This is a genomic window from Salinivibrio sp. MA607 (assembly GCF_001996245.1).
Taxonomy (GTDB): Bacteria; Pseudomonadota; Gammaproteobacteria; order Enterobacterales; family Vibrionaceae; genus Salinivibrio; species Salinivibrio costicola.
This window is the reverse complement of the sequence record NZ_MUFJ01000003.1, coordinates 1-57671: the sequence shown is the minus strand read 5'-3', so window position 1 is coordinate 57671 and position 57671 is coordinate 1. Positions and strand designations below refer to the sequence as shown.

The 57671-nt window shown below is 50.7% G+C and carries 52 protein-coding genes, 4 tRNA genes, 2 rRNA genes and 1 pseudogene (1 of these 59 running past the window's edge); 19 read left to right on the top strand and 40 right to left on the bottom strand.

Annotated elements, in window-relative coordinates:
• From BZG81_RS02340 to azu, 7 genes are all read right to left on the bottom strand, one after another.
• A protein-coding gene (locus tag BZG81_RS02340) for an assimilatory sulfite reductase (NADPH) flavoprotein subunit (RefSeq protein WP_077676643.1) crosses the window boundary here: on the bottom strand, positions 1-1319 show its 5' portion. 490 nt of this gene lie to the left of the window's left edge; 1319 of the gene's 1809 nt are visible here — the first part of the coding sequence; it begins with the start codon at positions 1317-1319; its stop codon lies off the left edge, out of view.
• Between the two features lie 141 nt (positions 1320-1460).
• Positions 1461-1688: a hypothetical protein gene (locus tag BZG81_RS02335; protein ID WP_021023512.1), complete on the bottom strand. Its 228-nt coding sequence runs from the start codon at positions 1686-1688 to the stop codon at positions 1461-1463.
• Between the two features lie 141 nt (positions 1689-1829).
• On the bottom strand, positions 1830-3338 hold the full coding sequence (exaC, locus tag BZG81_RS02330; protein ID WP_077676642.1) for an acetaldehyde dehydrogenase ExaC: 1509 nt from the start codon (positions 3336-3338) through the stop codon (positions 1830-1832).
• Between the two features lie 213 nt (positions 3339-3551).
• On the bottom strand, positions 3552-4205 hold the full coding sequence (locus BZG81_RS02325) for a TIGR04219 family outer membrane beta-barrel protein (protein ID WP_077676641.1): 654 nt from the start codon (positions 4203-4205) through the stop codon (positions 3552-3554).
• A gap of 161 nt (positions 4206-4366) precedes the next feature.
• Positions 4367-4630: an envelope stress response protein PspG gene (gene pspG / locus BZG81_RS02320; RefSeq protein ID WP_077460001.1), complete on the bottom strand. Its 264-nt coding sequence runs from the start codon at positions 4628-4630 to the stop codon at positions 4367-4369.
• A gap of 158 nt (positions 4631-4788) precedes the next feature.
• Positions 4789-5817 (bottom strand): tRNA dihydrouridine(20/20a) synthase DusA, encoded by a 1029-nt coding sequence (dusA, locus tag BZG81_RS02315; RefSeq protein ID WP_077676640.1) that lies wholly within the window; start codon positions 5815-5817, stop codon positions 4789-4791.
• Positions 5818-6059: 242 nt separating this feature from the next.
• On the bottom strand, positions 6060-6506 hold the full coding sequence (gene azu / locus BZG81_RS02310) for an azurin (protein WP_021023502.1): 447 nt from the start codon (positions 6504-6506) through the stop codon (positions 6060-6062).
• 282 nt (positions 6507-6788) lie between these two features.
• Between azu and zur the strand changes: the two genes are divergently transcribed.
• Positions 6789-7232: a zinc uptake transcriptional repressor Zur gene (zur, locus tag BZG81_RS02305; protein ID WP_021023501.1), complete on the top strand. Its 444-nt coding sequence runs from the start codon at positions 6789-6791 to the stop codon at positions 7230-7232.
• Positions 7233-7261: 29 nt separating this feature from the next.
• Entirely contained in the window at positions 7262-7726 is a 465-nt protein-coding gene (locus tag BZG81_RS02300) for a chemotaxis protein CheX (RefSeq protein WP_021023500.1), read from the top strand.
• Between the two features lie 100 nt (positions 7727-7826).
• On the opposite strand, the gene pgi is transcribed toward BZG81_RS02300, so the two are convergent.
• A complete protein-coding gene (pgi, locus tag BZG81_RS02295; RefSeq protein ID WP_021023499.1) occupies positions 7827-9482 on the bottom strand; it encodes a glucose-6-phosphate isomerase in 1656 nt (551 codons plus the stop codon).
• Positions 9483-9711: 229 nt separating this feature from the next.
• Between pgi and BZG81_RS02290 the strand changes: the two genes are divergently transcribed.
• The gene (locus BZG81_RS02290) at positions 9712-10143 is read left to right on the top strand and encodes a secondary thiamine-phosphate synthase enzyme YjbQ (protein WP_021023498.1); all 432 of its coding nucleotides are present in this window, start codon (positions 9712-9714) and stop codon (positions 10141-10143) included.
• A gap of 37 nt (positions 10144-10180) precedes the next feature.
• Here BZG81_RS02290 and alr read toward each other — a convergent pair whose 3' ends face one another.
• Positions 10181-11335: an alanine racemase gene (alr, locus tag BZG81_RS02285; protein WP_077676639.1), complete on the bottom strand. Its 1155-nt coding sequence runs from the start codon at positions 11333-11335 to the stop codon at positions 10181-10183.
• Positions 11307-12698: a replicative DNA helicase gene (locus tag BZG81_RS02280; RefSeq protein WP_021023496.1), complete on the bottom strand. Its 1392-nt coding sequence runs from the start codon at positions 12696-12698 to the stop codon at positions 11307-11309. Before BZG81_RS02280 ends, alr begins: the two co-directional genes overlap by 29 nt.
• Before the next feature lie 169 nt (positions 12699-12867).
• Between BZG81_RS02280 and BZG81_RS02275 the strand changes: the two genes are divergently transcribed.
• Positions 12868-13638 (top strand): DUF481 domain-containing protein, encoded by a 771-nt coding sequence (locus tag BZG81_RS02275; protein ID WP_077676638.1) that lies wholly within the window; start codon positions 12868-12870, stop codon positions 13636-13638.
• A 61-nt stretch (positions 13639-13699) separates the two neighbouring features.
• Here the strand turns inward: BZG81_RS02275 and rplI are convergent, their stop codons facing one another.
• From rplI to BZG81_RS15560, 5 genes are read right to left on the bottom strand one after another with little or no spacing between them, the layout of a single operon-like run.
• Positions 13700-14149 (bottom strand): 50S ribosomal protein L9, encoded by a 450-nt coding sequence (rplI, locus tag BZG81_RS02270; protein WP_021023494.1) that lies wholly within the window; start codon positions 14147-14149, stop codon positions 13700-13702.
• A 32-nt stretch (positions 14150-14181) separates the two neighbouring features.
• Positions 14182-14409, bottom strand: coding sequence for a 30S ribosomal protein S18 (gene rpsR, locus BZG81_RS02265; RefSeq protein WP_021023493.1), 228 nt, complete (start codon positions 14407-14409; stop codon positions 14182-14184).
• Between the two features lie 16 nt (positions 14410-14425).
• Positions 14426-14728, bottom strand: coding sequence for a primosomal replication protein N (gene priB / locus BZG81_RS02260; protein WP_077676637.1), 303 nt, complete (start codon positions 14726-14728; stop codon positions 14426-14428).
• An 8-nt stretch (positions 14729-14736) separates the two neighbouring features.
• Positions 14737-15165, bottom strand: a complete 429-nt coding sequence (rpsF, locus tag BZG81_RS02255) for a 30S ribosomal protein S6 (RefSeq protein WP_077460007.1) — start codon at positions 15163-15165, stop codon at positions 14737-14739.
• 18 nt (positions 15166-15183) lie between these two features.
• Complete coding sequence (locus BZG81_RS15560; RefSeq protein ID WP_158011513.1) at positions 15184-15324, bottom strand: hypothetical protein; 141 nt, start codon at positions 15322-15324, stop codon at positions 15184-15186.
• Positions 15325-15659: 335 nt separating this feature from the next.
• Here BZG81_RS15560 and BZG81_RS02250 point away from each other — a divergent pair.
• From BZG81_RS02250 to BZG81_RS02240, 4 genes and pseudogenes are all read left to right on the top strand, one after another.
• Positions 15660-18180 (top strand): annotated as a pseudogene (locus BZG81_RS02250) (glycosyl hydrolase family 18 protein); the annotation flags it as partial.
• Positions 18154-18462 (top strand): cellulose-binding domain-containing protein, encoded by a 309-nt coding sequence (locus BZG81_RS15890; protein ID WP_443216215.1) that lies wholly within the window; start codon positions 18154-18156, stop codon positions 18460-18462. The pseudogene BZG81_RS02250 and the gene BZG81_RS15890, both read left to right, overlap by 27 nt.
• Before the next feature lie 52 nt (positions 18463-18514).
• On the top strand, positions 18515-19687 hold the full coding sequence (locus BZG81_RS02245; protein ID WP_077676636.1) for a lytic polysaccharide monooxygenase: 1173 nt from the start codon (positions 18515-18517) through the stop codon (positions 19685-19687).
• A 9-nt stretch (positions 19688-19696) separates the two neighbouring features.
• Complete coding sequence (locus tag BZG81_RS02240) at positions 19697-22327, top strand: glycosyl hydrolase family 18 protein (RefSeq protein ID WP_077676635.1); 2631 nt, start codon at positions 19697-19699, stop codon at positions 22325-22327.
• Between the two features lie 77 nt (positions 22328-22404).
• On the opposite strand, the gene rlmB is transcribed toward BZG81_RS02240, so the two are convergent.
• The 14 genes from rlmB to BZG81_RS02165 form a co-directional block, all read right to left on the bottom strand.
• Positions 22405-23139, bottom strand: a complete 735-nt coding sequence (gene rlmB, locus BZG81_RS02235; RefSeq protein ID WP_077676634.1) for a 23S rRNA (guanosine(2251)-2'-O)-methyltransferase RlmB — start codon at positions 23137-23139, stop codon at positions 22405-22407.
• Between the two features lie 3 nt (positions 23140-23142).
• On the bottom strand, positions 23143-25638 hold the full coding sequence (gene rnr, locus BZG81_RS02230; RefSeq protein WP_077676633.1) for a ribonuclease R: 2496 nt from the start codon (positions 25636-25638) through the stop codon (positions 23143-23145).
• A 218-nt stretch (positions 25639-25856) separates the two neighbouring features.
• On the bottom strand, positions 25857-26492 hold the full coding sequence (gene motX / locus BZG81_RS02225) for a flagellar protein MotX (RefSeq protein WP_021023486.1): 636 nt from the start codon (positions 26490-26492) through the stop codon (positions 25857-25859).
• 204 nt (positions 26493-26696) lie between these two features.
• Positions 26697-27995 carry an adenylosuccinate synthase gene (locus tag BZG81_RS02215; RefSeq protein ID WP_025744518.1) on the bottom strand — a complete coding sequence of 433 codons (1299 nt, stop codon included), beginning with the start codon at positions 27993-27995 and terminating at the stop codon, positions 26697-26699.
• Positions 27996-28120: 125 nt separating this feature from the next.
• On the bottom strand, positions 28121-28306 hold the full coding sequence (locus BZG81_RS02210) for a DUF2065 domain-containing protein (RefSeq protein WP_021023483.1): 186 nt from the start codon (positions 28304-28306) through the stop codon (positions 28121-28123).
• 98 nt (positions 28307-28404) lie between these two features.
• Entirely contained in the window at positions 28405-29295 is an 891-nt protein-coding gene (hflC, locus tag BZG81_RS02205; protein WP_077669285.1) for a protease modulator HflC, read from the bottom strand.
• A gap of 2 nt (positions 29296-29297) precedes the next feature.
• Positions 29298-30458 (bottom strand): FtsH protease activity modulator HflK, encoded by a 1161-nt coding sequence (gene hflK, locus BZG81_RS02200; RefSeq protein WP_077669286.1) that lies wholly within the window; start codon positions 30456-30458, stop codon positions 29298-29300.
• A 49-nt stretch (positions 30459-30507) separates the two neighbouring features.
• A complete protein-coding gene (gene hflX / locus BZG81_RS02195) occupies positions 30508-31800 on the bottom strand; it encodes a ribosome rescue GTPase HflX (protein ID WP_021023480.1) in 1293 nt (430 codons plus the stop codon).
• Between the two features lie 27 nt (positions 31801-31827).
• Complete coding sequence (gene hfq, locus BZG81_RS02190) at positions 31828-32106, bottom strand: RNA chaperone Hfq (RefSeq protein WP_021023479.1); 279 nt, start codon at positions 32104-32106, stop codon at positions 31828-31830.
• A gap of 76 nt (positions 32107-32182) precedes the next feature.
• Positions 32183-33124: a tRNA (adenosine(37)-N6)-dimethylallyltransferase MiaA gene (miaA, locus tag BZG81_RS02185; RefSeq protein ID WP_077460016.1), complete on the bottom strand. Its 942-nt coding sequence runs from the start codon at positions 33122-33124 to the stop codon at positions 32183-32185.
• Positions 33117-35048, bottom strand: coding sequence for a DNA mismatch repair endonuclease MutL (mutL, locus tag BZG81_RS02180; RefSeq protein ID WP_077676632.1), 1932 nt, complete (start codon positions 35046-35048; stop codon positions 33117-33119). The genes miaA and mutL overlap by 8 nt, the downstream gene beginning before the upstream one ends.
• A gap of 1 nt (position 35049) precedes the next feature.
• On the bottom strand, positions 35050-36735 hold the full coding sequence (locus tag BZG81_RS02175; protein ID WP_077676631.1) for an N-acetylmuramoyl-L-alanine amidase: 1686 nt from the start codon (positions 36733-36735) through the stop codon (positions 35050-35052).
• Position 36736: 1 nt separating this feature from the next.
• Positions 36737-37207, bottom strand: coding sequence for a tRNA (adenosine(37)-N6)-threonylcarbamoyltransferase complex ATPase subunit type 1 TsaE (tsaE, locus tag BZG81_RS02170; RefSeq protein WP_021023475.1), 471 nt, complete (start codon positions 37205-37207; stop codon positions 36737-36739).
• Between the two features lie 68 nt (positions 37208-37275).
• Entirely contained in the window at positions 37276-38748 is a 1473-nt protein-coding gene (locus tag BZG81_RS02165) for a bifunctional ADP-dependent NAD(P)H-hydrate dehydratase/NAD(P)H-hydrate epimerase (RefSeq protein ID WP_077676630.1), read from the bottom strand.
• Positions 38749-38828: 80 nt separating this feature from the next.
• Between BZG81_RS02165 and queG the strand changes: the two genes are divergently transcribed.
• On the top strand, positions 38829-39956 hold the full coding sequence (gene queG / locus BZG81_RS02160) for a tRNA epoxyqueuosine(34) reductase QueG (RefSeq protein ID WP_158011823.1): 1128 nt from the start codon (positions 38829-38831) through the stop codon (positions 39954-39956).
• Between the two features lie 470 nt (positions 39957-40426).
• Here the strand turns inward: queG and BZG81_RS02155 are convergent.
• From BZG81_RS02155 to orn, 5 genes are all read right to left on the bottom strand, one after another.
• A tRNA-Gly gene (locus BZG81_RS02155) sits at positions 40427-40502 on the bottom strand.
• An 18-nt stretch (positions 40503-40520) separates the two neighbouring features.
• Positions 40521-40596: transfer RNA gene (locus BZG81_RS02150), tRNA-Gly, on the bottom strand.
• A 30-nt stretch (positions 40597-40626) separates the two neighbouring features.
• Positions 40627-40702, bottom strand: a tRNA-Gly gene (locus BZG81_RS02145).
• Positions 40703-40740: 38 nt separating this feature from the next.
• Positions 40741-40816, bottom strand: a tRNA-Gly gene (locus BZG81_RS02140).
• 132 nt (positions 40817-40948) lie between these two features.
• Positions 40949-41494 carry an oligoribonuclease gene (gene orn, locus BZG81_RS02135; RefSeq protein ID WP_021023473.1) on the bottom strand — a complete coding sequence of 182 codons (546 nt, stop codon included), beginning with the start codon at positions 41492-41494 and terminating at the stop codon, positions 40949-40951.
• Positions 41495-41573: 79 nt separating this feature from the next.
• Here orn and rsgA point away from each other — a divergent pair, with 79 nt between their 5' ends.
• The 5 genes from rsgA to BZG81_RS02110 all read left to right on the top strand — a co-directional run bounded on the left by rsgA (position 41574) and on the right by BZG81_RS02110 (position 49370).
• On the top strand, positions 41574-42626 hold the full coding sequence (gene rsgA, locus BZG81_RS02130; RefSeq protein WP_077460021.1) for a small ribosomal subunit biogenesis GTPase RsgA: 1053 nt from the start codon (positions 41574-41576) through the stop codon (positions 42624-42626).
• Between the two features lie 97 nt (positions 42627-42723).
• Positions 42724-43587 (top strand): archaetidylserine decarboxylase, encoded by an 864-nt coding sequence (asd, locus tag BZG81_RS02125; protein ID WP_077676628.1) that lies wholly within the window; start codon positions 42724-42726, stop codon positions 43585-43587.
• 182 nt (positions 43588-43769) lie between these two features.
• Positions 43770-45176, top strand: coding sequence for an SLC13 family permease (locus BZG81_RS02120; protein ID WP_077660561.1), 1407 nt, complete (start codon positions 43770-43772; stop codon positions 45174-45176).
• Between the two features lie 227 nt (positions 45177-45403).
• Entirely contained in the window at positions 45404-47290 is a 1887-nt protein-coding gene (locus BZG81_RS02115; RefSeq protein WP_077676627.1) for a methyl-accepting chemotaxis protein, read from the top strand.
• A gap of 202 nt (positions 47291-47492) precedes the next feature.
• Positions 47493-49370, top strand: a complete 1878-nt coding sequence (locus BZG81_RS02110) for a methyl-accepting chemotaxis protein (RefSeq protein ID WP_077460024.1) — start codon at positions 47493-47495, stop codon at positions 49368-49370.
• Between the two features lie 56 nt (positions 49371-49426).
• Here the strand turns inward: BZG81_RS02110 and epmA are convergent, their stop codons facing one another.
• Positions 49427-50404, bottom strand: a complete 978-nt coding sequence (epmA, locus tag BZG81_RS02105) for an elongation factor P--(R)-beta-lysine ligase (protein ID WP_077676693.1) — start codon at positions 50402-50404, stop codon at positions 49427-49429.
• A 314-nt stretch (positions 50405-50718) separates the two neighbouring features.
• On the opposite strand from epmA, the gene frdA reads away from it, so the two are divergent.
• From frdA to frdD, 4 genes are read left to right on the top strand one after another with little or no spacing between them, the layout of a single operon-like run.
• Positions 50719-52524 carry a fumarate reductase (quinol) flavoprotein subunit gene (gene frdA, locus BZG81_RS02100; protein WP_077660568.1) on the top strand — a complete coding sequence of 602 codons (1806 nt, stop codon included), beginning with the start codon at positions 50719-50721 and terminating at the stop codon, positions 52522-52524.
• A complete protein-coding gene (locus BZG81_RS02095; protein WP_021023465.1) occupies positions 52521-53276 on the top strand; it encodes a succinate dehydrogenase/fumarate reductase iron-sulfur subunit in 756 nt (251 codons plus the stop codon). Before frdA ends, BZG81_RS02095 begins: the two co-directional genes overlap by 4 nt.
• Positions 53273-53656, top strand: a complete 384-nt coding sequence (gene frdC / locus BZG81_RS02090; RefSeq protein WP_077660564.1) for a fumarate reductase subunit FrdC — start codon at positions 53273-53275, stop codon at positions 53654-53656. The genes BZG81_RS02095 and frdC overlap by 4 nt, the downstream gene beginning before the upstream one ends.
• Before the next feature lie 8 nt (positions 53657-53664).
• Positions 53665-54027, top strand: a complete 363-nt coding sequence (gene frdD, locus BZG81_RS02085; protein ID WP_077460027.1) for a fumarate reductase subunit FrdD — start codon at positions 53665-53667, stop codon at positions 54025-54027.
• Between the two features lie 67 nt (positions 54028-54094).
• Here frdD and efp read toward each other — a convergent pair whose 3' ends face one another.
• Positions 54095-54661, bottom strand: a complete 567-nt coding sequence (efp, locus tag BZG81_RS02080; protein WP_021023462.1) for an elongation factor P — start codon at positions 54659-54661, stop codon at positions 54095-54097.
• Positions 54662-54694: 33 nt separating this feature from the next.
• Here efp and epmB point away from each other — a divergent pair, with 33 nt between their 5' ends.
• Positions 54695-55717: an EF-P beta-lysylation protein EpmB gene (gene epmB, locus BZG81_RS02075; protein WP_077676626.1), complete on the top strand. Its 1023-nt coding sequence runs from the start codon at positions 54695-54697 to the stop codon at positions 55715-55717.
• A 75-nt stretch (positions 55718-55792) separates the two neighbouring features.
• On the opposite strand, the gene BZG81_RS02070 is transcribed toward epmB, so the two are convergent.
• From BZG81_RS02070 to BZG81_RS02055, 4 genes are all read right to left on the bottom strand, one after another.
• Positions 55793-56434: a flavin reductase family protein gene (locus BZG81_RS02070; RefSeq protein WP_077676625.1), complete on the bottom strand. Its 642-nt coding sequence runs from the start codon at positions 56432-56434 to the stop codon at positions 55793-55795.
• A gap of 8 nt (positions 56435-56442) precedes the next feature.
• Entirely contained in the window at positions 56443-56823 is a 381-nt protein-coding gene (locus BZG81_RS02065; RefSeq protein WP_077460030.1) for a thiol-disulfide oxidoreductase DCC family protein, read from the bottom strand.
• A gap of 477 nt (positions 56824-57300) precedes the next feature.
• Positions 57301-57416, bottom strand: a 5S ribosomal RNA gene (rrf, locus tag BZG81_RS02060).
• A 115-nt stretch (positions 57417-57531) separates the two neighbouring features.
• Positions 57532-57671, bottom strand: a 23S ribosomal RNA gene (locus BZG81_RS02055); the annotation flags it as partial.

The following is a 57671-nucleotide window of genomic DNA, read 5'->3' as shown; positions in this document are numbered from 1 at the left end:
ACTTTTACTGTCTCCGCTTTCGCCGCGCGGTGGGCGAGAAAGCTCGATGCGCCGCCTTGGCGTGACGCTCCACTCTCATGCTGATACTCCATCAGCCCGACGGTGAGGTGCACTTCGTCTTCTACTTCTGCCTGGCTGGAAGCAATTGAGTACAAACGCGGGGTAAGCCGGCGCAATATCGATTGAAATTGCTCGACATTGAGAGTGACATCGGCCAGCGTCAATGCATCAATGAGCTGAGTGCGATTGGCAAACTCACGCAGTGCAGCTTTGTCTTCCGTCAAGGCGGTGAGTGTGTCGCTTTCCGACAACGCCGCCAGCGCAGTGATCTGCTGCGGGTTAGAAGCGGTGATTTCATAGTCAGTGATCAGCGCCTCGCGCAACGAAACGGCACTGCCATCCACCGCTACCGACTCGTCACCACTCAGTCCTACTTGGGCTAAAATGGCATCGGCTAATACAGAATCGTTTTGATACCACACCCCCAAGGCATCGCCCGGTTGGTATTGAATGCCGGACTCATCCAGATCGAATTCAATGTGGTAAACCGCTTTATCTGACCCACGTCCAGTAATACGCTGACAGGTGAGTAGTTCGGCTGTGTAAGGAGACTGCTTAGTATATTTAGCGTGCGAGGTGGCTTGATGGAGTGGCACCACTTGCGCGTCCCCGCTGGCCTGAAATTGTTGCTTGACCTCGGCTAAGGTTTGCTCGCGCCAGGCACTGGCTGTGGCTTCATAATCCACATCGCAATCAAGACGGGCGACCATGGGCTTAGCGCCGAGTTTTTGTAAAAAGGCGTCAAAATCTTTACCTGTTTGGCAAAAGTACTCGTAACTCGAGTCTCCTAAGCTCAAAACGGCGTAGTGAAGATGGTCAAGCTTAGGCGCTTTTTTAGATTGTAAAAATTCATGCAGCTCAATGGCATTATCAGGCGGCTCGCCTTCACCATTGGTGGAAGCCACTATCACCAAGTGGGTTTCTTTGCCCAGCTGCTTGCCTTTATAGTTATCGGTCGCAACCAACTTGGCTGGGATCCCTGCTGCCTCGGCCTCTTGATGCAACGCCTCCGCCACGCCTTTGGCATTACCCGTTTGCGAGGCATACAGAATAGTCAGGGTGTGGTTGGGCGCGGCACTGGTTTGTGGCATGGTCTTGGGTGCCACCGCTTCACCGGCAGGTGTTTGGCTTAACCCCCAAAAATAACCACTGATCCAGGCCAGCTGCTGCGGTGACAACTCCGCCACCGCTTGTTGCAACTGGCCGATTTGCTGATCATTAAGCGGGCTGGTTAACCCGGAGAGATCCTTGAGTAACATGGTGACGACATTCCTTGCTAACATTGCGTAAATGCTAGCGTAACCTCACCAGTTAATAACAATAAAGAATAGATGTGAATGTTTTATAACTTTTTGTAAGATCCCATGTGTAGAAAGGAGTGCTTAAGCGGGGTCGCGGGATTAGTCGATAATGCGCACTTGCTGAAAACCAATCTCTAATGCATTCAAGGTCGCTTGATCGATATCGAGAAAACACTGCTCAACGCCGTCGGCATTCGTCAATGCCATCAAGCCTCCCGCAGCATGGCGGCATTCAACCACCCATCCTTCATTATCTAACGACGGCTCAACAAGCGCTTCAATCAAAAGCTGTTGGCGGTATAACGCACGGAGTTGTTCGGCTGTCATCGTCATTTGCCTATCGATAAAATCCACATCTTGAATTGAGCTTAGTATCAGATAGACGAGGGTGCCATGCATGGCCTTAACGTAAAACAGAGTTAGCGTGGTGCGGCATAGTCGCCGCACCGGATATCGAGATATGCTAGCTTAGAAAAAGCCTAAAGGATTAATGTCATAGCTCACCAATAAATTTTTTGTTTGTTGGTAATGACCCAACATCATTTTATGATTTTCACGGCCAATTCCCGATTTTTTATAGCCACCAAACGCCGCATGCGCCGGATAGAGGTGATAGCAGTTGGTCCACACACGTCCCGCCTCAATCGCGCGACCGACCCGATAGGCGCGGTTCATATCTCGCGTCCACAACCCCGCCCCTAAGCCATACTCGGTGTGGTTGGCAATCGCCAAGGCTTCGGCTTCATCTTTAAAGGTGGTCACCCCTATCACAGGACCAAAAATCTCTTCTTGGAACACACGCATGTCATTGTGCCCTTGCAGTAATGTCGGCTGCACGTAATAGCCGCCACCCAGGTCTTTATGGCTGCCCCCGATTAATACTTTGGCTCCCTCTTCCTGTCCAACTTTCAAATAATTCATGATCTTATCGAACTGCTCGTCAGACGCTTGGGCGCCCACCTGGGTCTCGGTATCGAGCGGATTTCCTTGTTTGATCATCCCGGCGCGCTCAATCACTTTTTCAATAAACGCATCGTAAATGCTCTCTTGAATCAATGCGCGTGATGGACAGGTGCAGACCTCGCCTTGGTTGAAAAAGCCTAACAACAAGCCTTCGACCGCTTTATTGATATAGGCCTCCTCTTGCTGCATCACATCTTCAAAATAGATATTGGGCGATTTACCACCAAGCTCAACGGTTGAAGGGATCAGGTTTTCTGCCGCACAGCGCAGAATATGGTGTCCCACCGGAGTGGAGCCAGTAAACGCTAACTTGGCAATCCTTGGTGACGTGGCGAGAGCTTGCCCGGCTTCAGCGCCATAACCATTGACTACGTTAACGACCCCGGCCGGTAGCAGATCACCAATCAACTCCATCAGCAGCAAGATGGTCGTCGGCGTTTGCTCCGCCGGCTTGAGCACCACACAGTTTCCCGCCGCCAGTGCTGGTGCGAGTTTCCATGACGCCATCAGCAAAGGGAAGTTCCACGGAATAATTTGCCCCACCACACCCAGTGGTTCATGAATATGATAAGCAACGGTCCCTGCATCCAGCTCCGCCGCAGTGCCTTCTTGGGCGCGAATACAACCGGCAAAGTAACGGAAGTGATCAGCACAAAGCGGAATATCAGCCGCCAAGGTCTCACGTACGGCTTTTCCGTTTTCCCATGTTTCTGCCACCGCGAGCATCTCAAGATTAGCTTCAATCCGGTCGGCAATTTTTAACAAAACATTCGCACGGTCAGTGACGGAGGTTTTTCCCCACGCATCTTTCGCGCCATGGGCAGCATCCAATGCCAGATCCACGTCTTCGGCGCTCGAGCGCGGTATCTCTGCTAGGATTTCACCGGTACAGGGCGAGGTATTAGCAAAATACTGCCCTTTCACGGGTGGAACCCATTCACCTCCAATAAAATTTTGATAGCGTGATTTAAAACTTACCACTGACCCTTCTGTTCCTGGCTTTGCGTAAATCATACTCTTTCCTTATTCCGTGTTTGAGTCGATGGCGGAGCACGTACTGCCCTCTCCTTGCCGTTATGACTCAAAAATCGTGGCAGAGTTTTTTATTGCTGGATATTAGGCGAAAGTCGCAGTGAGACATATGCAACAGAGTTGGGAAAAAACAGGAAGGCATTAAAAAACCGCGCAGACGCGCGGTTTAGGGCATAAGGCTGATAAAAAGCAAGATTAAAAGTCTAATTCTGCACCGACAAAGAAACCGGTCAGATCAAGCTCGCCTTTGTTATTATCAAAATAATCGAAATCGTGGTCAATCATCCGATAGCCGCCACGCACATTCAAATCTGCGGCGACCAAGCCCAGTTGGTAAATAAGGCCCGCCTCGGCATCTAAGGTGCTGGTGCCATCAAATTCGCCTTTGCTTACGGTGGCAAACACATTTAACGGCGTGCCTATCAAGCCAACGCGCGCATCGACATACAGGTTTGGCTGCCATTCGTCGAAGCTCTGCCCTTGGAACTTACCAGATTGAAAACGCTGTAAATTAACACCGGCATCCACAGATACAAGATCGTTATCGAGAAACTCGTAATACGCCACGAAGTCGATTTGGTCAAAATCAACTTTCCCCGTACGCGCCCCATCAACACTCACCGAGGTTTGACGGATCTTGGCATTCGGGATTAACGGAAGCGGGTGCTCGAGTGCCGCATAATAAGAACCCGCTGTGCTGGCATCATCGGCTTCTACATTGTTGACATCAGCATCCATAAACCAGGCATCGGCGCCGACTTTTCCCCCGGCAAGGGTTGCTGCTTGAGAGGGCATGGCCAGTAGCGCGGTAAACGCTGCGGCGGCAAGCGTCATTGAAGTGGTTTTCATGAAAGTCTCCACATTGTCGATAAAAAAGTGTCGTCACGCGGAGGCGGCAAAGCCATGCCTTGTCGCCGGTAACTGATAATGATAGCAAGCTTTGTGCCGAGAAGAAGCCAAAAACAACTTATGCTGTCCGTTTGCTGTGCACACGCGCAAGTTTTCACGCTCTAGCGGCGACGGAATCGTGCCCAGCGCTTTTCATTGATGATCACTTCAGGCTCACGTTTACGGCTGCGACGTTGACGTTTGACTAACCAAACTACCAAAGCAATGACTAAAAGCCATGGCAGTAGCTTGAGCAGCGTACCGATCATCCCGGCCAACATCATCACAGCAAAACCCGCGAGCATCGCCAATACCATGCCCATAATGCTGACTCCGGTCATGAATAACACCACCGCAAAGCCAATCAGAAAAAGTAGTTCGATCATTACGATCTCCTTGTCTTGATAGCGAGACAGACTCTGCAGGTTTTAAGCCAATTTGTCACTCTATATATTCTCATTATTTCAGTACATTAGGATTGGCTTTCCGGTCGATGTCAACGTGGTGGTTAAATGTAAACCTAAATTTAGTCATTTTCACTCAATTACGCATCAAGCCAATCGTCAGGAATGTGGCTCATCGCCGTGGTCAGTACTTCAATACTTGCTCCCGGCTTGTGCGCATTCTCGCTGATATAGCGACGCCACTGCCGCGCGCCAGGCATATTTTGGAACAGACCTAACATATGGCGACTGATATGGTTCAGTTGCGCCCCTTGAGAGAGCTGTTTTTCGATATATGGGAACATGGCTTCAACCGCTTGACGACGTGTAATGCGAGGCGTTGTCATACCAAATAAACGCTGATCGGCCTCGGCCAACATAAAAGGACTCTGATAAGCTTGGCGACCAACCATCACCCCATCAAGATGCTCAAGATGCTGCTCCGCTTCCTCAAGACTTTTCACCCCGCCATTGATAGCAAGCGTCAGGTGCGGAAAGTCTTTTTTGAGCTGATACACGCGTGGGTAATCCAGTGGCGGGATATCGCGGTTCTCTTTTGGGCTCAAACCGTTTAACCACGCTTTGCGCGCATGAATCGTGAACATATCACAGCCACCTTTTTCGCTGACTGTCTCAACAAAGTCGGTTAAAAATTCATAGCTGTCTTGCTCATCAATACCAATGCGGGTTTTCACCGTAATAGGCACATCGGTGACTTCTCGCATGGCAGCCACACACTGCGCCACCAGCTCAGGCTCCGCCATTAAACACGCCCCAAAGCGACCGTTTTGCACCCGATCCGACGGGCAACCGACGTTAAGGTTAATTTCATCATAACCACGCGCGGCCGCCAGCTTTGCACATGTGGCCAAATCGGCCGGATCCGAGCCCCCCAGCTGCAACGCCACCGGATGCTCCTGCTCGTTATAGGCAAGGTAATCCGCTTTACCATGAATGATCGCCCCCGTGGTAACCATCTCGGTAAACAGCAAGGTTTGCCCAGATAATAAACGATGAAAGTAACGGCAGTGTCGGTCCGTCCAATCGAGCATGGGTGCAACAGAGAAACGCTGCATCACCGTTTTTGGCGTCATATCAGGGCTGGCGGCGGTTTTGCTGGGGGTAGTCATGGTCTCGAATCTCTGCAAATTACGTTGAACGACGGTCGTTTTCGACAGGCGGACGCGGATTATACACATTGCATCGGCAAGATTTAAGCAGAACCGGTTCACCAGCAGGCTTAGAGAAAGAAATCGGTAATATAACAGTATGGAGACCGTTATGATCGCAGGGATAATTCGACTTACTCTGTTATTAAGCCGAGAATGAAACAAGCGAGAGAGCCGAACGATGCGCTCTCTCGCAACAAGACTTATTCGATAGTGAATTTGCCTTTCATTACCGTCCAATGGCCGGGGAAAGAGCAGAAATAAGTTAAGTCTTTGCCTTGCAACCCATCGGTTGAGAAGGTGATGGTGGTGCTTTCGCCGCCGCCAACCAACTTGGTATGTGCCAAGATACGATCATCACCTTGTGGTAGGTAATCGTTATCGGCACCCGCACCCGCGCCTTTCATGGCGATATCTTGCAAGTTAGACGTTTCCGACAGCACCCAGTTGTGGCCCATCGAGGTCACAGGCATTGAGCCTTGATGCTCCAGCGTGAGCGTCACTTCACTACAGCTTGCTGGTACGGACAACGATGACTGGTCGTAGGCCATTTTATCGCCGGTGGTGACAGTTAACTCACACTCATTGGCAGCCGCTTGCGTAGAGACAGACGCGAACGCCAAAGCGGCGAGGGCTAACAGTTTTTTCATCGGTACATACTCCTGTTATGGATGTAAAGGTATGTTTTTTATGCCTGTGGCACACTGCCATCATACTGACATGACAGCGCAAAACAGTTAGCCGATTCAAAAATCGACTGATTATTTATTGTTTTTACTTCTATCATTACCCAAAGGTAGCTGATCGCGATCAAGTGGTCATAGACTATCTATTTACACTTGTGGCAAAGCGCATAGGATAAAGATACGCAGGGTGCGTTGGTATACAGCTATGATAAGATAACTGTCTGACTGTTAGTACTTTGAGGCGCTATGACCCAGATCACTGGTTTACTGCACCGCGCACAGCAGCTGTGTGAGCAACGTGGTGTGAGATTAACGCCGCAACGAACCCGCGTTTATGAAATTATCGCCAATAACTCACGGGCGATTACCGCGTACGAGCTGCTCGATATATTGCGTGAAACCGAGCCACAAGCGAAACCCCCAACGGTGTATCGTGCGCTAGACTTTCTATTAGCACAGGGGTTTGTGCACAAGGTAGAGTCGACCAATAGCTATATTGCCTGCTGCCACTTAGGGCATCAGGGGCACTGCTCTCAACTGCTGATTTGTGATCAATGCGGCACCGTAGAAGAGTGTCACACTGAAGAGCTATCAGAGGCATTGCGTGAGAAAGCGCGTAAAATGGGGTTTGATGTGCAACATCATGTGATTGAAACCCATGGCACTTGTGCACAATGCTTGGCTCACTAACACTGATTTGATTAGGACGGACACTCTTTATGGAAGCACAATTCGTCAACCCATTTCTTACTTCACTGATTAATGTGCTACAAACCATGGCACAGCTGGACATCCAGCCAGAGAAGCCTCATTTAAAAAAGTCAGAGATCGCAAAAGGTGACGTCTCTGGGTTGATAGGCATGGTTGGTCCACAAACCAAAGGATCATTTTCAGTCACATTTGATGAAGATATGGCACTGGAAATCATGCAACGCATGCTGGGCGAGCGTTCAGAATCCATTGATGAAGAAGTGACCGACATGGTCGGTGAGATTACTAATATGGTGACAGGCGGCGCTAAGCGGATCCTATCCGAAAAAGGCTTTGAGTTTGAAATGGCGACCCCAGTGGTTGTCTCAGGCAAAGGCCATACCATCAACCACAAAAGTGATGGCCCAGTGATTATCATGCCGTTTAAGTCCCCACATGGCACAGCGTTTATCGAGATCTGCTTCGATCATTAAACAACGATGCGCAGCTTAGTCAACCCACCTATATTAAGATAAAAACGCCGCGATAAGCATCGCGGCGTTTAGCTTTCTCAATTAATCGTAGTCGGTCAGCTTACGCTTGGCGCCACTGCTTGAATGCATTGATCAGTCCATTGGTCGAGCTATCATGGCTCTCAACCTGCTGATCATCACTCAGCTCAGGCAAAATGTTGCTTGCCAGTTGTTTACCCAGCTCAACACCCCACTGATCAAAGCTGAAAATGTTCCAAATTACACCCTGAGTGAAGATTTTATGCTCATACATCGCAATCAAAGCCCCGAGTGTATAAGGCGTGATTTTCTCAACCAAAATAGAGTTGGTTGGACGGTTACCTTCAAACACTTTAAAGGGTGCGATCGCGGCCACGTCTTCGGCCGATTTGCCCGCTTTCACTAGCTCGGCTTCGACTTGCTCACGGCTCTTACCAAAGGCTAATGCTTCGGTCTGAGCAAAAAAGTTCGCCATCAGTTTAGCGTGGTGATCGCCAATCGCGTTGTGACTATGCACGGGGGCAATAAAGTCACACGGGATTAACTTAGTGCCTTGGTGGATAAGCTGATAGAAAGCATGTTGGCCGTTTGTACCAGGTTCACCCCAGATGATTGGGCCCGTTTGATAATCGACCGGATTACCGTGACGGTCGACGTATTTACCGTTTGATTCCATGTTGCCTTGTTGAAAATACGCGGCAAAGCGATGCATGTATTGATCATACGGTAAAATCGCTTCTGATTCAGCACCGTGGAAGTTGTTGTACCAGATACCGATTAACGCCAACAACACCGGCATGTTTTGCGCCATGGGTGCGGTTTTAAAGTGGTTATCCATTTGATGTGCGCCATCGAGTAAGGCGACAAAATTGTCAAAGCCGACGCCTAAGCAAATCGATAGACCAATGGCTGACCACAGTGAATAACGGCCACCAACCCAGTCCCAGAACTCGAACATGTTGGCCGTATCAATCCCAAAGTTCGCAACAGCATCGGCATTGGTTGAAAGCGCCGCAAAATGCTTCGCCACCTGGCTTTCATCTCCAGCGGCCTTCATAAACCAGTCACGCGCAGTGTGCGCATTGGTCATGGTTTCTTGGGTGGTAAAGGTTTTTGAAGCCACCAAGAACAACGTCGTTTCAGGATTCAGGGCTTTTAACGTTTCGGCCATGTGGGTGCCATCAACGTTAGAAACAAAGTGTAAATTGAGGTGGTTTTTGTAGGCTGCCAGCGCTTCAGTGACCATGTAAGGGCCAAGATCTGAGCCACCGATACCAATGTTCACCACATCGGTAATTGCTTTACCGGTATAGCCTTTCCACTCACCGCTGATCACACGCTCAGAGAATGATTGCATTTGCGCGAGTACTGCGTTGACGTGCGGCATGACATCTTCGCCATCCACCATAACAGGCTGGTTGCTACGGTTACGCAACGCAGTATGAAGCACGGCTCGGTCTTCTGTACGGTTGATTTTCTCACCATTAAACATCGACGTAATCGCGTCTGAGACGCCCGTTTCGTCTGCCAATGCCAATAACTTGGTCAGGGTTTCTTCGCTGATCAGGTTTTTGGAATAATCCAACAGAATGCTGTCTTCAAATTGCGTTGAGAAATGGGCAAATCGGTCTGGATTATCCGCAAACAGATCCGCCAGTGTATAGTCCTGTGCTTCTTCAAAGTGGGCGGTCAGTGATTGCCACGCCACGGTTTGTGTGGGGTTCGTTGTCTTTAGCATCATGTCATCCAAATCGCGTTGTGAGTGCTGCTGTGGGTATCACAGCAGGCTGGAGTCCTGTATAACGTCAGCACCACCATGCTGTACGCAGCGGTTATTGGTGTAATATTACATAATCATGGCTCGATTCTCACATGCAATCGCTGTGAGTAGGTTGCGATTAATCATAGAATAGTTGGATCGCCTTTGGGCTAACTGATTACGATAGAGATCACAACAAGGATTGCTTATGTGGTACCAAACTGAAATTCGCTTACGCCCGCGCTCTCGAGGCTTTCACCTTGTGACCGACGAGATCATCGACGCACTGCCTGTGTTGCATGATATTGAGATGGGGGTGATGCAGGTATTTATCAAACATACCTCAGCCAGTTTAACCCTCAATGAAAATGCGGACCCCACCGTGCGTCAAGATATGGAGTCCCATTTTAATCACTCAGTGCCCGAGTGTGCGCCCTATTACCGTCATACCTATGAGGGGGATGATGATATGCCGGCACATATTAAGGCGTCTTTACTGGGGGCCAGTGTCACTGTCCCTATCACTCAAGGACATCTCAACCTCGGTACGTGGCAAGGGATTTATCTAGGCGAACACCGTGATCAGGGCGGTTCACGTACGCTAGTCGTCACACTTCAAGGCGCGCCTACCGCGGGCTAATCAACCGAGACAAAGCAGTCCCGAGGCGTTTAGCGTATCACTGCGTTTCGCTCACCCCCCTCGGGGAGGGATTGGTTAGATATTGACGTGGGACGCGGCCTGTCACCTGGCAGACAAGTTCATAACCAATCGTATCAACCAAGCGCGCGATGCGCTCAACCGGGAGCTCGGGTCCCCACAACACCGCTTCATCACCCACCTTATCGGTCGCATCTGGACCCAGATCAACGGTGATCATATCCATTGAGACGCGCCCAGCCAGCGGAACTTCTCGACCATTGAGCCATACGGGCGTGCCGTCAGGTGCAGAACGCGGATAGCCGTCGCCATAGCCGATCGCAATCACACCAATCAAGGTATCGCGCGAACTGCGCCAACGCGCGCCATAACCTACCGGCTCGCCAGCTTTGAGACGACGCACAGCCATGACCCGCGATGTCAGGCGCATTGCCGGCTTCAAACCAAGTGCGTCGCCTGTTAATTCAATACGAGAGGAAATGCCATACAGGCAAATACCTGGGCGCACCCAATCAAAATGACTTTGCGGCCAAAATAACGTGCCGGAAGATGCAGCCAATGAGCGTTCACCGGGCAGCCCTTCCGTAACGCGCGAGAAGGTGTCAATTTGCGCTTGGGTGATCGGATTATCCATTTCGTCCGCGCAGCCAAAATGACTCAAGTAACCAATCTCAGGCGCTACATTGTCGCAAGCATGCAGGGCAAAAAGCGCACCAGGCACCTGATCCGGTTCAAAGCCGAGCCGATGCATGCCTGAGTCCACTTTTAGCCATACCGACAAAGGCGAAGATAGGGTCGCTTGTGTCAGCATTGCCACTTGCTCATCACAGTGCACCGTGGCGGTCAATTGGTGCTCAACCAATAACGGCAGCTCATCCGCTTCGTAGAAACCTTCGAGTAGCACAATGGGTAAGGTAATGCCCGCTTGACGCAGCGTCAGTGCTTCTTCTATCCGCGCCACCCCAAAGGCATCGCTATAAGGCGCCAACGTCGTCGCAACGGAGGTTAGCCCATGACCGTAACCGTCCGATTTGACCACTGTCATCACTTTGCTACCGGGGGCTTTGCGACGCATCACTTGGATGTTGTGCACCATGGCCTCGGGATCAATGAAGGCGCGAGCCGCATTGGTCATGGTAGACAGATCACTCATCATCAAACGCGGGTCCTGCATAATTATCAAAGCGTGAGTACTGGCCTTGGAAGGTCAAGCGCACACTACCAATTGGACCGTTACGCTGTTTACCAATCAGGATTTCTGCAATCCCTTTCATGGCACTTTCTGGGTTGTAGACTTCGTCACGATAAATAAACATGATCAAGTCAGCATCTTGCTCAATCGCACCCGACTCACGCAGGTCCGAGTTAACGGGGCGCTTATCAGCACGTTGCTCCAACGAACGGTTAAGCTGCGATAGCGCCACTACAGGCACATTCAGCTCTTTCGCGAGCGCTTTCAGTGAACGCGAAATTTCAGCAATTTCCAAGGTCCGGTTTTCTTGTAACCCTGGCACGCGCATCAGTTGCAAATAGTCGACCATGATCATGCTCACGCCACCATGTTCGCGCGCCACACGGCGGGCTCGCGAGCGCACATCAGTCGGTGTTAGGCCGGAACTATCATCGATGTACATGTTCTTTTTCTGCATCAAGATCCCCATCGAGGACGAGATACGCGCCCAATCTTCATCATCTAATTGGCCGGTTCGGATCTTGGTTTGGTCAACCCGTGATAACGAGGCCAACATACGCATCATCAGCTGCTCAGCCGGCATCTCGAGCGAGAAAATCAATACAGGCTTTTCTTGATCCATGGCTGCGTTTTCACACAAGTTCATCGCAAAGGTCGTTTTACCCATCGATGGTCGTGCCGCGACGATAACGAGATCAGAAGGCTGTAAGCCTGCCGTTTTCTTATTAAGATCGGTAAAACCCGTCGATACGCCGGTAACCCCGTCTTGCGGTGACTTGAACAGCTCTTCAATGCGCTCTAGGGTGCGACTCAGTACCGAGTCAATGTGCTGTGGACCTTCGGTTTCACTAGTCCGAGACTCAGCAATCGCGAAGACTTTACTCTCCGCCATATCGAGCAAATCTTCTGAGCTTCGCCCTTGGGTATCATAGCCCGCATCGGCAATTTCATTGGCTACCCCAATCAGGTTGCGCACCATGGCGCGCTCACGCACAATGTCGGCATACGCCACAATGTTAGCGGCGCTCGGGGTGTTTTTCGCCAGCTCCGCCAAGTAAGCAAAGCCGCCCACATCGTCGAGCGTTCCCGCCTTTTCGAGATGCTCAGACAAGGTGATGAGATCAAGCGGCTTCCCCTCATCCAGTAGCGATTTGGTCGATTCATAAATCAACCGATGGGGTCGGCTATAAAAATCATGGCCGACGACTTTTTCCGCAACCGCATCCCAACGTTCATTATCCAACATTAAACCACCTAAAACCGACTGCTCGGCCTCTATCGAGTGTGGTGGCACTTTGAGGTTAGCGACTTGCTGATCTTTTGCGGGTTTACGATTGTCTGCCATAAAAACTCACCTATTGCTAATGGAGGTCATTATACCCGCTGTCCTCGTGGGACGCTGCCCCATGAGACATTTTTTTCCAAACGCTGAATGACCTCCTCGAATTCTAACCCAAATTTGACTATCACAATGCAAACAGCGCTTAGCATAGCGGCGCCTTAGATTGCGTGAGATGAAAGTAGTGAAGTCTTTTTGTCAGCCCGTGTGGTTATCAATTTGGATGGTATGCGGGGTCCCTGCCTATGCAAGTGACGATAATAAAACATTAGAATCACCTTGGTCAGCCGATATTTCGCTCGGTTATCAGCGCCTCGGTGGTAACTCAGATTCTCAAACCATCAATAATGCGCTCACAGGTCAATATCAAGTTGAGCAATACAGTTATCAAGCCAGCATTAGCCTGTTGCAAGTTGAAAAAGATGGTGAAGAGGACAAACGTAAAACAGAGCTAGAGTCGCAAGCTAATATGTTACTTGGTGACAGAAGCTATGCGCTACTCAATGCTACTTATATCGCCGACCGTTACGGCCCTTATTATGACGATTTTATGCTAGCAACGGGTTTAGGCTATCACTGGCTTCAAAACGCTAAGGTCACATTAAGCACCGAGATAGGTCCAGGTTTTCGTTACCAACAACCGAACGTCGATGAAATTGATGATGACGATTTGATCATGCCTTACTCAGTCAGTGAATCAGTGATACGTGGACAGGCAAGAGGAGAGTGGCATATGCTCGATAATGTCAGTTTAGAAGGAAGAAGTATTATCATTTCAGGGAGCAGTAATACCAGTGTCGAAGGATCACTCACTTTGGCATCGACCATTACTGAAAAGTTATCGATAAAAATAACCAGCAAACAGACTTACATGACAGATGTCCCTCCGGGACTAAAAAATCGCGACAGTATGTTCACGGTCGGTATTCGTTATCAATGGTTATAAACCGCTGAAAAAACAAAAAGCCAACCCGAAGGCTGGCTTTTTATCGAAACCTTGTTGCTAATTACATAGCAACAACGTTCACGTTGACGGTCGCGAAAACATCATAGTGCAGTTGCACGCTGATTTCGTACTCGCCAGTGTGACGCAGTGCGCCTTCTGGTAGACGAACTTCGTTTTTAGCGATTTCAACGCCCGCTGCAGTCACAGCGTCAGCGATATCACGGGTACCGATAGAACCAAACAGTTTACCTTCATCACCCGCTTTCGAAGCGATTTCAACCGCTTCTAGTGCTTCAACTTTCTCAGCACGCGCTTGAGCAGCAGCCAGTTGCTCAGCAACTTTTGCTTCTAGCTCAGCACGACGTGCTTCAAAATGTTCAATGTTGGCTTTGGTTGCCATAACAGCTTTACCCTGAGGGATAAGGAAGTTACGTGCATAACCAGATTTAACAGTTACCTGATCACCTAGGCCACCCAGGTTACCGATTTTATCAAGTAGAATAACTTGCATTCTTCAATCCTCTCTAACTTGGACAGTTCCGATTACTGATGCTTGTCAGTGTACGGCAGCAGGGCCAGGTAACGAGCGCGCTTGATAGCACGAGCCAGTTGACGCTGATACTTAGCACGAGTACCAGTGATACGGCTAGGTACGATTTTACCTGATTCGGTAATGTAATTTTTTAGAGTCGCTACATCTTTGTAATCGATCTCTGTGACGCCTTCTGCAGTGAAACGGCAGAATTTACGACGACGGAAGAAACGTGCCATGGGCTTATCTCCTGATCTAAATGTCTATAATAGTGTCGGCATGCAATACCAATTTTCCCTCGCCTTGTCGGCTGGTCTGGTAAGCGATAAAACCGCTTACCTTGATATGGCTACCTAAAGCTAAATTTTGCGTTTGTTGTGTTGACCCTTGCCCACTCACAACCACAGATAAACGACAAAAAACTTGTCGAGGGAAGTCAGCTTCAACCTGCGTGGAACGATGCTCTAACACAAAGTGACAGTGCTGAACGCCTGCAGGGCTTTGGCGACGGACCGGACCTTTACTGATAACACCAGCAAGCTCCAACCGATTGGTCATCACAGCAATTACTCAGCTGCGTTTTCGCCTTCAGCTTCAGCTTCCGCTTTTGCTTCTGGCTTCGCTTCCGCACGCTCTTCACGCTCAGGGCGATCTTCACGCTTAGCAGTACGCTCTTCTTTAGCCTTCATCATGACAGATGGCTCAGTGATAGCGTCTTTAGTACGCATGATCATGTTACGGATCACTGCGTCGTTGAAGCGGAACATGCTTTCTAGCTCGTCAATCACAGCCTGCTCGGCTTCTACGTTCATCATAACGTAGTGTGCTTTGTGCAGTTTGTTGATTGGGTAAGCCAGTTGGCGACGGCCCCAGTCTTCTAGACGGTGGATCTGACCGCCTGCATCTTTAATAGACGCAGTGTAACGCTCGATCATGCCAGCAACTTGCTCGCTCTGATCAGGGTGCACCATGAATACGATTTCGTAATGACGCATTGAGTTGCTCCTTACGGATTAATCAGCTTCCACAATTGGCTCGGTCGTCCAGCGGAAGCAAGGAACGGAAAAGAAAAGACCGAGAATCAGGCGCGAGATAGTACAGAATTGCAGCGTCATAAGCAAACGGATTTTGTCTTTATCGGTTGGTTGTTCCATGGCATCCCCGAAAAAGCATGACCAATTTCAAAAAAATAAGAAATCAAGCCCGCAAACTGTCAATTATGTGCGAATTACTACCAACATCACGCTATGGATGCACTTCTTTTTTACCAATAATTAATTTATGAACCCACGCTCAAATTATGACATTCCCGCCTCCTTTTCTTGGCAGTTAATGCCCAAAATAATCTTTTTATTGCCTATGCTTGAGCGGAAAAGCCGTTTTTAGTGCAAAAAGCGTAGGGGAAGACCTCATCAATCACTGACTGTATTGATGAAATTCGTTTCAAAAATTTTTGGAGCAAAATATGAAGATAGTAACACCATCGCGTATGGTCGCACTTGGTTTGGCAGGGCTCGCATTAAGTAGCCCCAGCGTACACGCTGCAGTTGATTGCCAGCCATTATCCGATTGGCAGAATGGCAATACCTACACTAAAGGGGATCAAGTAAAAAACAGATAACACCGCCTATGAAGCGAGGTGGTGGACGCAAGCCGACCCGGCCACCCAATCTGGCGAATGGAAAGCGTGGAAAATCCTCGGCCAGTGCGCGGGCAGCGTCAACCAAGCCCCTACCGCAACCTTAACCGTCTCTCCGTCTGGACCGATTGAGGTTGGTGACACACTCACCTTCACCCTCGCCGGGACAGACACGGATGGCACAGTGACCTCATTCGCGCTCTCACAAGGCGACACCCTATTGTATGAAGGTGCAGAAGCAACCGCCATTCGCTGGCAAGCCGAACAAACGGGTCGTTTTACATTTACTCTCACCGTGACCGACGACAAAGGCGCTACCGACATCCAGACATTGCAACAGGTGGTGGGTGATGACCAAACCGGCGGCGATGAGTATGCCTGTCGTCCGGCTGGTTTATACACCACCCCAGATGTCGAGGTGCCGTATTGCTCTGTGTATGACGAAAACGGCCTTGAAGACATGGGGGCCGATCACCCTCGCCGTGTCATCGGTTATTTCACTAGCTGGCGAAACGGTGCCAACGGCCAGCCTGCTTATTTAGTCAGCGATATTCCTTGGGACAAGATCACCCACATTAACTACGCCTTTGCCCACATCAACGCGGACAACCAACTGTCTATCGGCGATCCCAATGCCCCCGATAACCCCGCGACCCAAATGACCTGGCCGGGCGTGGCCGGCGCAGAGATGGATCCAACCCTGCCGTACAAAGGCCACTTTAACTTACTCAACAAGTATAAAAAGCAGCACCCCGACGTGAAAACACTGATCTCCGTGGGTGGCTGGGCCGAAACCGGGGGCTACTTCGATGAAAACGGCGAGCGCGTTGATAGTGGTGGCTTCTACACCATGACCACCAATGCCGATGGCAGCGTCAACCACGCTGGCATTAAAGCTTTCACCGACAGTGCCGTCGCCTTCTTGCGCCAGTATGGCTTTGATGGTCTAGACATTGATTATGAATACCCATCGTCGATGAAAGACTCAGGCCACCCTGACGATTTCGAGTACTCCAACCCACGTCGCGCGCACTTGAATAAATCCTATCAAGTACTGATGAAGTCGCTGCGTGAAGCGCTCGATAAAGCCAGCGCGCAAGATGGCAAGCACTATATGCTGACCATTGCCGCACCGTCATCGGGTTACTTATTGCGCGGGATGGAAACCTTCCAAACCACCCAATACTTAGATTACGTCAACATCATGAGCTATGATCTGCACGGGGCATGGAACGATCATGTTGGCCATCAAGCGCCGCTGTATGACACCGGAGAGGATTCCGAACTTAAACAGTGGAATGTCTACCAAACCCCTGAATTTGAAGGGATTGGCTATTTAAATACCGATTGGGCAGCCACCTACTTTATGGGCGGTATGTCTCCCGGCCGCATCAATATCGGTATCCCGTATTACACCCGCGGCTTTAAAGACGTGCAAGGTGGCGACAAAGGTCTTTGGGGACGCGCACCATTGCCAAACCAGAGCGAGTGCCCAGCCGGCACCGGCGTCGGTGAGAAAAACAAATGCGGCAACGGTGCAATCGGGATAGATAACCTTTGGCATGATGTGGATGAGCTCGGCACCGAAGTGCCTGCTGGCTCCAACCCTTTATGGCATGTGAAAAACTTGCTCGACGGCAAACTACCGGCCTATGCGGCGGAATACGGACTTGATCCTGAGCAAGACCCCACTGATCGCCTTACTGGTAGTTATCAGCGTTACTACGATGACATCGCCAAAGCGCCGTGGGTTTGGAACGAAGAAAAACGCGTATTCCTGTCGATGGAAGACGAAACCTCGATGGCCGAAAAGGTCGACTACGTGGTCAATAGGGGTCTAGGCGGGGTGATGTTCTGGGAGCTGGCGGGGGATTATCGCTATGATGATCAGCGTCAAGCCTACTTTATGGGTGACACCCTGACCTCTCTGGCGTACCAAACCTTTAAGCAGGCGGGCAGCGACTACTCACTACAACGTGGCGATGCCAACTTCCAAGTGCCAAGCGAGCAAGTGGATGTCACGTTTGACGCGCTGAACTTCCCAGTGGGCGATGACAACTACCCTATTCGCCCCACGTTCCGCTTTACCAACCACTCCGATCTGGACTTATCGGGCGCCACCATCAGCTTTGATGTGCCAGTGTCTACCTCGGCCATTTTTAAGTCTGACTGGAACGCCCAGAAAAAGCTGCGCATGGAAGTGGTGCGTGATAGCAGCAATGCCAGTGGTAACAACATCGGCGGGTTTGATGCCACCCATCATCGCTTTGCCATCACCTTGATTAACGAATGGGGTGGTATAGAGCAAAGCTTTAAGCCGGGTGAAACCTTGGACGCTCAGGTGATGTACTACATGCCTATCACCAACCCAACCAATATCACCATCGAAAAAGATGGCCAGCGCTATGCGGTGAAGCAGGAGTATCCAAGCCTTCCGCCTGCGCTCCCCGGTAGCACCAGCCAAAGTGGCGGAGAGTCTCAGTGTCCTGGCGTCGATATCGCCAGCCTGAGTACCTACCCCAACTGGCCTAACGGGGTCAATCATGCCAGCGGTGGCGACCAACTTATCTACCAAGAGGCGGTATGGGAAGCCAAGTGGTGGACCCAAGCGGCACCCGGTGGTCAAGCTTGGCGCCAAGTCTGCAGCCTCTAATCCATTTCTGGTCTTGAATGCGGGGGCCGCGTGCCCCCGTTAAAGAGTCGTTATGTTCAAGTCTTCGTTTACTCAACTTTCCTGCCGCACCGCCGTGGCCCTTGCGCTGGTCGCAAGCAGCACACAGGTGATGGCGCATGGTTATTTGGAAAGCCCCAAAGCCCGCCAAGCGATTTGTCACGAGCAAGGGGGCTATTGGTGGCCTTCAGATGGTTCACGAATCCCCAACGCCGCCTGTCGCACTGCGTTCTTAGAATCGGGGCACTACCCGTTTGTACAACACCATGAATCGGCGCAATTGGTGGCGGATTATCGCAATATGGATGCGGTGAAAGCGGCCGTTACCGATGGCAACTTATGTGGTGCCGGCGATCCTAATAAAGCCGGGATCAGTTTGCCCTCACCGGATTGGCAACGGACCGAGATCACCCCAGATGGCAATGGCCAAATTGACGTGCGCTTTCGCGCCACCACTCCTCACGATCCAAGTTTCTGGGAAATTTATCTGACCAAGCCAGATTACAACGGCGCGACCGATGCGCTGACGTGGGATGATCTCGAAAAGATCGACACCTTTGGCGATCTGCCCATTGTGATCGGCGATAACGGTAACCGGTATTATGAGATGACCGTGACCCTGCCCGCCGATCGTCAAGGTGATGCCATTATCTATAGCCGTTGGCAACGTATTGATCCGGCCGGAGAAGGCTTCTACAACTGTGCCGACATTACCATCACCCCTAGTCAGACCGCACCCGCCCAATGGCACGAGCTAGGATACTTTGTCCAACATCCACAAATGGCAGCATTGGGCGATCGCGTGCGGGCCCGCTTGCACAATCGCCAAGGCCAAGAAGTGGTGGATGTCACACTCACCCTGACGGACCAAAATGTGACGAATTGGCCACACGCGCTGGCCAGCCTTATCGAGCAACAGGCTAACGAGCCCTTACGTATCGGGGTGATGCGCCACGGCGAGATCCAGTTTAATGCCGATGACGTGGTGCAAAACCAAGTCTTTAGCCATCACGATAGCTATAGCTTCAACCTGTCGGTGATCCCGGCTACCGACGAACCCACCAGCAACCTGCCCGCATGGCGCGCATCTGAGGTCTATGTGGCCAAGGATCGCGTGCGCTACGGCGATAACATCTACCAAGCAAAATGGTGGACTAGAAACGAGCAACCCGGCGCTGCCCTTGTTTGGCAACGCGTGACACAATAAGGAGCAAACATGAAGCCAATGACCCTACTCTCTCTGGCGATTGCTGGGGCACTGGGCGCCAGCCACGCCGTGGCGGCCCCTTCAACCCCAAGTTTGGACTGGAAGCCACAAAACTATTCTTTTGTTGAAGTCGATGAATATGGCCGCGGATCGTACAAAGATCTGGTGCAGCGCGTGGATGAAGTCCAAATTGAAATTAAATGGAATGCCTGGTCCGGTGATGGCGGTGACAGCTACAAGGTGTACTTTGACGATCAGGTGGTCAATCAAGGCACTTTACCGGCAGGCACCCAATCCGGCACAGTCACTTTCCCCTATGACAAAGGCGGTCGTCACCAGCTTAAACTCGCCTTGTGTGAAGGGGGCGTCGATGGTCAGTGTGCGACCAGTGCCGCCAAACCCATCGTCATCGCAGACACCGACGGCGTCCATCTTGACCCACTGCCGATGAATGTCGACCCGAACAACAATGACTATCCCAAACAGCCTGATACCGTGGTGGGGGCATACTTTGTCGAATGGGGCATTTATGGTCGTAACTTCGATGTCAGTCAGGTGCCCGCGGGGAATCTCACCCACATCTTGTATGGCTTTATCCCCATTTGTGGCCCCAATGAGTCATTGGGCGACATCGAAAATGGCAACAGCTTGCGCGCACTTGAGCTCGCTTGCCAAGGCTCAGAAGACTATGAAGTGGCAATCCATGACCCATGGGCGGCGATTCAGAAAAAGCTGCCCGGCACACCGGCCAAAGATCCGATAGGTGGCACCTACGCGCAAATGATGGCGCTCAAGCAGCGCTACCCTGATCTGAAAATTCTCCCCTCCGTGGGCGGCTGGACCCTATCCGACCCCTTCTATGATTTCACCGACAAGGCCAACCGTGACGTCTTTGTCGCCTCAATGAAAGAGTTCCTGCAAACCTGGAAATTCTACGATGGGGTCGACATTGACTGGGAATACCCAGGCGGTGGCGGTGCCAACCCTGATTTAGGTGACCAAGATAAGGATAGCCAAGCCTACGCGGCCTTAATGCGTGAGCTGCGCGCGATGTTGGATGAGCTCGAAGCCGACACGGGCCGTGAGTACCAACTCACCTCGGCCGTCGGTGCCGGTTATGACAAAATCGCCAACGTCGATTACAGCGCCAGCGCGCCGTACATGGATTACATCTTTGCCATGACCTACGACTTTTTCGGCGCATGGAATAATGTCACCGGTCACCAAACCGCCATTTACTGTGGCAGCCACATGAGTGCGGATGAATGTGATGGCACTGGCGTCGATGATAACGGCGAGCCCCGCAAAGGCCCTGCTTACACGCTCGATAATGGCGTGCAATTACTGCTAGAAAGCGGCGTGCCACCGGAAAAAATGGTGATCGGTACCGCGATGTACGGTCGTGGCTGGGAAGGCGTTTTCCCTGCCAATGCAACCGATCCTAGCAACCCGATGACCGCGCCCGGTAACGGCCCGATCAAAGGCAGCACCGCTGATGGTATTTGGGAAGCGGGCGTGATTGACTACAAAGGCGTCGTCACATCAATGCTCGGCAGCGCGGGTAACGGCATCAATGGCTTTCAAACCGGTTATGATGAGCAAGCTGAAGCGGCCTACATTTGGAACCCTGACAACGGCAAGCTGGTCACTTACGACACCCCCCGCTCGGTCAAAGCCAAAGGCCAGTATGTGCGTAATCACAACTTCGCCGGTTTGTTTGCCTGGGAAATAGATGCCGACAATGGCGATATCCTCAATGCGATGCACGAGGGCTTAGCACAGGATGGTCAGCCGCCAGTCAACAACGCCCCAACTGTGAGTATCGCACAACAAAGCTATACGCTGGCGCCGGGAGAATCATTAACCATTGCGGCCAATGGGCGCGATCGGGATGGCGATGCACTGACCTATCGCTGGCAAGGTGATGCCGCGTTGGCACTGACCAACGGCGACACGAATACCGTCACGGTCACCGCACCGGATGTGAGCACCAGCACCGAGTATCCGCTGTCAGTGACAGTCTCGGATGGTCAAGCCCGTGCCGAGGCCAATGCGACTATCGAGGTGGTGGTACCGGGTGAAAACCAAGCCCCTACCGTGGCACCTATCGCCCCAGTTAGCCTGAAAAGCGGTGAGCAAACCCGCGTGACGATTGAGGCAAACGACCCAGATGGCGATACACTCAGCTACACCTACCGTGCATCCGGCGATCTGGCCGTTTCTGGCAGCGGTGATCAGGTGACGCTAACGGCACCCACCGTGACGGAGAATCGCGACTATGTGGTCACGGTCGAGGTCAGCGATGGCGACAAAACCACGCAAGCGCAATTCACGGTAACCGTGACGCCGGCCAGTGGCTTACCAACGTGGGATGAAAACACCGTGTATGTCGGCGGCGATCGCGTCCTGTATCAAGGGGTTGAGTATCGCGCCAAGTGGTGGACCAAAGGCCAGCGCCCAGACCAAGGCGATCCATGGGAGCGCGTCGGGGATAGCCAAGCCAACCAAAGCAGTGAATGGCAAGCGACCGTCGCTTATTCCGGCGGTGCTGAAGTTGAATATAACAACCAACGCTACCAAGCCAAGTGGTGGACGCAAGGCGAAAAGCCGGGCAGCGCCGCGGTCTGGCAATTGCTGTAACGGTTTCTCTCTTCCCTCAATGACAAAACGCCCCAACAGGGGCGTTTTTCTTCAACGGTGGACAAGAGACAAGGCACTTAACGACGCTGACGCACCGCTTCATACAAACAGACACCAGTTGCCACGGATACGTTCAAGCTCGATACGCTTCCTGACATGGGAATACGAATTAGCTCATCACAGGTTTCACGGGTCAAACGGCGCATGCCGTCTCCTTCCGCGCCCATCACTAAGGCTAGCGGCCCCACCAATTTGGTGTCGTAAACATCATGATCGGCTTCACCGGCGGTGCCCACAAACCACACGCCCTGCTCTTTGAGCGTCCGCATTGAACGCGCCAAGTTAGTAACACGCACCAAAGGCACCACTTCAGCTGCGCCACAGGCCACTTTGCGGGCCGTCGCGTTAAGCTGAGCAGATTTATCTTTCGGAACGATGACCGCACTCACTCCGGCTGCATCGGCAGTGCGCAGGCAAGCCCCCAAATTATGCGGGTCGGTGACACCGTCAAGTACCAGCAACAAAGGGTTCTCGGTATTAGCGAGGATCGCCTCCAAGTCATTCTCGTTGTACTGACGACCCGGTTTGACACGGGCAACAACCCCCTGATGCGACGCACCTTGAGTTTTGTCGTCTAACGCTTTGCGGCCCACTTGCTGAATACTCACGCCCAGCATCGCAATGTCATTGAGCACGGGGACCAAACGCTCGTCTTGACGCCCTTTTAATACCATCACTTCAATAAAGCGGGAAGGATCGGTTGCTAAAATCGCTTGGACGGCATGAATGCCGTAAATAACTTCACTACTCATGATTTACTTCTTTTTCTTACCCGCTTCGGCTTTTTGTTTTTTCGCCTTTTTCTTGCGTGCTTTTTGCGCAGGCGACTTTACTTTACTCTTTTTGCTTGGCTTATCCGCCGGCGCCTTATCGCCTTCAACACTTGGCACTGCGCCACGTTTAAGCTGTTGGCGTACCGAGGTTCGCTCACGGCGCGCTTGCGGATCTTTATTCGACTCCGCACGACCTTTTTTGCGCTTATCGCGTTCGGTTTTACCCGGGCGACGGGCTTTGCGCTCAGAGCCTACCAGTTCAAAGTCAATTTGTCGCTCATCAAGATTCACTGACAGCACTTTAACCGTTACCTGATCGCCAAGTCGGAACACGCGGCCAGAGCCTTCGCCCACCAGACGCTGACCTACCATATCAAAACGGTAATAGTCGTTATCTAGGTTGGAGATATGGACCAAACCATCGATATGCAGCTCATTGAGGCGAACAAAGAAGCCAAAGCCGGTGACATTGGCAATCACGCCTTCCAGTTCATCGCCAACGTGATCTTGCATATATTCGCATTTAAGCCAATCCGACACATCACGGGTGGCATCATCGGCGCGACGCTCGGTTTTCGAACACTGCTCGCCGAGCACATCCATATCGTCAAATGAGTAGTGGTAGCCACCGGTCGGGGTCCAACGGTCTTGGTTTTTACCCGCTTGTTTGGCAATCAAGTATTTGAGTGCACGGTGCAACAGCAAATCCGGATAGCGACGAATAGGCGAGGTAAAGTGGGCGTATTGTTTTAGTGCCAAACCAAAGTGACCTTGGTTATCCGCTTGATACACCGCTTGCTTCATCGAGCGGAGCAACATGGTCTGAATAAGCTCACTGTCCGCGCGACCATGGACCACGTGCATCAGTGCCGCGTAATCTTTCGGCGTCGGCTCTAGGCCGCCACTCAGGCTTAAGCCTAACTCGCCTAAGAAATCTTTAAAGCCACTAAGACGTTCTTCACCCGGTGCTTCGTGAACACGATATAATGCTGGCTCTTTGTGCTTCTCGACAAAACGCGCAGAGGCGACGTTGGCAAGGATCATACATTCTTCGATGATCTTGTGCGCATCGTTGCGCTCCACCGGCACAATACGGTCGATTTTGCGCTGTGCGTTGAAAATAAATTGGGTTTCCACCGTCTCAAACTCAATGGCGCCGCGTTGTTGGCGAGCATCACTGAGCACCTTGTACATATCGTGCAAAGTTTCTAGATGTGGAACCAAGGTGTGATAACGCTCTCGCAAGGTCTCATCACCCTCTAAGATGTTAGACACCTTGGTGTAGGTTAAACGCGCATGTGAGTTCATCACCGCTTCATAGTGCTTGTAGCCGGATAGTGCGCCTGACTCAGAAATTGTCATTTCACAGACCATACATAGACGATCAACCTGTGGATTGAGCGAGCATAGGCCGTTGGAAAGCACTTCTGGTAACATGGGCACCACTTGGTTGGGGAAGTACACCGAGTTACCGCGGTTTTGCGCTTCTTTATCCAGCGCAGAATCAGGCCGCACATAGTAACTAACATCGGCAATTGCCACCCACAAACGCCAGCCACCAGAACGTTTACGTTCACAGTAGACCGCATCATCAAAGTCACGGGCATCTTCACCGTCGATGGTCACCAGCGGCAGATCGCGTAGATCAACGCGGCCTTCTTTCGCTTTTTCCGGCACTTCCTCGTTCAAACTTTTAACTTGCTTGAGCACGGCATCCGGCCATTGATGAGGAATATCATGGGTGCGCATCGCGATTTCAATTTCCATGCCCGGCGCCATGTTTTCGCCCAGCACGTCAACAATCTTACCCATTGGGTTGGTTTGGCGAGTAGGACGTTGCATGATCTCAACCACCACTACATTGCCCATACGCGCGCCCTGAGTGTGATCTTTATCAATCACGATATCTTGGCCCAGGCGACTATCGTCTGGCACGACAAAGCCCATACCGTCTTCGACAAAATAACGCCCAACGATTTGGCCTTGACGTGCTTCCAACACCCGCACGACACGGGCTTCTTGGCGACCGCGCTTATCGGTGCCCACGCCTTGCGCCAAAATGACATCGCCATGCATCACGCTACGCATTTGATGATACGGTAACGTCCAATCGTCATGATTGCCTTTCCCTTCAGGGCGCAAGAAGCCAAAACCATCACGGTGACCAATGACGGTCCCTTTAATCAGATCCAGACGCTCGGGCAAGGCATAGCACTTACGCCGAGTAAACACGAGTTGACCATCTCGCTCCATCGCACGCAGGCGTCGACGTAAACCTTCATACTGATCATCGCCGTCTAAACCGAGATGGGTAAACAGATTGTCGCGGCTCACTGGCGCCTTAAAGCTGCGGATCACTTCCAGCAAGTGCTCTCGGCTGGGAACCGGATTTTCATATTTTTCAGCTTCACGGGCCTGGTGTGGATCCGCAGCGATGTTGTTTGGCGTATTATTTGTCGAACCTGTGTCTTGCGACATAGACCTTTTCCTATTGGCGTATGTTGATTTCATTATATCTGTTAACTGTCGCGATTGCGCCGCGATGATCGCAGTTTGACGTTTTGTTTCAGCGCTTTGCTTGTAGGCAACGAGAGGAACATGGCGAACTGGCCATATCAAATCAGATTGGGAACAGATGAGTAAAGGGAGTATAGCGGATTTTGACGATAAAATCGCCTACAGTCAGAGGCTGGCAGTTACCAGTAACTGGTGCGTCTTTTAGCGCGAGCGATAATATTCTGAGGCATTCGCGCTTCAAGCGCTGAACGTAACTCGGCAATACGATCACGCGTGCCAGAGTCTGCGGTAATGGTCTGATATAACCAGCGATAAGCATCCTCATAATCAAGCGGTGAACCGACGTCATCCACGAGCAACTCGGCCAGTTGAATTCGCGCGCGGGTATCCCCCAATGAGGCGGCTTCGCGCAGGTAAGGAATCGCGCGTCGTTGATCTTGCTGCACCAAGGTCCCATTCGCATAGTATCGCCCTAGCTGCTCCAATGCCGCAGGTAACCCTTGCTGCGCAGCCTGTTTCATGTAATACACGCCGAGCTCGGCATCTTGATCAACGCATACGCCCCACGCCAACATATCGCCGTACAAGAACTCATAGGCGGGAGACCCCACACGTGTTGCCCGTACTTCGATGTCTTGTACGAGTTGGCATTCATCTTGTTCCACACGCTCAAGGTGTGAGTTGGTCTCGAATAAGGCGATCAGTTCACTTTCTTCATACAAGGGCACCGCTGGCCCCACATCCGCTCTAGCGGTTGCTGTTGCCAACGTCGTTACCGTTAGTAAAAGTGAAAAACTCAGCGTTCGAAACTTCATGCCTACTCGCTATTCAACCAAGAAACCCAACAGCAACGCGCGCGCTAACCGTGTGCTTTTTTGTATCGGCACCCTGCTTAGTGACTTTAGCAAAGGCGGCAAGTTTTTTCCGCTTTCCAGGCGATCTGGGTTCCAACCTCATCCAATAGCGAAAAAAAAAGCCAGCGTTAAACGCTGGCCTCATGGTTTGTCTTCGCGCAAGCATTAGCTCTCGAAAGGATGAACCTTAATGATGGTTTCATTACGGTCTGGGCCAGTTGAAATCAGATCAATCGGCACGCCAGTCAAGGTTTCAATACGCTTGATGTAATCAAGTGCAGCTTGTGGTAACTCGTCGAGTGACTTCACCCCAAAGGTGTTTTCGCTCCAACCCGGCATAGTCTCATAAACAGGCTCGATGTTTGCGTACGCATCCGCAGCCAATGGAGATACCTCTACCATGGTGCCGTCAGCCATCTTGTAACCGGTACAAATTTTGATTTCTTCCAAGCCGTCCATCACGTCCAGTTTGGTCAAACAAAAACCCGAGACCGAGTTAATCTGTACAGCACGGCGCATAGCCACCGCGTCAAACCAACCACAACGACGCTTACGACCCGTGGTTGCACCAAACTCCGCACCCTTGGTGCCTAGATGCATACCAATGTCGTCATCAAGTTCTGTTGGGAACGGACCTGCCCCTACTCGCGTGCAATAGGCTTTGGCGATACCTAGCACATAACCAAGATGACGAGGACCAAAACCAGAGCCTGCAGCCACACCGCCAGCGGTAGTGTTTGAGGAGGTGACATACGGATAAGTGCCGTGATCAATATCTAGCAAGGTGCCTTGTGCGCCTTCGAACATGATTTTGTCATCACGTTTACGCGCATCATCGAGCTCTTGGGTGACATCAATCACCATACCGGTGAGGATGTCTGCTTGCTCCATGACCTTGGCTAAGGTGTCTTCATAGCTTACAGGTTCGACTTTATAGAAGTGCTCTAGCTGGAAGTTATGGAGTTCCATCACTTCTTTCAGCTTTTCAGCGAAGGCTTCTTTATCGAATAGGTCACCCACACGCAAACCACGGCGCGCCGCTTTGTCTTCGTATGCTGGGCCAATACCACGGCCTGTGGTGCCAATGGCTTTCTTGCCACGCGCTTTTTCACGCGCTGCATCCAACGCAATGTGATAAGGCAGGATCAAAGGACACGCTTCTGATAGGAATAGGCGCTCACGCACGGGCACGCCGCGTGCTTCCAGCTCACCCATTTCTTTCAGTAAAGCGTCTGGCGACAGCACCACACCATTACCGATAATGCATTTAACGTTGTTGCGGAGGATACCAGAAGGAATCAAGTGTAGGACGGTCTTTTCACCGTCAATGACAAGAGTATGACCTGCGTTGTGACCGCCTTGATAGCGAACCACGTATTTTGCATCTTCAGTCAAAAGATCAACGATCTTTCCCTTACCTTCGTCACCCCATTGGGTGCCGAGAACGACTACGTTATTACCCATCTTCTTCGATATGCAGCTAGTTAAAAAAGGATTCTAGCACCTTAAAAACTCGGTTGCAGTTATTTTTTAACCGTATTGTCGTTTTCTTTCCATGGGTTTGTCACGTCAAGCTGACAGCCGCTTTGTTAACCTAAGATGGAATAGGCGAATACAGCGCCAATCACCACTAAACATCCTCCGATACGTCGCAACTGATTATCCGGCTGCTGACTCAGCTCAGTCACCATTTGTCGCCATTGCTTGGGGAATAACATAGGCCCCAGCCCCTCAACAATTAATACTAGCGCGAGCGCCCCCCAGAATGTCATCATGATTCCTTCTCCTTTATTGAACTCTACTGTGCGCAATCATTACCCGATAAAAAAAAGACAAGGCACGATGCCTTGTCTTTTCTGTCGGTGATAACGATTTATTGATCGATCACATCTGGCTGCTTCATGTATTTGAAGAAGTCACTTTTCGGATCAACAATCAGCATATCGCCCTTGCTGTCAAAGCTCTCTCGATAGGCCTGTAGCGAACGTACAAAACTATAGAACTCAGGCTCTTTCTTGAACGCACGGGCAAAAAGCTGCGCCACTTCAGCTTCTGCTTCACCGCGTGTGATTCGCGCCTGACGCTCTGCTTGAGAAAGAATCGTGGCTACCTCAAGTTCTGCTTGTGCGCGAATAATTTCAGCCTGCTCACGACCTTGAGCACGATGACGACGCGCCACAGCTTCACGCTCTGCACGCATACGGGCATAGATGGATTCACTGATCTCGCTTGGAAGATTGATACGCTTGATACGCAAATCAACCAGCTCAATCCCTAAATCACGTATCCCCTCACCCGCGGCACGCTCCAACACACCTTCCATGACTTGGTCGCGCTTTTCAGACACTATCTCTTTGATGGTCTTGTTACCAATTTCGGCACGCAGACCGTCAGAAATACGACGTTGCAGCAGCGACTCAGCCGTGATCTTATTACCGCCCCCTGTGGCAAGGTAGTATTGACCGAAGTCTTTAATTCGCCACTTCAGATAAGAGTCGATAATGACATCTTTTTTCTCTGCAGTAACAAAGCGATCGGCACGGTCATCCATGGTTTGAATGCGCGCGTCGAGGGTCTTCACTCGGTCAAACAACGGCAACTTAAAGTGCAAACCTGGCTGATAGATTTTCGCGATCTCGTTATCCACTTTCAGGACACGTCCAAAGCGAATCACAATACTGCGTTCACCTTCACTCACCACGAAGATCGACATCAAAAATATCACGACCGCTAAGACTATAACCGGGATCATCATCTTACGCATGCTTAGTATCTCCCTTCACGTGATGAACCAGAACGCGGCGCCGATTCAGGCTGTTTTGGCTGAGAGCTTTGCTCCAGCTCAATGCCATACTGGCTGCTCGACGTTTCTTTACGCTGGTTAGGCCCAACGGCTGCCCCTCCCATCAACTTATCCAGCGGGAGATACAAGAGGTTGCTGTTTCCGCTTTGCGAATCCACCATCACCTTACTTGTACTGCTGTACACCTGTTCCATGGTTTGGATATACAGGCGATTACGTGTCACGCGTGGCGCCTCAATATACTCAGGCAACAATTTTTCGAATTGAGAGACTTCACCTTCTGCTTCATTGACCGTACGAGCTTTGTAACCCAATGCGGCTTTTTTCAGCGTTTCGGCTCGACCCGTTGCCTTTGGCAAGACGTCATTACGATACGCTTCTGCTTCACGGATAAAGCGCGCTTCATCCTCACGTGCTGCAATGGCGTCATCAAAGGCATCTTTTACCTGCTCTGGTGGTCGTGCGTACTGGAAATTCACGTCGACAACAATTAAGCCCATGTTGTATTTATCAATGATCTGATTCAACTCAACTTGGGTGCGCTCACGCACTGTTTGACGACCTCGAGTGATAATATCATCCATCACAGAATCACCCACGACCGCACGAAGCGCTGAATCCGTTGCTTGACGCAAGCTGTCATCAGCATTGGTGACACTGTAGAGATACTGCTGGGCATCCATCACGCGATATTGGACATCCATTTCGACGTTGACCACGTTTTCATCTTTGGTCAGCATCAAACCTGAACTGTTTAGCGAGCGGATTGATTCCATATCAACCGTTCTCACGGTATCAACAAACGTCGGTTTCCAGTTAAGGCCAGGTTGCACGACACGATCATACTGACCGAACCGAAGCACCACACCACGCTGCGCTTCGCCAATGGTATAGAAACCGGAAATACCCCATACGATAACACCGATTAGTGCGAGGACACCTAGCCCCGCCATTCCGCCACCGAAAGAAGGTCCTTTGCCTTTCCGGCCACCAAAGCCACCCAGTTTGCGGCTTAGTTTATTAAACAATTCATCAAGATCGGGTGGTCCTTGATTACGGCCACCACGATTCCCCCAGGGGTCTTTGTCGGGACCGCCATTGTTTCCTGGCTCATTCCACGCCATTCGCGCACTCCATCAAATTGATCTGACGATAATTTTTTACTCTAGCAGCCTATTCACTGACGATAAAGTCGCCAAGCTGGTTGCCTTCTCTTTTTTCTAACCGATGCCAGTCTGTTTGCGGCAGCCTAACATCGACTAATAGATGCCCATCGTCTTGGTATTCTTCACTGACAATGCATCGCATCTGGTGAAATTTACTTTGCATCCGACCCGCTAGATTTGGCGGTAATCGTAATCGATGCCGCACCATGGTACCGGCCAAACGCTCGGTCAGCGCGTCAAAGATGAGCGCAATACCTTGCCCCGACAAGGCTGAGACCCATACGGCTTTCGGCACGCCCTCGTCGTCTCGTTCAATACGAGGCTCAGCCTGATCCAGACTATCTATTTTATTCATGATAAGTAGACGTGGCACATCAGCGGCTTCAATCTCTTCGAGCACGCTGTCAACAGCCTCAATGTTGTCACTCAATCGCTCATCACTGGCGTCAACCACATGCAACAATAAGCTCGCTTCTTGCGTTTCTTGCAATGTCGCTTTAAACGCCGCCACCAAATCATGCGGCAAATGGCGAATGAAACCGACGGTATCGGCTAAAATCGCGGTGCCGACATCTTCGACTTCAATCCGACGCAAGGTCGGATCCAAAGTAGCAAACAATTGATCGGCTGCATAAACGCCAGCTTCGGTAATCCGATTAAACAGCGTCGACTTACCCGCATTGGTATACCCCACCAGCGATACCGTTGGTACCTCAGCACGCGCTCGCGCACGCCGTCCTTGCTCGCGCTGCTTGGCCACTTTGTCTAACCGACGCAAAATCGCTTTTACCCGATCACGCAATAAGCGACGATCCGTTTCTAATTGGGTTTCCCCCGGGCCACGTAAACCGATCCCCCCTTTCTGACGTTCAAGGTGGGTCCAGCCACGCACGAGTCGGGTAGAAAGATGCCGTAACTGCGCTAATTCAACCTGCAATTTACCCTCATGCGTACGTGCACGCTGCGCGAAAATATCGAGGATGAGGCCTGTTCGGTCCAATACTCGACATTTAAATCGCTGCTCCAGGTTGCGCTCTTGGGCGGCAGACAAGGTATGATTAAAGATCACCACATCGGCCCCGACATGCTGCACGGTCTCTGCAATTTCTTGGGCTTTTCCCTCGCCGACAAAATATTTCGGGTGAGGAGACTGACGGCTGCCGACAACAACTTGCAAGGCGTCGACACCCGAGGACGAAACCAGCATTTGAAACTCACTGAGATCATCCCACTCGCCATCATGGGTAAAATTAATATGAACGAGTACAGCCTGTTCACCGGCCTCGTAACGGTCAAACAAGCGAATGACTCCTTAGCAATTGAATACTCACTCCTCAGGTTTTTCTTGCTGACGATCGCCCTGTGGACGCTCTCCAGCCCCTTGGTTATTGTTGTGATGGCTCACAGCACGTGCTGGCACCACCGTAGAAATGGCATGCTTATACACCATTTGATTCACGGTGTTTTTCAGCAAGATCACAAACTGATCAAACGATTCGATTTGCCCTTGTAACTTAATGCCATTCACAAGGTAAATGGAAACAGGAATACGCTCACGACGTAACGCATTTAGGAATGGGTCTTGTAATGATTGCCCCTTAGCCATTAGTTCTTTTCCTTATTTGTTTGTAATTGTAGTCAATGTCGCGGTTAAGCAGCGTCCTTGTCAGTGACAGTATACATCAAGTTTCCGTCCCTGCCGTCAACGCTTTTGTCACCGTTTGTAAAGACAGTGACGGCGCGTCACTGTCAAGCCACGTCACATTTTCCCAGCCTCGCAGCCAAGTTATCTGACGTTTGGCTAACTGGCGCGTCGCGCAAATTCCACGGTAAACGGCTTCATCATGGGTGCTACGTCCGGCCAAATAATCCCACATTTGGCGATACCCAACACAGCGGATCGAGGGCAGATCGGGATGCAGATCCTCTCGCTCAAACAGTGTACGTACCTCCTTTTCAAAGCCCGCTTCAACCATTTTGTCAAATCTGAGCTCAATGCGGCGATGCAACTCACCTCGTTCCTGAGGCGCTATTGCAAATTGGTGTACCTGATACGGCAAAGGTTCACCTTTTTTTTCCGTCAATGCGGTCAGGGTTTGTCCACTGATACGGTACACCTCAAGTGCCCGCATAATCCGCTGCGGATCGTTGCGATGGATCCGCGCACCAGAAACAGGATCAATATCACATAACTGTGCATGAAGCGCTTCCCAGCCATGCTGCTGCGCTTCTTTTTCTAATGCGTCACGCACACTAGGATCCGCACTGGGTAATGGCGATAACCCTTCTAATAACGCTTTAAAATACAACATGGTGCCCCCAACCAACAGAGGGATCTTGCCATTCGACACGATCTTCTTCATTTCTGTGAGGGCGTCTTCACGAAAGTCGGCTGCGGAATAAGCCTGAGCGGGATCTCGAATGTCGATGAGGCGATGCGGCGCCTGTGCTAATTCGTCAGCGGTTGGCTTGGCGGTACCAATATCCATCCCTCGATAAATTAAGGCCGAATCAACACTAATAATTTCAACCGGCATGGTATTGCGTAATGCAATGGCCAGATCCGTTTTTCCCGAGGCGGTTGGCCCCATCAAAAAAATGGCCTTAGGCAGCGGATTAGTCATGTTGTAATGCTTCTATTGCTGAGGTTAGGTCGAGACGCGTAAACAAGCGTTGTCGCCCTTTTTCCAACGCCTCACCCTGCCAATACTGTTCAATTTCCGATACGGTCTGTACCGCTTGCGCAAGGCTGACTGGATCCGATGCAACTGTCAACTGCTTTGCCAGCCAACCCAACAGGTTCGCGCGGTGATCCGGATTAGATTGGCTGGGGTCTAAGCCGCCTAAAAAGTTCAGTAGGGCTGGAACAAAGGCTTGCAGATTCTGTTGCCGCAGTGGTTGGCATACAGACATCACCATTAACTGCTGGCCTTTTACCCGAATATGAATACCAAATTGCCCCAGTAACGTTTGATAGTGGCTAATCGCATCACATTCGGATGCAGACGCGGATAAACGTTGTGGAATTAATAAAGGCTGAGTCACTAATCCCTCCGCCAAGGCTGGTTGTAACGCCCCTTGATGACGCCAGCTTTCTAACCGATGATGATCAGCTAACCATAAATCCTCACCCCACGACATCAGCACATAATGCTGGTCAATCACCGCGAGTACTTTTCCCAAACCAGGTTGGCCACTCACTATCTTAGCTGGTGCCATACACGTGCTTACGCTAACCGGCGAAGGCGACTGCTCACTCGATGTCGCCTCATCCTTGGCATCGTCAGTGTGAACGGCGGCTCGCGGCGTCATTAACCTTTGATAGGCTTGGGTCGCTTGCTTGGAAGGCGTACTCGAACGGTCAGCGCGCGAAGCTTGCCCTTTTGCTGGCCGTGACGACTCGGTTGACTGTTTCCCCGGATAAGCGGGAAAGGCATTCACCGCTTGCTGGTAGGAATGGTCGGTTGCCACGGCCGATGCTCGAGGTTGATAAGACACTGTCTCTCTAACCTCGCCGGTCTCTGGATTGACCGTCTCGTCGATGGGTAACGATGATTGTTGCAGCCCGTCATAAATCGCTTGATAAATAAAGTCATGCACCAGCCGTGCTTGATGAAAGCGGACTTCATGCTTCGCCGGATGAACGTTCACGTCTATCTGATGCGGATCCACATCGATATAAAGCACATAAGCGGCATACTGATCGGGCGCCAAGCTTTGCTCATACCCTTGGCGGATAGCATGGTTGATCAATTTATCTTTCATCATGCGCTGATTCACAAAACAATGCTGCATATCGTTTTGCTGCCGCGCGCCATCAGGGGTACATATCCAACCGCGCAGCGCCATATCGTGATGGGTCAAGTCAATCCGCAGCGCATGATCAACAAATTTTTGCCCGCAGACGGCTTTTAGGCGACGTAGAGGATCTCCCCTTTCAGGGATACGCCGATATTGGCGAACCTGCGTGCCGTTGTGGCGCAGGTTAATGGTAATATCAAATCGGCTCAAAGCGATACGTCGCAGCAACTCATCAATATGGCTGAACTCGGTTTTATCGGTACGCAAGAACTTACGTCGGGCTGGCGTGTTAAAAAATAAATCCACCACTTCCACGGTACAACCCACCGGATGCGCTGCCGGTTTCACGCTAACGGCCATATCGCGTCCTTCAGCAAAGGCTGACCACGCTTCTTGCTGTTCCGCGGGGCGAGAGGTGATGGCCAGGCGAGAAACAGAGCTGATACTCGCCAGTGCCTCGCCTCGAAAGCCGAGGCTCATGATCGCCTCAAGATCGTCAAGGCTATGGATCTTAGACGTGGCGTGTCGACTCAGGGCAAGCTGCAGATCGGCTTTGCTGATCCCACCACCATTATCACGCACCCGGATCAGTTTGCTGCCGCCTTTTTCTATATCCACATCAATGCGGGTCGCCCCGGCATCAATGCTATTTTCTACCAGCTCTTTCACCACCGATGCTGGCCGCTCGACCACTTCCCCTGCTGCAATCTGGTTGGCAAGGCGCGCGGGTAAAATCTCAATCGCCATATTAGCTTCCTGGGATGATCAGAGTTTGACCGACCGCCAGCGCATCAGAGCGTAATTCATTGGCGCGACGAAGGCTCTCAATGGTCACCCCGTAATTGCTGGCAATTTTGCCAAGGTATTCACCGCGTTTGACTTTGTGCTTCAGCGCTGGCGGTGTTGCGCCCGGCACTTTCAGCTTTTGCCCTACCCAGAGCGTGTCAGACTTCAAGTTATTCGCGCGGCGCAGCGTGCTCAGTGAGACTTGATACTGCTCGGCAATTTTACCGAGAAACTCGCCGCGACTCACGGTATGAGTCAGGGTTTGTGTGGATGCCCGCTCGGCTTTACCGGCTAACTTAGCCACATCGACATTTGGAATTGATAGCACTTGTCCCACCTGCAGCGTGCTTGAGGTTAAGCCGTTCGCCGATTTTATCGCAGCTATTGAGCTTTGATACTGTTTGGCGATAACTGAGAGGGACTGTCCCGGGCTGACTTTATGTTTTACCCCGTTTTTACGCGCTGCAAACAAGGTGCCGTCAGGAGGAAAGCGTTCAAAGTAATTACGAATACCATGATAAATGGCATTCGCCAAACCACGTTGATGCCCTCGTTGGAATAACAAACGCTCTTCTTGTGGATTGGAAATAAACCCGGTCTCCACCAACAAGGACGGGATATCCGGCGATTTGAGCACGGCCAAACTCGCATGCTCAGGGCTCGATTTGTGCAGCTTGGTCACTTTACCTAGCTCTTTAAGCACCCGAGTCGCGACGTTGTAGCCTTCTTTTTGCGAGTTACTAAACTGCAAGTCCAACACCGCACGGCTTAAATATTCGTCCTCGTTATTTTGCGCAAGCAAAGAGCCACCACCTAACAAGTTGGATTGCTCTTCATGTTTTTCAATCCAGCGACCAATTTCGCTGTTCGCTCGACGGCGTGAGAGCACCCACACCGAGGCACCACGAGGTTGTGGCTGATGAAAACCGTCGGCATGCACTGAGACGAGTAAATGGGCTTTATGTTTGCGTGCGATTTCAGACCGACGGTTCAAATCGACAAAGTAATCGCCCGTACGGGTTAAGACGGCCCGCATTCCCGGCACCGCATTGATACGTGCAGCCGCTTGTTTAGCAATGGCAAGATTGACATCTTTTTCCTGCTTGCGACGCGGTCCTATGGCGCCGGGATCGTTACCGCCGTGCCCGGGGTCAATCGCGACGACAATGTCTTCAGTGCCAAAGGGTAAAGCCGCGACCGTCTCACGCCGCTTCTTTTCCGCTACCGAGAGTGTCGGTTTGTTCTTATCCACTTTTTGCGCGTGTGGTAAATCAACCACTAAACGGTGGCCATACTCGCCTCCCGGTGCGAGAGAAAATATCGTCGGCTTAGCGCCATTTTTTAACTCAAAAACCAGTCGATACGTGCTGGCATCAGGGGGGCTGCTCTTGCGGATTTTAGTCAGAATATCGCTGCCTTTAACCTGCTTTGGCAAGCCGGTGGCGAGCTGACTTTGTTTCAAGTCGACCACCAGTCGGTCCGGGCGTGTTAAAGAAAAATAACTAAAATCCGCCTTTTCAGCGAGATCAACCACCACCCGGGTTTCATTCGGTGCCGGCCACACCCGAATATTTTCGATTTTGTTGGCCCAACTTGTTGCACTCAACAAGCTGGCGATCATCAAGATGCAAAGCCGCTGCCACATCATGCTAGTCTTCCCATTCTAGGCGGTCGATAATAGCCAGGCCTGCCGCGCTATTGGCATCAATAATAAGGTTGCGCTGCTCACCGTCGTAACGCAGAGTGATATCCAGATCGGCATGCGGTAACCAGCCTTCTCCCTTTTCTGGCCATTCAATTAAGCACAGCGCTTGTTGATTAAAATAATCTCGGATCCCCATAAACTCCAACTCTTCTGGATCCGCCAAACGGTAGAGATCGAAATGATACACTTGCCAAGGTGTTAGCTCGTAAGGTTCAACCAAGGTATAGGTTGGACTTTTGACATTACCGGTATGCCCCATCGCCTGGATAAAACCGCGGCAAAACGTGGTCTTTCCCGCACCAAGATCGCCATGTAGATAGCAGGTTGTACTTTGCGTACAAGCACGCGCCAGTGCCGCGCCGAAAGCCACCGTGCGATCCGCATCGGTCAACTGAGTGATAAAAGTCTGGGTCATACTACTTTGGGATCTCGTCTGTTATTTATGTCATAAACTGCTCTGATTACTGAACCAGGCGCGTTTCTCTAATCCACTAACTGCTGCAAATAGGGAAACAAATCGCTGGCGAGCAATCCTCGTTCACCGGCCTGAGCGGCGTAATCACCCGCTTTACCATGAAGGTAGCAACCCAATGTTGCCGCCGAGAATAAATCAACGCCTTGCGCCAACAAACTACCGATTACCCCCGAGAGAACATCGCCCATTCCCCCAGACGCCATGCCAGGATTGCCCACATTTGCAACAGCATAATCTGTGCCATCATATACGATCGTTCCTGCCCCTTTAAGCAAAACGACACCACCATACCGTGTTTGTATCGCTTTGACGGCGGCAAAACGATCGAGTTCCACCTCTTTTACTTCACAGCCCAATAAGCGAGCGGCCTCGCCTGGATGAGGCGTGAGAATCCAATCGTCGCGGTGTTGGGGTTGCCGCGCTAATTTATTTAATCCATCCGCATCAACAACCTTAGGCAACCGTGCCGAGAGGGCAATGGTCCAGAGTGCATCCGACCACGCACTTCGGCCAAGTCCAGGGCCGATAACAATATGGGTGGCCCAAGACAAGGCATCACCTAATGATTGGCCCGGCGCCCAGCTTTGCGTCATTAGCTCAGGCTGACGCGTGACGAGCATCAAGGTATGGTCTTTTTGCGTCACAACTTTGACTAGGCCGGCGCCAGTGCGTAACGCAGCTTGGGCACAAAGCGTCACGGCACCGGCCATACCATGGTCACCGCCTAAACAAAGAACGCGACCAAATTGCCCTTTATGTGCGCTGCGCGCTCGGGGCGGGAGGCATTGCGTTTTGATATCGTCACTGATCAGCTGCCCAGCCGGTTCCGCTTGACGTGCAAAGGCTGTTGCTACATTGAGACCAGCAAAAATAAGTTCACCGCGATGCGTGACCGCTTGCCCGGTTAATAAGCCTTGTTTTAATGCAATCAAGGTAACCGTTATATCCGCTGCGATTGCCACACCTTTTACACAGCCACTGTTGGCACACAAGCCAGACGGAATATCAACCGCCACCACTGGCACGTGGCAATGATTAATCACCCTGACCGCTTGGGCAAAATCGCCTTCAACCGCGCGCGATAAACCGGTGCCCAACATGGCATCGACAATGACATCAAACTGCGTGACGGTAGGCTGGGTCTTAATAACGCTTCCACCACAATCTTGCCACTCTTGCCAAGCGGTTGCCGCGTCGCCACTAAGTTTTTCTGGCGCGACCAATGACCATATGGTGACATTTAATCCCGCTGATTTCGCCAACCGAGCAATCACATAACCATCGCCGGCGTTGTTGCCCGCACCACAGACGATCAATAACCGTGCCGCGTTAGGATAATACTGATTGATACTATCAAAGACGGCTTGGCCAGCTCTTAACATCAGCTGATACATAGGAATATCCAACGCACGCGCGACAGCCTGTTCGCCTTCACGAACTTGCTCTGCACGATAGAAACTCTGTGGTAAACTTGTCGCCATCAACTGCCTCCATTGATTGTACTGCACCACTTAAGGCCTCAGGATCTACCGCTATGTCGCAACCCACGCCCGATGCATCGATTAATTTCGACCAATTAGCCCAACGTATCAAGCAATGGGGACAAGCGCTAGGCTTCCAGCATGTCGGGATCACGGATGTTGATCTCAAGCAACATGAGGCGCAACTGCAACGTTGGCTCGACAATGGCTATCACGGTGAGATGGCGTGGATGGCGCGACATGGCATGATGCGTGCGCGCCCAGAGGAGTTGGTGCCTGGTACGGTACGCGTGATCAGTGTACGCATGAATTATTTACCACCAGAAGCGGGATTTGCCACCACATTGGCCAATCCAAGTTTAGGTTATGTGAGTCGCTATTCTTTAGGGCGCGACTATCACAAACTCATCCGCAACCGATTGAAAAAGCTGGGGCAGCAAATCGAAGCCGAGGTTGGTCCCTATGGCTATCGTCCTTTTGTCGACTCGGCACCTATTTTAGAACGTCCGTTGGCAGAAAAAGCAGGGTTGGGATGGACAGGTAAACACTCATTGATCCTTAACGAAGAAACGGGATCCTGGTTTTTCCTCGGCGAGCTATTGGTTGATCTCCCTTTACCGACGGATACTCCCGTTGATAATCAGTGTGGCAAGTGCGTTGCTTGTATGACGAGCTGCCCAACCCAAGCGATTGTTGCGGAAGGCGTGGTCGATGCCCGGCGCTGTATTTCCTACCTCACCATTGAATATGATGGTGTGATCCCTATGGAGTTTCGCCACGCGATAGGTAACCGCATTTACGGTTGCGATGACTGCCAGCTCGTTTGTCCATTCAACCGCGAGGCTGAACTCACTTTAGAAGCCGACTTTCACTGTCGCCCTAGCCTTGATCAACAGCCGCTCACCACACTTTTTAATTGGGATGAGGACACTTTTTTATCCTTAACGCAAGGGTCGGCCATTCGTCGTATTGGGATTAAAAAGTGGCGACGCAATCTTGCTATCGCGATGGGCAACGCGCCTTATGATCCAGAGATCGTTGCGAGCTTACGAGCCCGGCATGGAGAGGATGCATTGGTTGATGCACATATAGAGTGGGCGCTCGGTGAGCAAGAAAGCAAACGACAGCGCATTGATGTGGCTGTACTCCCCACCGGCACTCGCCGCCTGGTGCGCATCATTGAAAAAGGGTTACCGCGAGACGCTTAGCACTGTTAAATAGCAGAAAGATGACGCCATTCACATTATGTGGAAAACTATTAAGCAATGTGTGTTTATGGTGCACTTTTTGATAGTTAAACACATAGGCAGGGCATTAAGCGAGCAAGATCACGATAGTGAATAACACTGTGGAAAAGCATTAGTTAACCTGGAAAAAAATACACTATTCCCCTTTATTTTCAGCTAAATAGAGAGAAATGGTGTTTATTTCCGGTGTACAACATCGTCCTCGTGCTTGCTGACAAGATCACCGGCATGGCGGGCTTTACAGAATTCATCAACCAAGTTATCCACAAAACGAGTCTTGTGGATAAAGCTGTGCATTAGTAATTAAAAGCACGCCAATACGCCGCTTCCAGAGGAAGTACGTTAGGTGTGAATTTGATGCTAGAGATGATGCTTCACAGCATTAAAGACGGCGCTATATGTAACGCCACACTTGCGGTTAACCAAGTGATTGGAGCGACACACGGGGTTCGAACCCGTGACCTCAACCTTGGCAAGGTTGCGCTCTACCAGCTGAGCTAGTGTCGCTTATACCGAATTGTTATTTGGAGCGACATACGAGGTTCGAACTCGTGACCTCAACCTTGGCAAGGTTGCGCTCTACCAGCTGAGCTAATGTCGCATTGCCGATGCGTAACATCGAATTTTAAATTGGAGCGACACACGAGGTTCGAACTCGTGACCTCAACCTTGGCAAGGTTGCGCTCTACCAGCTGAGCTAGTGTCGCTTAGATCGACCTGATCACTATCAGATCGATATTTAATTTGGAGCGACATACGAGGTTCGAACTCGTGACCTCAACCTTGGCAAGGTTGCGCTCTACCAGCTGAGCTAATGTCGCTTTCAACAGACGATTCACGTCGTTAGGGCTGCGAATTATACGAAGAAAAAACCGGGTTGCAAGTGCTGATAAGCAAAATTATGATTTTTTCTTTTGATCGCTCAAAAGAGCAACAGATCGACGAAAAGAAAATCAGATCGTCAGGATCCTTTCGCGATAGAACTGTAATTCTGCAATTGATTCCCGAATGTCGTCAAGGGCTAAATGGGTGCCTTTTTTAGAAAACGCATTCAGTATTTCGGGCTGCCAACGGCGCGTAAGCTCTTTCAGCGTACTGACGTCCACCGTGCGATAGTGAAAATAACGCTCCAGCGCTGGCATATGACGATAGAGAAAACGACGATCTTGGCCCACACTGTTACCACAAATCGGGGAGGCCCCCGCGGGTACCCATTGAGATAAAAATGCGATCGTTTGCTCAATAGCCGCTTGCTCACTGACTTGGCTTTGTTGCACACGCGCAACCAAACCAGACTGGGTATGCGTTTGCGTACACCAATCGTCCATTTTATCGAGTTCGCTTTGCGGCTGATGGATCGCTAATACCGGCCCTTCTGCCAGGATATTAAGCTGTGCATCGGTCACAATCGTTGCGATCTCAATGATCTTGTGGGTGTCCGGATCGAGCCCGGTCATTTCCAGATCGATCCAGATTAAATTGTTTTCACTGAACGCCATTGAACTTGCCTTTTTTATGGGTAAACCATGTATCATACTGTGCTTGATATGAAAGCCAACTTAACTGATAAGAGTCAACGTGGCAAAAAAGAAAAAGCTTACTAAAGGCCAATTGCGGCGGGTTCGATCGAACCAGCAACGTCGGATCAAACAGCATGATAACGACATCCAATGGGAAGATGCTGCCCTTGAATCCTCTCGTGAAGGCCGAGTGATCACGCGATTTGGGCAACATGCCGACATTGAAGATCCGCAAACAGGGAAAATACACCGGTGCAATCTTCGTCGTTCCGTCAGTAGCCTGGTAACAGGTGATCGCGTCATTTGGCGCCCAGGCAAAGAAGCGCTCGAGGGATTTGCCGGCGTGGTTGAAGCGGTACATGATCGCATGTCGGTTCTGACACGGCCTGATTACTATGACGGCGTTAAACCCGTTGCCGCCAATATCGATCAAGTGGTGATCGTGGCCGCGATCTTACCCGAGCTGTCGCTCAATATTATCGACCGTTACTTAATTGCGTGTGAAGTACTCAATATCGCCCCGCTCATTGTGGTCAATAAAGTCGACCTGCTGGATGATGACGGCCGAGAAATGGTCGAGACGCTGCTCGATATCTATCGAGATATTGGCTATCCCTTGGTGATGGTGAGCGCCGATTCTGGTGAGGGCATGTCGACACTGGTTGAACAATTGGATCAACATGTCAGTGTGTTCGTGGGACAATCAGGCGTGGGTAAATCAAGCTTGGTCAATACCTTGTTACCCGATGTGCATGCGCAAACGCATCAGGTATCAGAAAACTCAGGACTGGGGCAACACACCACGACCGCGGCACGCTTGTATCATTTCGCCCAAGGGGGCGATCTCATTGACTCGCCTGGCGTGCGCGAGTTCGGTTTATGGCACCTTGAGCCGGAACAAATCGCCCATGGGTTTGTCGAATTTCGTGAGTATTTAGGTGGGTGCAAATTCCGCGACTGCAAACATGGCGACGACCCAGGTTGCCTGCTTCGTCAGGCGGTCGAAGATGGCCATATTAGTGTCGAACGCTTTGACAGCTACCACCGCATTATTGAAAGCATGAAAGAAGCAAAAGATAACCGACAGTTCTCACGAAATAAGCAACTGTGAGCCGCTGTCACTACACGTATTGATTCGCTACACTGCGTGCCAATCCATAGCACGCATTGAGCGTAATTAACATTCAATAACTTGTCAGGACGAAACTGTGCGAGACGATTTAAAAGTCGGGCTGCAATACCTTGCGCCGAAACACGCTCTTACCCGAGTCATGGGCAAATTGGCTAGCTTAAAAGGCGGCTGGTTCACAACCTCGGTGATTAAGTGGTTTATTAAGCAGTATCACGTCGACATGGGCGAAGCAAAGGTCAGTGATCCTGGCTACTATCGCACCTTTAATGATTTTTTTGTCCGTGAGCTAAAACCTGCGTTACGTCCCATCGAAGGCGATAATGATACCTTGGTTTTTCCTGCCGATGCCTGCGTCAGTCAAGCGGGACGCATCGAGCAGGGGCAATTAGTCCAAGCCAAAGGCCACTACTTTTCATTAACCGAATTAATCGGCGGCGATGCAGCACTCGCCAGCCAATTTGATGAGGGAGCGTTCGCCACCTTATATCTCTCACCGCGTGATTATCACCGCGTCCATATGCCATGTGACGGGGTACTGCGCGAGATGATCTATATTCCTGGCGATCTCTTTTCAGTCAACCCGGTAACAGCAGAAAACGTTCCCAACCTGTTCGCGCGCAATGAGCGTGTTGTCTGTCTCTTTGAAACAGATTTCGGCCCCATGGCGCAAATTTTAGTGGGTGCGACCATTGTCGGTAGCATTGAAACCACGTGGGCGGGCACGGTGACACCGCCAACTGGCGGCAGCATTCGTCGTTGGCAATACCCGACCGAGGGCGAGCAAGCGATTCACTTTGTCCAAGGTGATGAGATGGGCCGATTCAAGCTGGGCTCAACCGTGATTAACCTCTTTCCACACGGTGCCCTGCACTTCGACGACCAAGTTATCCCTGGCGCACCTACGCAAATGGGGCAGCCCTACGCGCATCGGCAGGCGTAATCGAAAAAATTGTGAGATAAGGGGCATTTATGCCCCTTTTTTGTGTCGAAATTCGGAGATTTTTCCCGTTAATCAACAGGCAAGGTCCGTATTATTGGAGGTATTCTGTTAGCAATAAAGCGCTTGCCAATCCAACTGTAAGGCATGACGCGGTCGCCCACCAATGACGAAGGAGCGTATTTGTGGTTAATGCTCGTTTTATCAAGCTACTTGTCGCACTCGGCTTCCCCTTATTATTACTGCTCATCCCCACCGATTGGTTGCCTATTGCCGATCTTACGATTATTCAGCACCGCTTATTAGCCATCTTTTTAATGGCCGCGTTATTGTGGGTGCTTGAGCCCGTTCCCGTTTTTTCTACGTCTTTGCTCATCATCACCCTGCAACTGATCATGATTTCAGACAAAGGCTTGCACTGGTTTCGTGGCATAACGCCTCATCATCCGCGTGGCGAGTTAATTCCTTACACCGATATATTAAGTGCGTTTTCATCGCCTATTATCATCCTGTTTATGGGTGGGTTTTCGTTGGCTATCGCGGCGTCTAAATATCAGCTCGACATTAACCTTGCCCGCGTGTTGCTCAAACCTTTCGGCCAACACCCCAAGTTCATTATGCTGGGGCTGATGTTGATCACGGCGGTATTTTCAATGTTTATGTCCAATACCGCGACAACTGTCATGATGTTGGCCCTATTAGCGCCCATTATCAGTGTGCTACCCAAAGGCGATCCGTTAATTAAAGCGATGGTGCTTTGCATTCCGGTCGCCGCGAATACCGGAGGAATCGCTACCCCTATCGGCACACCGCCAAACGCGATCGCGCTACAGTATTTAACCGGCGAATATCAAGTCTCCTTTTTAGACTGGATGAAGATGGGGCTCCCCTTCGTGATCGTCCAACTCAGTTTTGCTTGGTGGCTGTTACAACGCCTCTTTCGCAGTCAACACACTCGAGTGGAGCTTGCGTTAGAAGGCCGTTTTTTACAAAGCTGGCAAGCCTATACCGTCTATATTACCTTTGCGCTGACCATTGTTCTGTGGCTCACCACAGGCGCTCATGGCATGAATACGTATGTCGTCGCGGTGATCCCTCTGGCTATTTTTACCCTGACAGGGATCATTGGTAAGCCAGAGCTTAAGCAAATTAACTGGGATGTGCTTTGGCTGGTCGCCGGCGGGATTGCAATGGGGATCGCACTGGATCAAACCGGTCTCGCCGCAGCCCTCGCCCATGCAGTGGATTACAGCTTGCTCACTGCCATGACCGTTTTAATTACCTTATCGGTGATTTGCTGGCTGATGGCTAATTTTATGTCCAATACAGCGACCGCAAACTTGTTAATGCCGATTGCGGCGGCGATTGCCTCTTCCATGCCAGCGTTAGCAAGCATTGGCGGCATGCAAGGCTTGCTCATTGTTGTCGCTTTTTCCGCCTCTCTCGGCATGATTTTACCGGTATCGACCCCTCCCAACTCGCTCGCTTACTCCACGGGGTTTATCAGTAGTCAAGATCTGGTCAAAGTCGGCCTTATTCTCGGGGTTAGTGGTTTAATGCTGGTTTATGGCGGGGTTGTCTTATTAACCTGACAGGCGTTTCATCGATGAGACAAAAAACCGATAAGTCGTTTCCATTTTACATAAGTGTCTATTTTTTATTGGTTAAAAATGGGATAACACGAGTGATGCAGGCGTTAGCGAGCTTGAGAGGAAAACTTTTTTTAAATTCTATCCCCTCCCAGGCTCAAGCTTTCTACAATTAAGCAGATACTCAATAAGAAAGTGTCGTCATAGTGTGGTAGTACGAGGGATCTTTAATGAAATTTACCATCAAGACCAAAATATTACTTGCGGTTGCTTTGGTCGTCGCCTTAGTCAGTGCAGTACAGGCATGGTTTTCAGTCAATCAACTTGAAGCAGAAACCGAACAAAGCGTCACCGCTCAAATGAGAGATGTGGGGCTATCAACGAGCAACTTTATCGAAGAATGGCTCGACATCCGCAGCAAAATACTCGTCGCGAATGTGCCTTTGATTGCTAGCCAACCGAATGTTGATCGCGAATTATTACTGACCAAGCGCCAGGGTGATTTTCTTACCGTCTATGCCGGCTTTGCTGATGGAACCATCGCCTATGGTGATAAAACCGAAAGCTGGCCAACCGACTATGACCCTCGTTCACGTCCTTGGTATAAGCAAGCCAATGCGGCAAACGATTTAATTATTACGCCTCCTTATGTCGATGCCAATGGCGCTGGCATGGTCATCAGCTTTGCTAAAGCATTTAATCAACAGTTCGAAGGGGTTATTGCTGCTGACTTATCTGTCGACGCCATTGTCAAAGAGGTGCTTAACGTACGCCTACCCAACGAAGGCTTCGCGTTTTTGGTTGATAGCAATAATAAGGTGGTCGCCTATCGCGATACCGCGCTGAGTGGAAAAGCTTTAACGCAGGTCGACGATGAGCTCACACCGGCCTTCATCCAAAATGCACGAAACAGCCAAGCACTGGGGACCGTGACGTTCGATGGCGATGGCCGCGAAAAACTCATTGCAGTCACAAAAGTGGAAGGCGCTAACTGGAGTCTAGGGGTAGTTCAAGACAAACAACTGGCGTTTGCTTCCGTTTCCGAGCAAATAGTCTCCACGTTGGTCACGTCGGTGATTTTGTTTGTCGTTATCGCTTTTATTGCCGGCTTCCTCATTCACCGTATGCTGGCCCCACTGACTCAGCTGACGCACGCAGTAAGTTCCTTATCGCAAGGCAGTGGCGATCTTACTCAGCGTCTTGATATTGTGCGCCACGATGAAATCGGTGAGTTAGCCGGACACGTCAATGCGTTTTTAGCGCAATTGCAAGCCATGATTGGTCGAAGCGTCACCCAAAGTGTGGGATTGTCTGAACGCGCGGACCAATGTCGAAATCTTGCGCATCAATCGACCGGTTTGGTCGGACAACAGCAAGGTGATGTCGATCAAATCGCGACCGCCATTCACCAAATGTCAACCACTGCCAATGAAGTGGCCAGCAATGCCGAACAAACCGCTCGTTCAGCCCAAGAAGCAGAAAGTTCATGCCGGGATGGCCTAGAGGTCGTGGAAAGTAACCGTGACGCGATCACACAGTTGGCAGAACAGGTCGAACAAGCCACCAATGTGATTAGAGAGCTAGACACAAACTCACAAAGCATTAATCAAATCATTTCCACCATCCAAGGGATTGCCGAGCAAACGAACTTACTGGCGCTTAACGCCGCGATTGAGGCTGCGCGTGCTGGTGAGCAAGGCCGAGGGTTTGCGGTGGTCGCTGACGAGGTACGTGTACTGAGTCAACGCACGCACGACTCCACCGAAGAAATCCGCAATATGATAGAAACGCTGCAGAACACGACACAACGTGCGGTGGATGGCATGACCCAAAGTAACGAAATGGCAACCTCCAGTGTCGATCGCGCCGCCTCAGCCAGTGATAAACTCAATCAAATCACACGCGCGATTGGCGATATCTCCGAAATGGCGGCACAAATTGCCAGCGCGGCTGAAGAGCAACGTGCCGTCACTGAAGATATCAATCGCAATACCCAAGCGGTGCGCGATTTATCACTGGAGCTTCATCAAAAATCGAACGAAACAGGGGAACAAGGCGAGCAAATGGCGCAAGACGCGCAGGCGATGCACAGTGACTTGTCTAAATTTAAAGTCTAACGCGTCAACGATATGAACACGGCAATGCAACCAGGCTGCCTATACCAGTAGGCAGCCTCTCTATTGGCAGAAAGATCACAAATTCTGCGTTCAACGATTTCTTATCCTCACTTATCAACGCGATTTGCCTCATTGATCTAACTTTGTTGTAAGCCTTGCGTATACACTCAAAGATATTTTTTAATGAGATGGAAATGTGTCTATGCCCAAGCCGACAATTAAGCTGAAAATTATTGTGGCTATTGCCTTTATCGTCGCGCTGGTCAGTGCGGTGCTTGCCAGCATTTCTGTGCGTCAGCTCCAAACTGAAACCACCACCAGCATTACCAAACAAATGCATGATGTCGGTGATGCCACCACCCAGTTCATTGATAGCTGGTTAAGTACGCGTGCCGATATGCTTCTGGCCAATGAGACGCTGATTGCAAATAACGCCAATGTCGATCGTGAACTGCTAGTGACGAAGCGTGCGGGGCACTTTTTATCCGTTTATGCTGGATTTAGCGATGGACGCATTGCTTATGGTGATAAAAGTGAAGACTGGCCAGCGGATTACGATCCGCGCACACGGCCCTGGTACCAGAGTGCGAGTGGAGTCAATGAACTTATTATTACTGAGCCCTATCAGGATTTTGACGGTAGCCTAGTGGTCAGTTTAGCCAAGGCCTTTAATGGCCAATACCAAGGTGTGATCGCCGCCGATGTCACCGTGACTGATATCGTCGAGCAGGTGCTCAATTTGAAGCTCAGTAATGGCTTTGCCTTTTTGGTCGACGGTGAAAATCGCATCGTCGCGTATCGTGATACGGACTTAAGTCGCCAACCGCTCACCGATCTGGATGACGAGCTGACTCGCAACTTTATGGCCAATGCCAGTGCGCAACGCCAACTCACCACCTTTGAGCTCAACGGCAAAGAAAAACTGCTTGCTGCAATAACCGTCCCCAACACCGATTGGACGCTGGGTATTGTCGAAGATAAAGCGCAAGCTTACGCCTCCGTATCAGAGCAAATTACTTTTGTGCTGATCGCCTCAGTCATTCTTTTTGTCGTGATCGCCTTTATCGCCGGGGCCCTGATTAAACAATTACTCAAGCCGTTGGGTGAATTAACCGCAGCGGTGCGGACGCTCTCTGCCGGTGAAGGTGATCTGACCCAAAGGATCAACATAGCCCGTCGCGATGAAATTGGTGAATTGGCCGAGTACGTTAACGCCTTCCTTGCACAACTTCAGCAAATGGTTGGTAAAGCGGTCAATCAAAGCATGACATTGTCGCAAAGCGCCGAGGAATGCCGAACCCATGCGTTACAATCGAGTCAATTAGTCGACAAGCAGCAAAACGATGTCGACCAAATTGCTACCGCGATCCATGAGATGTCGACCACCGCCAACGAAGTGGCCAGCCATGCCGAGGATACCGCCACATCGGCGCAACAAGCGGAGCAATCATGCCAAGAAGGGTTAAGTGTGGTGGGTGACAACCGCGACGCCATCACCCAATTGGCTCAGCAAGTCGAGCGCGCCACCAATGTGATCCGTGAACTGGATGAGAACGCGCAGAGCATTAACCAAATTATTGCGACTATACAAGGGGTGGCGGAACAAACCAATCTGTTGGCATTGAATGCGGCGATAGAAGCGGCACGCGCGGGTGAACAAGGGCGCGGCTTTGCGGTAGTCGCCGATGAAGTACGGGTATTAAGCCAACGGACACACGACTCCACCGAAGAAATTCGCAATATGATTGAGACTCTACAGCACACGACGCAACGGGCCGTGGATGATATGACGCAAAGTAATGAGATGGCGACATCAAGCGTTGATCGTGCTGAAGCTGCGAGTGAGCGTCTCAACCAAATCACCACTGCGATTGGGCGGATTTCAGAAATGGCGATTCAAATTGCCAGCGCCGCAGAAGAGCAGCGCGCGGTCACCGACGATATTAATCGCAATACCCAAGCGGTAAAAGATCTCTCCTACGAGATCCATCAACAAGCGAGCGCCACAGGCGACCAAGGTGACAGCATGGCGCAGGCGGCTCAAGACATGCATCAAGACTTATCTAAATTTAAAGTCTAAACCGGTCCCTGCCCTAAACGCCGCCTTCGAGCGGCGTTTTTATCGGTGCGGCCTTGTTAAGCGCGCGAAACAGGAAACGCGGTCACCGCATTAATATGGTCACACCCCAAAGCCAGCATGACTAAGCGGTCAACACCCAGCGCCACGCCCGCACAATCGGGTAAGCCTGCCTCTAATGCGGCGAGCAAGTGCGTATCGATAGGTTGTGGCGCTAACCCTCGTGCAATCCGCGCTTGGTTATCCGCCTCAAACCGCCGACGCTGTTCGCAAGCGTCTTGCAACTCATAAAAACCATTTGCCAGCTCAATCCCTTGGTAATACACCTCAAAGCGATGCGCAACACGTGGATCTGCTTGGCTAATTTTTGCTAACGCTGCTTGTGATTCGGGAAAGTCATAAACAAAAACAGGAGCCTGTAAGCCAATATTGGGCTCCACCATCACCGAGAAAAGCAGTTGCAACAAGGTATCTTTATCTGTCTCATCTTGGGTGATATCGGCCAATCCCTGGGTGGCCGCAAGTGCGCGCAGCTGAGGAATATCCGCGGTTAATGGACACAGCCCGGTAGTAGACTCAAACGCCTCTTGATAGCTCATCCGTGTCGCAGCCTGACACCTTAGTACAGCTTGTAACAACGCGTTCATTTCATCCATCAACTGGTGGTGATCAAAACCAGGGCGATACCATTCGAGCATGGTAAATTCCGGATTGTGGTAACGGCCAGCTTCTTCGTTACGAAACGCTTTACTGATTTGGTAAATCGGCCCGCTCCCCGCGGCCAGTAAGCGCTTCATATGAAACTCAGGGCTGGTCATTAAGTGCAACGACACGCCGTCAGCGAAACCTGGCCCAACCAAAGACGTTTTAAAGCTATGTAGGTGCACATCGGTGACCGCCGCTTGGCTAAGTGCTGGCGTATCCACTTCCCATACGCCACGGTCAGCAAAAAATTGCCGAAGGCGTGCCATGATATCGGCTCGCTTTTTTAGTTGCTCTAGCGACGCGGTTGGTTGCCATTGCGTGGTTAAGGTCATAAAAAATTCTCTGTTCGCACCATGGCGCCAGTCTATCGCCAGCAAGCAAAATAACAAGCGCCTTCCTGCTTGCTTGTTACGCAATATTGGCGTGTCACATGGCGCATTTCTATTGCAAGTCTTGCGCGTTTTTTCAACGCCATCGCACACTTACCGATTCATCTCACACTTTTATGCAATTTAACACCCATGCCCGCAAAATCGCGGCAATTCCCCGACTGAGTCAATTTTTACGCAGACGAGATTGCCTACTATGACAGCACAACAATAAACAAGCCAAGCACTGGCTTTCCCTATAACACTGGAGGATGAACGTGCGGACCCTCACTACAGATATTGCAGTTATCGGCGCCGGTGGCGCTGGACTGCGCACCGCTATTGCGGCTGCAGAGGCCGATCCCTCTCTTAATATTGCATTGGTGTCTAAGGTCTACCCGATGCGCTCACACACTGTGGCAGCCGAAGGTGGCTCAGCGGCCGTCATCAAGGACGAGGACAGCTTAGACAATCATTTTAATGATACCGTCAGCGGCGGCGATTGGTTATGTGAGCAAGACGTTGTCGACTACTTTGTTAAAAATTGCGCCCATGAAATGGTGCAATTGGAGCAATGGGGGTGCCCTTGGAGCCGTAAAGACGACGGCAGCATTAATGTGCGTCGATTCGGCGGTATGAAAGTGGAGCGGACGTGGTTCGCTGCCGATAAAACCGGCTTTCACATGCTGCATACTTTATTCCAAACCTCGGTCAAATACCCACAAATCCAGCGTCTCGATGAATATTTTGTTGTCGATTTGATTATCGATGAGGGGCAGGTACAGGGGTTAATTGCCTTACACATGGCAGAAGGCGAGCTCGTCTGTATCAAAGCCAAGTCGGTCGTATTGGCAACCGGGGGGGCCGGCCGAGTATATAGCTGTAACACCAATGGTGGCATTGTCACCGGTGATGGCATGGCCATGGCGTATCGTCACGGGATTCCACTACGCGATATGGAATTCGTACAATATCATCCAACCGGATTGCCGGGGACAGGTATCTTAATGACCGAAGGCTGCCGAGGTGAAGGCGGCATTATTGTCAACAAAGACGGTTATCGTTACTTGCAAGATTACGGTATGGGCCCAGAAACGCCGGTCGGTCAACCGAAGAATAAATACATGGAGCTTGGCCCGCGCGATAAAGTCTCTCAGGCTTTTTGGCACGAGCAACAAAAAGGCAACACCATCAAGCACACACTCGGTGATGTGGTGCATCTCGACTTGCGCCACCTGGGTGAAGACTATATTCAAGAGCGCCTACCCTTTATCTGTGAGCTGGCGAAAGCCTATGTCAATGTTGACCCAGCCAAAGAGCCGATCCCTATCCGCCCAACGGTGCATTACACCATGGGAGGGATCGAAACCGACGCGCAAACGGAAACACGTGTTAAAGGCCTATTTGCAGTCGGTGAGTGCTCTTCTGTTGGCTTACACGGCGCCAATCGTCTTGGTTCAAACTCGCTCGCCGAGCTTGCTGTCTTCGGTCGTTTAGCCGGTGAGGGCGCTGCCAAGCGTGCTAGCAGTTTCACAGATTGGAACCAAGCGGCCATCGACGCTCAAATTCAAGACGTGAAAGCGCACATTGATCAGTTGCTCTCTAATCAAGGAGAAGAAAACTGGGCGGATATTCGTCGCGAGCTCGGTGAAACCATGGAAGCGGGTTGTGGTATTTATCGTCGAGAAGACTTAATGCAGGCCACGATTGATAAAATTGCCGAACTGAAAGCTCGCTACCAAAATATCAGCATTCAAGATAAAGGCAGTGTGTTTAATACCGACCTGCTGTACGCCATTGAAGTAGGCTATGGCCTAGAAGTCGCCGAAGCCATGGCACATTCCGCGATACAGCGTAAAGAGTCACGCGGCGCACACCAACGTCTTGATGAAGGCTGCACCAGCCGTGATGATGAAAACTATCTCAAGCATACTTTGGCGTTCTATCAAGCAGAGCATGGCCCTCGCATCGACTATGGCGATGTCAAAATAACCAAGTCACAACCTCAAGCACGACTGTATGGTGATGCGGCAGAGCAAGCGAATCGTGACAGCGCCGACCAACAAGAGGAGCACGCAAAATGACGCAAGCTACCTATCAGGTCTCAGTGCTCAGGTATGATCCCGCAACGGATGAGGCCCCCTACACGCAAGACTTCGTGGTCACCGGTGACGAAACCATGTCGGTTCTGGATGCGCTGGGTTATATCAAGGATAACCTGGATAAGTCACTGTCTTATCGCTGGTCTTGTCGCATGGCCATTTGTGGCTCGTGTGGCATGATGGTTGATGGCGTGCCAAAGCTAGCCTGTAAAGCGTTTTTACGTGATTACCCCAAAGGGGTACTGATTGAGCCTTTGGCTAACTTTGCGATCGAAAAAGATCTGGTGGTGGATATGACACCATTTATTGAACGTCTTGAAGCGATCAAACCGTATATTTTAGGTAATGACCGCCGCCCCGAAGACGGGCCTAATACGCAAACGCCTGAACAAATGGCGCGCTACAAGCAGTTCGCAGCCTGTATTAATTGCGGTCTTTGTTACGCAGCGTGTCCGCAATTTGGCCTCAACCCTGACTTTTTAGGTCCCGCCGCCATCACACTTGCGCATCGTTATAATCTGGACAGTCGCGACGGTGGTCAGCACGAGCGTATGCCACTGATTAATAGTGATAACGGCGCCTGGGGGTGTACGTTTGTTGGCTATTGCTCACAAGTGTGCCCTAAAGGGGTCGATCCTGCTGGTGCGGTTAACCAAGGAAAAGTGGCCTCCACGCAAGATATGGTGATCGCCATGTTTAATCCCAATAAAGAAGGGAAGGAGGTAACAGGATGAGTAACCGTAAACCTTATGTACGGCCTATGCCTCGTACTTGGTGGCTGCACCACCCGTTTTATCGCTTCTACATGATACGAGAAGCAACTGTGCTGCCTTTAGTCTTCTTTACTCTCAGCCTAACCGCGGGATTAATTTGCTTGGTACAAGGCCCACAGGCCTGGCAGGGATGGCTTGACTATATGGCCCATCCAGTTGTGGTGTTACTCAATCTGGTCGCGTTAATCGCCAGCTTGTTCCACGCCACGACGTTTTTCAGCATGATGCCACAAGTCATGCCAATTCGAATCAAAGGGAAGCTATTGGATAGTAAATGGGTGATTGGCGCACAATGGGGCGCGGTGGCTGTAGTATCACTGATCGCCTTGGTGCTCATTTAGGAGGTGTTATGATCGATCCCAAACCAAAACGTTCCGATGAGCCAATTTGGTGGAGTTTATTTGGTGCTGGGGGGACTTGGTTCGCCATGTTCACCCCTATTACCGTGCTGATTTTAGGGATCTTAGTGCCGCTTGGTATTATTGATCCCAGCGCACTCAGCTATGACCGTGTCATGATGTTTGCCGAACATTGGCTGGGCAAGTTACTTATCCTCGCCACCTTAGCACTACCCATGTGGCATGCGATGCACCGCATTCACCATGGCCTGCACGACCTTAAGCTGCATATCGGCTTGGCAGGCAAAGTTGTCTGTTATGCGATTGCATTTACGGTCAGTGTCGTCGCCGCGCTTTTAGTATTGATGATCTAGCGTGTGCTAAAAGCAATAAAACAAAAAGCCCTGGTGAATCACACTCAGGGCTTTTTATTGTCGGTCATTATTTTACGCGTCCAACATACTCGCCAGAGCGCGTATCGACTTTGAGCACTTCACCGATTTGAATAAACAAAGGCACTCGTACAACCGCACCTGTGGTCAATGTTGCCGGCTTACCGCCTGTGCCTTGGGTATCCCCTTTTAGGCCAGGATCCGTTTCCGTCACTTCTAGTTCAACGAAATTAGGCGGTGTGACCACAATCGGATCACCATTCCAAAGGGTAAGCGTACAGCTGTTGTTTTCAACCAACCATTTAACATTCTCACCGACGGCACTTTCATTGGCCGCAATTTGTTCAAAGGTTTCGTTGTTCATAAAGTGGAAGAATTCACCGTCGGTATAAAGGTAATCCATATCCACTTCAATCACATCGGCCGCTTCAACTGTATCACCGGATTTAAAAGTCTTTTCCAAGACTTTGCCAGAGATCAGCTTACGCAGTTTGACCCGGTTAAAGGCTTGGCCTTTACCTGGTTTCACAAATTCATTTTCGGTAATGACACACGGCTCGTTATCGAGCATAATTTTCATGCCGCCGCGGAATTCATTGGTGCTGAAAGACGCCATCTTGATCCTCTTAACATCTTCGAGTTTTCACAAATGTCGCACATCATAACCCGAATCCAGCCTGCTGTTGAGCGAAACTGGATCAAAGAACTCGCAGAGGCGATCACAGATCCCAGTGAATTGCTGCAACTGCTTGAAATTTCACCTGAGGAATGGACGTCCGGTTTTGCCGCGCGCCGCTTGTTTTCACAACGCGTTCCTCGCAGTTTTGTTGCCCGAATGGAAAAAGGCAATCCGAACGACCCGCTGCTTAAGCAAGTGTTACCTATCGCGCAGGAGTTTAATGAGGTAGAGGGCTTCAGCGCTGATCCGCTTGAAGAGCAAGATAATGCGATTCCTGGGTTATTGCATAAATACCACAACCGCGTATTACTGATCGTTAAAGGAGGCTGCGCGATAAATTGCCGCTATTGCTTCCGTCGCCATTTTCCTTATCAGGATAACAAGGGCAGCAAACGCGTATGGCAAGGTGCATTGGATTATATCGCTGCACATCATGAAATTGATGAAGTGATCTTATCCGGCGGCGATCCCCTGATGGCCAAAGATGAGGAGCTCGATTGGCTTATCAGCGCCATTGAGCCGATGAGTCATGTGAAACGGCTACGCATTCACTCTCGTCTGCCGGTGGTGATCCCAGCGCGTATCACCTCTGCGCTTACTGAACGTTTGTCTCGCTCACGCCTGCAAGTGGTGATGGTCACTCACATCAATCATGCCAATGAGATAGATACCGAGTTAAGCGATAAGCTCCACACATTGCGACAAGCGGGAATTACGCTGCTCAATCAAAGCGTGCTGCTAAAAGGGGTGAATGACAGTGCGGATGCGTTGGTGGCACTGAGTCAACGACTATTTGATGCCGGCGTTTTACCTTACTACCTGCATGTATTGGATAAAGTCCAAGGCGCCGCTCACTTTTTAGTCTCAGACGATGAAGCGCGCGCCTTAATGCAGGAGATTATCGGCCAGCTGTCAGGCTATCTGGTGCCTCGTCTTACCCGAGAAATCGGCGGTCGGGCAAGTAAAACGCCGCTGGATCTTCAGTTAGAATAGCCAGAACTAAACCGCTGATGCCCGGACGATACGTGAAACTTACGCACTATCCGACCACTACATGGCGCGTACCCGCTAATCAAGCCACTCTGGCTGGCAGTCAGGTTTAGCATAACTCAGACGGCCAACACGGCTGGAGGTGTGGTAGCAATCTAATCCGCTCAAGGCAACGGTGCCTGCTTGCTCGATGTCGACAAAGCCATCCTCACTGACACAACTGTCTGGCACGTGCGCTTCGATTATTTCCCCCACTAACAAGTGAGTACCATTGATCGCCATGGTGTGCTCTTCACGGAGAACAAGACCAAGGCGGATCGCGGCTTCTTGTACAAAAGGCGCACCAAACTTTTCACGCCATAAAGGCGTCAAACCAACCTGATCAAATTCAGAGATATCGTGAGGGTAACGCGCTGACGTTTGATGAGCCGCCACAATCATCTCTTTTTGTACGTGATTAAGTGTATAAAACCCCGTCGCTCTAATGTTTTCCAACGTATCACGCGGCACAGTATCAGGGCGGATTATCACCCCCATTAACGCAGGGTTTGCTCCGAGATGAAACACTGAGCTCACAATACATAAATTGGTTTGTTGGTTTGTATCGCTGGAGCCCAACAAGTTGGCTGATTTAAATCCTGATAAGCTGTTCACAAAAGTCGCACGGTAGCGTTTTTCCATCGCAACGATGGCTTCTTTCTCATACACGCTCAGTGACATGGGTTTCCTTATTTAATCTGACATTGTTGGCAGCGTGCTTGGCCCGTCAAAATCGCCGAGATCCGATAACGGTGCTGGGCAAAGAAAAGATAGGCTTTGTCTGCAAACCACGCAATAACCGGCCAGCGTAACCAACTCACCCAAGCGCCTTTTCCAACCGCATCCCACGCTACATAGGTTGCATCTAAACCATACACCATTTGCCCGTCACTATCTTGTGCATGCAAAATACGATTCGCCGAGCTGGGATCAACGTTGGGAAAATCAATGGAAAAATCTGCTTGGTGGATATCAACCAATCGCAGCGCATCGTCGCCATCCCAACGCGAGAGCTTACGCATTTCTTTCACACACAAAGGACACATGCTGTCATAGAACACAGTTACCATAATGGTACCTCCTAAGGCACTAATACGCGCCGGCGGGGACACTCGATCAAAAAAAGAAAGCCCTGACCGTCAGGCCAAGGCTTTATTGGTTTTTCATCAAAGATTAAATATACAAAAAAGCCCCGACCGTTAGGTCAGGGCTTCGTATTTCTACTCATCAAAGTCTTACGCATATTCGCTTTGATGATTAAATGTTTGCTAACTAAAGCCCAATATTAAGCTCTAATTAGATTATCTTGTTTGATGCGATGAGGATTTTGAATCGAGACGCGCAGTGTATGCCAATACATGAGCATCGCAGATATCAAAAGCATCGAGCTATCAACAAGATAAGCAATGAGAGCCTGGCGATGTCCTACTCTTAGATTATCTTGTTTGATGCGATGAGGATTTTGAATCGAGACGCGCAGTGTATGCCAATACATGAGCATCGCAGATATCAAAAGCATCGAGCTATCAACAAGATAAGCAATGAGAGCCTGGCGATGTCCTACTCTCACATGGGGAGACCCCACACTACCATCGGCGCTGCTTCGTTTCACTACTGAGTTCGGCATGGAGTCAGGTGGGTCCAAAGCGCTATGGTCGCCAAGCAAAATTTGGTGTGTCTTCACTTTTCAGTCAAAACACGTATCTAGAAAGCTGTTTCATTCTCGCCACAATCAACTGGCTTATTTCGAGTCCAACCCAAAACCTCTTGGGTGTTGTATGGTTAAGCCGCACGGGCAATTAGTACAGGTTAGCTCAACGCCTCACAGCGCTTACACACCCTGCCTATCAACGTCGTCGTCTACGACAACCCTTTAGAGAGCTCGAAGCTCTAGGGATGACTCATCTCGGGGCCAGCT

Bases quoted from the DNA above. Each gene is read 5' to 3' on its own strand.
- epmA (WP_077676693.1), bottom strand. From the start codon at position 50,404: ATGACCTTAACCACGCAATGGCAACCAACCGCGTCGCTAGAGCAACTA.
- motX (WP_021023486.1), bottom strand. From the start codon at position 26,492: ATGAAGTTTCGAACGCTGAGTTTTTCACTTTTACTAACGGTAACGACG.
- BZG81_RS02065 (WP_077460030.1), bottom strand. From the start codon at position 56,823: ATGGTAACTGTGTTCTATGACAGCATGTGTCCTTTGTGTGTGAAAGAA.
- rlmB (WP_077676634.1), bottom strand. From the start codon at position 23,139: ATGAGTAGTGAAGTTATTTACGGCATTCATGCCGTCCAAGCGATTTTA.
- BZG81_RS02240 (WP_077676635.1), top strand. From the start codon at position 19,697: ATGAAGCCAATGACCCTACTCTCTCTGGCGATTGCTGGGGCACTGGGC.
- BZG81_RS02210 (WP_021023483.1), bottom strand. From the start codon at position 28,306: ATGATGACATTCTGGGGGGCGCTCGCGCTAGTATTAATTGTTGAGGGG.
- frdD (WP_077460027.1), top strand. From the start codon at position 53,665: ATGATCGATCCCAAACCAAAACGTTCCGATGAGCCAATTTGGTGGAGT.
- BZG81_RS15560 (WP_158011513.1), bottom strand. From the start codon at position 15,324: ATGGAACAACCAACCGATAAAGACAAAATCCGTTTGCTTATGACGCTG.
- efp (WP_021023462.1), bottom strand. From the start codon at position 54,661: ATGGCGTCTTTCAGCACCAATGAATTCCGCGGCGGCATGAAAATTATG.
- zur (WP_021023501.1), top strand. From the start codon at position 6,789: ATGACCCAGATCACTGGTTTACTGCACCGCGCACAGCAGCTGTGTGAG.
- BZG81_RS02280 (WP_021023496.1), bottom strand. From the start codon at position 12,698: ATGGCAGACAATCGTAAACCCGCAAAAGATCAGCAAGTCGCTAACCTC.
- BZG81_RS02165 (WP_077676630.1), bottom strand. From the start codon at position 38,748: ATGGCGACAAGTTTACCACAGAGTTTCTATCGTGCAGAGCAAGTTCGT.
- rnr (WP_077676633.1), bottom strand. From the start codon at position 25,638: ATGTCGCAAGACACAGGTTCGACAAATAATACGCCAAACAACATCGCT.
- exaC (WP_077676642.1), bottom strand. From the start codon at position 3,338: ATGATTTACGCAAAGCCAGGAACAGAAGGGTCAGTGGTAAGTTTTAAA.
- rpsR (WP_021023493.1), bottom strand. From the start codon at position 14,409: ATGGCACGTTTCTTCCGTCGTCGTAAATTCTGCCGTTTCACTGCAGAA.
- BZG81_RS15890 (WP_443216215.1), top strand. From the start codon at position 18,154: ATGTACTACATGCCTATCACCAACCCAACCAATATCACCATCGAAAAA.
- BZG81_RS02110 (WP_077460024.1), top strand. From the start codon at position 47,493: ATGCCCAAGCCGACAATTAAGCTGAAAATTATTGTGGCTATTGCCTTT.
- hflC (WP_077669285.1), bottom strand. From the start codon at position 29,295: ATGCGTAAGATGATGATCCCGGTTATAGTCTTAGCGGTCGTGATATTT.
- BZG81_RS02245 (WP_077676636.1), top strand. From the start codon at position 18,515: ATGTTCAAGTCTTCGTTTACTCAACTTTCCTGCCGCACCGCCGTGGCC.
- pgi (WP_021023499.1), bottom strand. From the start codon at position 9,482: ATGCTAAAGACAACGAACCCCACACAAACCGTGGCGTGGCAATCACTG.
- hfq (WP_021023479.1), bottom strand. From the start codon at position 32,106: ATGGCTAAGGGGCAATCATTACAAGACCCATTCCTAAATGCGTTACGT.
- rpsF (WP_077460007.1), bottom strand. From the start codon at position 15,165: ATGCGTCATTACGAAATCGTATTCATGGTGCACCCTGATCAGAGCGAG.
- rplI (WP_021023494.1), bottom strand. From the start codon at position 14,149: ATGCAAGTTATTCTACTTGATAAAATCGGTAACCTGGGTGGCCTAGGT.
- BZG81_RS02095 (WP_021023465.1), top strand. From the start codon at position 52,521: ATGACGCAAGCTACCTATCAGGTCTCAGTGCTCAGGTATGATCCCGCA.
- alr (WP_077676639.1), bottom strand. From the start codon at position 11,335: ATGCAGGACCCGCGTTTGATGATGAGTGATCTGTCTACCATGACCAAT.
- BZG81_RS02070 (WP_077676625.1), bottom strand. From the start codon at position 56,434: ATGTCACTGAGCGTGTATGAGAAAGAAGCCATCGTTGCGATGGAAAAA.
- dusA (WP_077676640.1), bottom strand. From the start codon at position 5,817: ATGACTACCCCCAGCAAAACCGCCGCCAGCCCTGATATGACGCCAAAA.
- orn (WP_021023473.1), bottom strand. From the start codon at position 41,494: ATGGCGTTCAGTGAAAACAATTTAATCTGGATCGATCTGGAAATGACC.
- BZG81_RS02300 (WP_021023500.1), top strand. From the start codon at position 7,262: ATGGAAGCACAATTCGTCAACCCATTTCTTACTTCACTGATTAATGTG.
- priB (WP_077676637.1), bottom strand. From the start codon at position 14,728: ATGACCAATCGGTTGGAGCTTGCTGGTGTTATCAGTAAAGGTCCGGTC.
- BZG81_RS02115 (WP_077676627.1), top strand. From the start codon at position 45,404: ATGAAATTTACCATCAAGACCAAAATATTACTTGCGGTTGCTTTGGTC.
- BZG81_RS02325 (WP_077676641.1), bottom strand. From the start codon at position 4,205: ATGAAAACCACTTCAATGACGCTTGCCGCCGCAGCGTTTACCGCGCTA.
- BZG81_RS02290 (WP_021023498.1), top strand. From the start codon at position 9,712: ATGTGGTACCAAACTGAAATTCGCTTACGCCCGCGCTCTCGAGGCTTT.
- mutL (WP_077676632.1), bottom strand. From the start codon at position 35,048: ATGGCGATTGAGATTTTACCCGCGCGCCTTGCCAACCAGATTGCAGCA.
- azu (WP_021023502.1), bottom strand. From the start codon at position 6,506: ATGAAAAAACTGTTAGCCCTCGCCGCTTTGGCGTTCGCGTCTGTCTCT.
- epmB (WP_077676626.1), top strand. From the start codon at position 54,695: ATGTCGCACATCATAACCCGAATCCAGCCTGCTGTTGAGCGAAACTGG.
- miaA (WP_077460016.1), bottom strand. From the start codon at position 33,124: ATGACTAATCCGCTGCCTAAGGCCATTTTTTTGATGGGGCCAACCGCC.
- BZG81_RS02335 (WP_021023512.1), bottom strand. From the start codon at position 1,688: ATGACAGCCGAACAACTCCGTGCGTTATACCGCCAACAGCTTTTGATT.
- tsaE (WP_021023475.1), bottom strand. From the start codon at position 37,207: ATGACCCAGACTTTTATCACTCAGTTGACCGATGCGGATCGCACGGTG.
- frdC (WP_077660564.1), top strand. From the start codon at position 53,273: ATGAGTAACCGTAAACCTTATGTACGGCCTATGCCTCGTACTTGGTGG.
- hflK (WP_077669286.1), bottom strand. From the start codon at position 30,458: ATGGCGTGGAATGAGCCAGGAAACAATGGCGGTCCCGACAAAGACCCC.
- BZG81_RS02215 (WP_025744518.1), bottom strand. From the start codon at position 27,995: ATGGGTAATAACGTAGTCGTTCTCGGCACCCAATGGGGTGACGAAGGT.
- BZG81_RS02275 (WP_077676638.1), top strand. From the start codon at position 12,868: ATGAAAGTAGTGAAGTCTTTTTGTCAGCCCGTGTGGTTATCAATTTGG.
- pspG (WP_077460001.1), bottom strand. From the start codon at position 4,630: ATGATCGAACTACTTTTTCTGATTGGCTTTGCGGTGGTGTTATTCATG.
- BZG81_RS02175 (WP_077676631.1), bottom strand. From the start codon at position 36,735: ATGATGTGGCAGCGGCTTTGCATCTTGATGATCGCCAGCTTGTTGAGT.